Origin of the sequence: Streptococcus sp. LPB0220, from assembly GCF_008727815.1 — a bacterium.
In the GTDB taxonomy this organism is placed as follows: domain Bacteria; phylum Bacillota; class Bacilli; order Lactobacillales; family Streptococcaceae; genus Streptococcus.
Genome location: NZ_CP044230.1, coordinates 1,264,035 through 1,321,705, shown reverse-complemented (window position 1 = coordinate 1,321,705; position 57,671 = coordinate 1,264,035). Strand labels below are relative to the sequence as shown.

Annotated in this window: 53 protein-coding genes, 3 pseudogenes and 1 other annotated feature (2 of these 57 cut by a window edge); of the genes and pseudogenes, 49 read left to right on the top strand and 7 right to left on the bottom strand. The window is 40.9% G+C overall.

Annotated elements, in window-relative coordinates; genetic code table 11:
* Window positions 1-597 carry the start of a bifunctional glutamate--cysteine ligase GshA/glutathione synthetase GshB gene (gene gshAB / locus LPB220_RS06940; protein WP_150906293.1) on the bottom strand. The gene continues 1,668 nt to the left of window position 1, outside the view, so 597 of the gene's 2,265 nt are visible here — the first part of the coding sequence; it begins with the start codon at window positions 595-597; the stop codon falls past the left edge of the window.
* Window positions 598-931: 334 nt separating this feature from the next.
* Here gshAB and LPB220_RS06935 point away from each other — a divergent pair.
* Window positions 932-2,027, top strand: a pseudogene (locus LPB220_RS06935) (IS3 family transposase).
* Between the two features lie 119 nt (window positions 2,028-2,146).
* Window positions 2,147-2,251, top strand: a complete 105-nt coding sequence (locus tag LPB220_RS10970) for a hypothetical protein (protein ID WP_225305902.1) — start codon at window positions 2,147-2,149, stop codon at window positions 2,249-2,251.
* 43 nt (window positions 2,252-2,294) lie between these two features.
* Here LPB220_RS10970 and LPB220_RS06930 read toward each other — a convergent pair whose 3' ends face one another.
* A complete protein-coding gene (locus LPB220_RS06930; protein WP_150906292.1) occupies window positions 2,295-3,665 on the bottom strand; it encodes a sensor histidine kinase in 1,371 nt (456 codons plus the stop codon).
* Window positions 3,662-4,360: a response regulator transcription factor gene (locus LPB220_RS06925; RefSeq protein WP_150906291.1), complete on the bottom strand. Its 699-nt coding sequence runs from the start codon at window positions 4,358-4,360 to the stop codon at window positions 3,662-3,664. Before LPB220_RS06925 ends, LPB220_RS06930 begins: the two co-directional genes overlap by 4 nt.
* A 222-nt stretch (window positions 4,361-4,582) precedes the next feature.
* On the opposite strand from LPB220_RS06925, the gene LPB220_RS06920 reads away from it, so the two are divergent.
* From LPB220_RS06920 to trxA, 13 genes and pseudogenes are all read left to right on the top strand, one after another.
* Complete coding sequence (locus LPB220_RS06920; RefSeq protein ID WP_150906290.1) at window positions 4,583-5,494, top strand: ABC transporter ATP-binding protein; 912 nt, start codon at window positions 4,583-4,585, stop codon at window positions 5,492-5,494.
* Window positions 5,495-5,499: 5 nt separating this feature from the next.
* Window positions 5,500-6,249 (top strand): ABC transporter permease, encoded by a 750-nt coding sequence (locus tag LPB220_RS06915; protein WP_150906289.1) that lies wholly within the window; start codon window positions 5,500-5,502, stop codon window positions 6,247-6,249.
* Window positions 6,246-6,974: an ABC transporter permease gene (locus LPB220_RS06910; protein ID WP_006149384.1), complete on the top strand. Its 729-nt coding sequence runs from the start codon at window positions 6,246-6,248 to the stop codon at window positions 6,972-6,974. The genes LPB220_RS06915 and LPB220_RS06910 overlap by 4 nt, the downstream gene beginning before the upstream one ends.
* A gap of 567 nt (window positions 6,975-7,541) precedes the next feature.
* Window positions 7,542-7,619, top strand: a pseudogene (locus LPB220_RS10940) (salivaricin M family lantibiotic); the annotation flags it as partial.
* A 269-nt stretch (window positions 7,620-7,888) separates the two neighbouring features.
* On the top strand, window positions 7,889-8,623 hold the full coding sequence (locus tag LPB220_RS06895) for an ABC transporter ATP-binding protein (RefSeq protein ID WP_150906821.1): 735 nt from the start codon (window positions 7,889-7,891) through the stop codon (window positions 8,621-8,623).
* Window positions 8,624-8,635: 12 nt separating this feature from the next.
* Window positions 8,636-10,651: an FtsX-like permease family protein gene (locus LPB220_RS06890; protein ID WP_070594965.1), complete on the top strand. Its 2,016-nt coding sequence runs from the start codon at window positions 8,636-8,638 to the stop codon at window positions 10,649-10,651.
* An 80-nt stretch (window positions 10,652-10,731) separates the two neighbouring features.
* The gene (locus LPB220_RS06885; RefSeq protein WP_070587247.1) at window positions 10,732-12,306 is read left to right on the top strand and encodes an ATP-binding protein; all 1,575 of its coding nucleotides are present in this window, start codon (window positions 10,732-10,734) and stop codon (window positions 12,304-12,306) included.
* Window positions 12,287-12,883: a response regulator transcription factor gene (locus tag LPB220_RS06880; RefSeq protein ID WP_070594964.1), complete on the top strand. Its 597-nt coding sequence runs from the start codon at window positions 12,287-12,289 to the stop codon at window positions 12,881-12,883. Before LPB220_RS06885 ends, LPB220_RS06880 begins: the two co-directional genes overlap by 20 nt.
* A 278-nt stretch (window positions 12,884-13,161) precedes the next feature.
* Window positions 13,162-13,548, top strand: a pseudogene (locus LPB220_RS10935) (NADAR family protein); the annotation flags it as partial.
* Window positions 13,549-13,744: 196 nt separating this feature from the next.
* Window positions 13,745-14,782: a M42 family metallopeptidase gene (locus LPB220_RS06870; protein WP_150906287.1), complete on the top strand. Its 1,038-nt coding sequence runs from the start codon at window positions 13,745-13,747 to the stop codon at window positions 14,780-14,782.
* Window positions 14,783-15,176: 394 nt separating this feature from the next.
* On the top strand, window positions 15,177-17,162 hold the full coding sequence (locus LPB220_RS06865) for a peptide ABC transporter substrate-binding protein (RefSeq protein ID WP_150906286.1): 1,986 nt from the start codon (window positions 15,177-15,179) through the stop codon (window positions 17,160-17,162).
* A 119-nt stretch (window positions 17,163-17,281) separates the two neighbouring features.
* Window positions 17,282-20,311, top strand: coding sequence for a CocE/NonD family hydrolase (locus tag LPB220_RS06860; RefSeq protein ID WP_150906285.1), 3,030 nt, complete (start codon window positions 17,282-17,284; stop codon window positions 20,309-20,311).
* A 97-nt stretch (window positions 20,312-20,408) separates the two neighbouring features.
* Entirely contained in the window at window positions 20,409-20,723 is a 315-nt protein-coding gene (gene trxA, locus LPB220_RS06855) for a thioredoxin (RefSeq protein ID WP_003002728.1), read from the top strand.
* A 331-nt stretch (window positions 20,724-21,054) separates the two neighbouring features.
* Here trxA and LPB220_RS06845 read toward each other — a convergent pair whose 3' ends face one another.
* A complete protein-coding gene (locus LPB220_RS06845) occupies window positions 21,055-22,536 on the bottom strand; it encodes an alpha-amylase (RefSeq protein ID WP_150906284.1) in 1,482 nt (493 codons plus the stop codon).
* 172 nt (window positions 22,537-22,708) lie between these two features.
* On the opposite strand from LPB220_RS06845, the gene LPB220_RS06840 reads away from it, so the two are divergent.
* The 4 genes from LPB220_RS06840 to LPB220_RS06825 are packed head-to-tail and all read left to right on the top strand — an operon-like array spanning window position 22,709 to window position 29,892.
* Window positions 22,709-25,819 carry a CocE/NonD family hydrolase gene (locus tag LPB220_RS06840; RefSeq protein ID WP_150906283.1) on the top strand — a complete coding sequence of 1,037 codons (3,111 nt, stop codon included), beginning with the start codon at window positions 22,709-22,711 and terminating at the stop codon, window positions 25,817-25,819.
* Between the two features lie 23 nt (window positions 25,820-25,842).
* Complete coding sequence (locus tag LPB220_RS06835; RefSeq protein ID WP_150906282.1) at window positions 25,843-27,474, top strand: M20/M25/M40 family metallo-hydrolase; 1,632 nt, start codon at window positions 25,843-25,845, stop codon at window positions 27,472-27,474.
* Between the two features lie 38 nt (window positions 27,475-27,512).
* A complete protein-coding gene (locus LPB220_RS06830) occupies window positions 27,513-28,256 on the top strand; it encodes an ABC transporter ATP-binding protein (RefSeq protein WP_003010968.1) in 744 nt (247 codons plus the stop codon).
* Entirely contained in the window at window positions 28,246-29,892 is a 1,647-nt protein-coding gene (locus LPB220_RS06825; RefSeq protein ID WP_150906281.1) for a hypothetical protein, read from the top strand. The genes LPB220_RS06830 and LPB220_RS06825 overlap by 11 nt, the downstream gene beginning before the upstream one ends.
* Window positions 29,893-30,084: 192 nt before the next feature.
* Here LPB220_RS06825 and LPB220_RS06815 read toward each other — a convergent pair whose 3' ends face one another.
* On the bottom strand, window positions 30,085-30,927 hold the full coding sequence (locus tag LPB220_RS06815) for a DegV family protein (protein WP_023918400.1): 843 nt from the start codon (window positions 30,925-30,927) through the stop codon (window positions 30,085-30,087).
* A gap of 129 nt (window positions 30,928-31,056) precedes the next feature.
* On the opposite strand from LPB220_RS06815, the gene LPB220_RS06810 reads away from it, so the two are divergent.
* From LPB220_RS06810 to LPB220_RS06775, 8 genes are all read left to right on the top strand, one after another.
* On the top strand, window positions 31,057-31,626 hold the full coding sequence (locus LPB220_RS06810; protein ID WP_003010925.1) for a TetR/AcrR family transcriptional regulator: 570 nt from the start codon (window positions 31,057-31,059) through the stop codon (window positions 31,624-31,626).
* A 115-nt stretch (window positions 31,627-31,741) separates the two neighbouring features.
* Window positions 31,742-32,704, top strand: a complete 963-nt coding sequence (locus LPB220_RS06805; protein WP_070587256.1) for a hypothetical protein — start codon at window positions 31,742-31,744, stop codon at window positions 32,702-32,704.
* A 173-nt stretch (window positions 32,705-32,877) separates the two neighbouring features.
* A complete protein-coding gene (locus LPB220_RS06800; RefSeq protein WP_150906280.1) occupies window positions 32,878-33,870 on the top strand; it encodes a hypothetical protein in 993 nt (330 codons plus the stop codon).
* 66 nt (window positions 33,871-33,936) lie between these two features.
* Window positions 33,937-34,593, top strand: a complete 657-nt coding sequence (locus tag LPB220_RS06795) for a hypothetical protein (protein WP_150906279.1) — start codon at window positions 33,937-33,939, stop codon at window positions 34,591-34,593.
* 72 nt (window positions 34,594-34,665) lie between these two features.
* A complete protein-coding gene (locus tag LPB220_RS06790; RefSeq protein ID WP_150906278.1) occupies window positions 34,666-35,343 on the top strand; it encodes a DUF443 family protein in 678 nt (225 codons plus the stop codon).
* A gap of 24 nt (window positions 35,344-35,367) precedes the next feature.
* Window positions 35,368-36,060 (top strand): DUF443 family protein, encoded by a 693-nt coding sequence (locus LPB220_RS06785; RefSeq protein WP_150906277.1) that lies wholly within the window; start codon window positions 35,368-35,370, stop codon window positions 36,058-36,060.
* Window positions 36,061-36,062: 2 nt separating this feature from the next.
* Window positions 36,063-37,043 carry a hypothetical protein gene (locus LPB220_RS06780; RefSeq protein ID WP_225305937.1) on the top strand — a complete coding sequence of 327 codons (981 nt, stop codon included), beginning with the start codon at window positions 36,063-36,065 and terminating at the stop codon, window positions 37,041-37,043.
* A 26-nt stretch (window positions 37,044-37,069) separates the two neighbouring features.
* The gene (locus tag LPB220_RS06775; protein ID WP_024055108.1) at window positions 37,070-37,639 is read left to right on the top strand and encodes an HD domain-containing protein; all 570 of its coding nucleotides are present in this window, start codon (window positions 37,070-37,072) and stop codon (window positions 37,637-37,639) included.
* Window positions 37,640-37,824: 185 nt separating this feature from the next.
* Here the strand turns inward: LPB220_RS06775 and LPB220_RS06765 are convergent, their stop codons facing one another.
* Window positions 37,825-38,703: a polysaccharide deacetylase family protein gene (locus tag LPB220_RS06765; protein WP_225305901.1), complete on the bottom strand. Its 879-nt coding sequence runs from the start codon at window positions 38,701-38,703 to the stop codon at window positions 37,825-37,827.
* A 175-nt stretch (window positions 38,704-38,878) separates the two neighbouring features.
* On the opposite strand from LPB220_RS06765, the gene LPB220_RS06760 reads away from it, so the two are divergent.
* The 10 genes from LPB220_RS06760 (at window position 38,879) to LPB220_RS10780 (ending at window position 48,244) form a co-directional block, all read left to right on the top strand.
* The gene (locus tag LPB220_RS06760; RefSeq protein ID WP_023918393.1) at window positions 38,879-40,165 is read left to right on the top strand and encodes a homoserine dehydrogenase; all 1,287 of its coding nucleotides are present in this window, start codon (window positions 38,879-38,881) and stop codon (window positions 40,163-40,165) included.
* Window positions 40,166-40,167: 2 nt separating this feature from the next.
* Window positions 40,168-41,034, top strand: a complete 867-nt coding sequence (thrB, locus tag LPB220_RS06755) for a homoserine kinase (protein ID WP_023918391.1) — start codon at window positions 40,168-40,170, stop codon at window positions 41,032-41,034.
* A gap of 83 nt (window positions 41,035-41,117) precedes the next feature.
* Window positions 41,118-42,098: a hypothetical protein gene (locus LPB220_RS06750; RefSeq protein ID WP_037599343.1), complete on the top strand. Its 981-nt coding sequence runs from the start codon at window positions 41,118-41,120 to the stop codon at window positions 42,096-42,098.
* A gap of 118 nt (window positions 42,099-42,216) precedes the next feature.
* A complete protein-coding gene (gene murB, locus LPB220_RS06745; RefSeq protein WP_070662162.1) occupies window positions 42,217-43,113 on the top strand; it encodes a UDP-N-acetylmuramate dehydrogenase in 897 nt (298 codons plus the stop codon).
* Between the two features lie 207 nt (window positions 43,114-43,320).
* The gene (locus tag LPB220_RS06740; RefSeq protein WP_003002881.1) at window positions 43,321-44,478 is read left to right on the top strand and encodes an ABC transporter ATP-binding protein; all 1,158 of its coding nucleotides are present in this window, start codon (window positions 43,321-43,323) and stop codon (window positions 44,476-44,478) included.
* Window positions 44,459-45,265: an ABC transporter permease gene (locus LPB220_RS06735; RefSeq protein WP_150906275.1), complete on the top strand. Its 807-nt coding sequence runs from the start codon at window positions 44,459-44,461 to the stop codon at window positions 45,263-45,265. The genes LPB220_RS06740 and LPB220_RS06735 overlap by 20 nt, the downstream gene beginning before the upstream one ends.
* Window positions 45,262-46,035, top strand: a complete 774-nt coding sequence (locus LPB220_RS06730) for an ABC transporter permease (RefSeq protein WP_003002847.1) — start codon at window positions 45,262-45,264, stop codon at window positions 46,033-46,035. The genes LPB220_RS06735 and LPB220_RS06730 overlap by 4 nt, the downstream gene beginning before the upstream one ends.
* Entirely contained in the window at window positions 46,032-47,102 is a 1,071-nt protein-coding gene (locus LPB220_RS06725) for an ABC transporter substrate-binding protein (protein ID WP_049485474.1), read from the top strand. The genes LPB220_RS06730 and LPB220_RS06725 overlap by 4 nt, the downstream gene beginning before the upstream one ends.
* A gap of 496 nt (window positions 47,103-47,598) precedes the next feature.
* Entirely contained in the window at window positions 47,599-48,042 is a 444-nt protein-coding gene (locus tag LPB220_RS06720) for a hypothetical protein (RefSeq protein WP_150906817.1), read from the top strand.
* Window positions 48,035-48,244 (top strand): hypothetical protein, encoded by a 210-nt coding sequence (locus LPB220_RS10780; RefSeq protein WP_191904637.1) that lies wholly within the window; start codon window positions 48,035-48,037, stop codon window positions 48,242-48,244. Before LPB220_RS06720 ends, LPB220_RS10780 begins: the two co-directional genes overlap by 8 nt.
* 19 nt (window positions 48,245-48,263) lie before the next feature.
* Here the strand turns inward: LPB220_RS10780 and LPB220_RS06710 are convergent, their stop codons facing one another.
* On the bottom strand, window positions 48,264-48,698 hold the full coding sequence (locus tag LPB220_RS06710) for a DUF6556 family protein (protein ID WP_049498239.1): 435 nt from the start codon (window positions 48,696-48,698) through the stop codon (window positions 48,264-48,266).
* A gap of 192 nt (window positions 48,699-48,890) precedes the next feature.
* Here LPB220_RS06710 and LPB220_RS06705 point away from each other — a divergent pair, with 192 nt between their 5' ends.
* From LPB220_RS06705 to lacB, 12 genes are all read left to right on the top strand, one after another.
* Window positions 48,891-50,033 (top strand): cysteine desulfurase family protein, encoded by a 1,143-nt coding sequence (locus LPB220_RS06705; protein WP_150906274.1) that lies wholly within the window; start codon window positions 48,891-48,893, stop codon window positions 50,031-50,033.
* Between the two features lie 18 nt (window positions 50,034-50,051).
* Window positions 50,052-51,272 carry a tRNA uracil 4-sulfurtransferase ThiI gene (gene thiI / locus LPB220_RS06700; protein ID WP_150906273.1) on the top strand — a complete coding sequence of 407 codons (1,221 nt, stop codon included), beginning with the start codon at window positions 50,052-50,054 and terminating at the stop codon, window positions 51,270-51,272.
* A 52-nt stretch (window positions 51,273-51,324) separates the two neighbouring features.
* Entirely contained in the window at window positions 51,325-51,867 is a 543-nt protein-coding gene (locus LPB220_RS06695) for a hypothetical protein (RefSeq protein WP_049485467.1), read from the top strand.
* Between the two features lie 137 nt (window positions 51,868-52,004).
* Window positions 52,005-52,092, top strand: a sequence feature (ribosomal protein L21 leader region).
* Between the two features lie 34 nt (window positions 52,093-52,126).
* A complete protein-coding gene (gene rplU, locus LPB220_RS06690) occupies window positions 52,127-52,441 on the top strand; it encodes a 50S ribosomal protein L21 (protein ID WP_003007734.1) in 315 nt (104 codons plus the stop codon).
* Window positions 52,442-52,456: 15 nt separating this feature from the next.
* Window positions 52,457-52,801, top strand: coding sequence for a ribosomal-processing cysteine protease Prp (locus tag LPB220_RS06685; RefSeq protein ID WP_003002581.1), 345 nt, complete (start codon window positions 52,457-52,459; stop codon window positions 52,799-52,801).
* A gap of 17 nt (window positions 52,802-52,818) precedes the next feature.
* The gene (gene rpmA, locus LPB220_RS06680) at window positions 52,819-53,112 is read left to right on the top strand and encodes a 50S ribosomal protein L27 (RefSeq protein WP_003002805.1); all 294 of its coding nucleotides are present in this window, start codon (window positions 52,819-52,821) and stop codon (window positions 53,110-53,112) included.
* A gap of 215 nt (window positions 53,113-53,327) precedes the next feature.
* On the top strand, window positions 53,328-54,074 hold the full coding sequence (locus LPB220_RS06675) for a DeoR/GlpR family DNA-binding transcription regulator (protein ID WP_003007732.1): 747 nt from the start codon (window positions 53,328-53,330) through the stop codon (window positions 54,072-54,074).
* A 341-nt stretch (window positions 54,075-54,415) separates the two neighbouring features.
* Window positions 54,416-54,892 (top strand): PTS sugar transporter subunit IIA, encoded by a 477-nt coding sequence (locus tag LPB220_RS06665; protein WP_023918370.1) that lies wholly within the window; start codon window positions 54,416-54,418, stop codon window positions 54,890-54,892.
* A gap of 35 nt (window positions 54,893-54,927) precedes the next feature.
* The gene (locus tag LPB220_RS06660; RefSeq protein WP_003002828.1) at window positions 54,928-55,233 is read left to right on the top strand and encodes a PTS sugar transporter subunit IIB; all 306 of its coding nucleotides are present in this window, start codon (window positions 54,928-54,930) and stop codon (window positions 55,231-55,233) included.
* Between the two features lie 99 nt (window positions 55,234-55,332).
* Window positions 55,333-56,808 (top strand): PTS transporter subunit IIC, encoded by a 1,476-nt coding sequence (locus tag LPB220_RS06655; protein WP_150906272.1) that lies wholly within the window; start codon window positions 55,333-55,335, stop codon window positions 56,806-56,808.
* Window positions 56,809-57,010: 202 nt separating this feature from the next.
* A complete protein-coding gene (lacA, locus tag LPB220_RS06650) occupies window positions 57,011-57,436 on the top strand; it encodes a galactose-6-phosphate isomerase subunit LacA (protein ID WP_003007724.1) in 426 nt (141 codons plus the stop codon).
* A gap of 16 nt (window positions 57,437-57,452) precedes the next feature.
* Window positions 57,453-57,671: the start of a galactose-6-phosphate isomerase subunit LacB gene (lacB, locus tag LPB220_RS06645; RefSeq protein WP_003002763.1), read on the top strand. Its footprint extends 297 nt past the window's final position; 219 of the gene's 516 nt are visible here — the first part of the coding sequence; its start codon is at window positions 57,453-57,455; its stop codon lies beyond the right edge, outside the window.

The following is a 57,671-nucleotide window of genomic DNA, read 5'->3' as shown; positions in this document are numbered from 1 at the left end:
TTGCTCAGCAATAGGTGCAGCCCCAAAAAGATAGGTAATCACCCAACGGTAGCGCAAGTAGTTTTGAGCCAGCTTAAGATAGAGGGCGTTTTTGAAAGCAATTATATCAATCTGGTCACTTTCTTGGAATAGGGCTTCAACCAAATCTTTCCCTAGTTCCATATTATAGTGGATACCTGAGATAGCTTGTAGTTTAGTTCCGTATTTTTCGGCCAGGTAGTTACGATAATGGCGTTCAAATTCATTTTCCAGTTGGGCAACTTGGATTTCTTGGGCGTTGATACGAGGAGGCATGGACAAGGGCCAGAGAAGTTCATCTTTACTGATGGAACGTCCAGCTACATCGGTAATGGCTCCAAGAAATCGACGAGCCTCAGTGGTAGATTTAGCAACTGGTGTGATGAGTTCCATCTGAAACTCACAAAAATCTGTTTGAATATAAGGGTGGAAACTTCGAGCTCCTAGGCAGGAAGGGTGAGGCGTATGTGCTAATTTTCCCTGTCTATCGACACGAAGACTTTCGCGTTCAATTCCAAAGTTAGCTTGAAGGATAGGGCTAGTAGGCTCCAGCTTTTGAAGCAGTTGATTTATAGTCATAGAGTCACCTTTTCATCTAATGTTAGTGATAGTCTATTATAAATAGGAGAAGAAAACAACTTTCCGCTACGGTTAAGGGAAATTTCCGAATGTTTCAGATAAGAATTCTTAAAACCAGTTGTTTTTTAGCTATATTATATGGAAAAATTGTAAAATACCCACTGATTTTTATGTAAAATGTTATTTCTCTTGGAATTTAAATCAAATTAGCCTATACTAATGACGTATATATGAGAACGAAAGAATCCCTAGGGTCGGCACTGCACCCATAAAATGAGACACAAGAAAACACTCCTGTTGAAATCTGGTAAACTAGAAACAGGAGTGTTTTGTTATGGTCAAAAAAGCATATTCGGTAGAAACTAAGTTAGCCTGTATCGAAATGAAGAAGGCAGGCAAATCAAATAAAGTTATCATGGATACCCTCAGTATCAAAAATGCTAGTCAGGCCAAGAACTGGTTGCGATGGTATCAGAATGATGAATTGTACCGTTTCCACCAACCCGTGGGGAAACAATATACTTATGGTAATGGGATGAAACAGTTATCTGAAGTGGAACAGTTACGTTTGCAGGTAGAATTACTAAAAAAGTATCAGAGCTTGATAAGAGAATCGACAAAGTAAGTCTTATCAAGCTAGTAGAAGAGTATAAGAAAACGTGCGCTGTATCTATTATTTTAGAATGTTTCGGCGTCAAACGCTCCACCTTTATCGCTGGAAACAGGAGTGTAAGAATTCTCAGAAAAGAGGCGAAATAGCAGATAAAATTGAACAACTCTATATGAGAAATCACTTTATTTATGGCTATCGAACCATCACTCGCTTGCTCAAGAAAGTGTATAATCTTGTCGTTAATCGAAAGAAGGTCTATCGTATTATGAAGGAAAAGGGTTGCCTTTGCCGTGTCCGTCCTAAGAAGGGACCTAAATTAGGGAAGGCTTACCATGTAACAGACAATAAACTGGATCGTGATTTTCAGGCAGACAAGCCTATGGAGAAGCTTGTCATAGACATCACTTACCTCTACTTTGGAAACTGTAGACTTTATCTATCTTCGATTATGGATCTCTATAATCGCGAAATTGTAGCTTATACCATCTCCGATTGCCAAGATACTAACTTTGTACTCGATACACTTCATCAACTTGAGCTACCTCAAGGGGTACTTTTACACAGCGATCAGGGATCTGTCTACACCTCAAAAGCCTACTATCAGCCTTGTACAGAAAAAGGCATCACCCGCTCCATGTCCCGAAAAGGAACACCAGCAGATAATGCCTGTATCGAATGGTTTCACTCTGTTTTCAAGTCTGAAACCTTCTCTCTCCATAAGTGAAGAAACATAACTGGAGATAGTATAACAGATATTGTCAAAAATTACATCATATTTTATAATGAAACTAGAATTCAACAAAAATTGAATGACTAGTCCCCTGTAGAGTACAGAGAATTGGTCGTAGAAAGGGTCCAGCAACCGAAGGGCGCTACCCTTCAAATTTTCCTCCCAAAATGTGTCCAAAATATTGACAGAATTCCAACACGGAAGATTTGGCACAGAATGGATTAATTGGTTTTACGACTTTCTTTATCATCTTTAACCTTGCTTTGCTTGTCTTGGCGGGCTGGGCAGGGTATAAGTGGAAGATAAGATGAAAAAAATGGAGAAAACTCTAATGATTCTTCTCCATTTTTTTATCTAATTGGTAATGTTGAAAATCGGAAGTGAAATGATACTTTCAAAGAATTCATTTTGGACACTAGCAAATGAAATAGAGCCCTGATGCAAATCAACAATTTGTTTTGAAATTTTTAGCCCAATTCCAGTCGTTCTAATTTTAGAAATATCAATGCTTTTAAAAGATAATTCATTAAGTTCAGCAATTTTTTCTGGTGAAGCTCCCTGTCCATTATCTTTGATTTCGACAATTACATTTGTATCTTTTTTGAATAAGTGGATTCTTATTGTGCAACCCTTTTCGTTATGTAAAACAGAGTTGTAGATGATATTATGGATAACTCTTGTGATTAAAAACTGCTCAATCATGATAGATTGATTAACAAGTGAATTATCGTAATCAAATTCAAATTCAAAATCATTCCAGATTTCTTGATTTAAAATATGGATGAGAATGTCTTTGAAGAAGGGGATAATTTTTGTTTCAGTCTGATTTAATTGAAGATGACCGGATGAAAGGCGAGCTACTATATTTAGATCATTTAAAATATTTTGGATGTAATAGGATTCCGTCAATATTGGGGGAATATGTTTTTTAGACTGTGTATCTAGTTCAGAATCATTTAACAAGGACGCGTTAGAAATGATGACAGAAAGAGGTGTTTTGATATCGTGTGCAATACCTGAAATCCATTGCTCTTTAAAGACTTCATTCTCTTTGAGTAGAGTATCGGTTTGATTAATTGCAGTTGTAAGATATTCTAGTTCTGATATAGAATTTATTGGATTTTTCAGACCATCCGGGAGATTCTGAATAGCAGTTACAAGAGGCGCAATTTTACGATTGATATGCGTCACACAATAGTAGTAAAGAAAAGCGAAATAGAGGCAGTTGAAAAGCAATACTCCAAATGCTACTAGCGGAATCAGGCGAATACTATCTATATCTAAGTAATTATAAGTATAACGAGCAATTTTATCTTTTGGAAAACCAACAACAATGATGTAGTCACCTTTTATCTGACTAAAAACAGGATAATCTGAAAGATAATAGCGAGAAAACTGTAAAATGTCCCCATAGTCAAATTGCGAAGGAACTTCTGTAGGTTTATACTGTTCGAACACTTGTTTTCCAGTCTGCTTATCCAATATCATGAGCCATAACTTTTGTTCTTTTAGACTAGAAACATCATTTTTAGGTATGTGGACGTTATCTTTTGTGATGGTAATGTGTTCAGAAATTATTTTCACAGTCTCAGTAGCAGTTTGCTTTTCCCTAATGTAGAAAACAAAACTGGCAATTAGAATAATATTGGTAATAAAGATAATGATGGAAAAAAAGATAAATCTTTTTAGTGAATACCTTAAAATTTTGGTTTGGTTCATAATCATGATAACAATTTATATCCCAGCCCTTTAGCTGTCTTTAAATATTGAGGCTTTGAAGGATTTTCTTCTATTTTTTCTCGAATTTTCCGAATATGTACAGTCAAAGAGTTTTCATAACCAAAGCTATCCACTCCCCAAATCGTATCACAGAGAGATTCGGTTGAAACGATGTAATTTTTATTATCGTAAAGTTTTTTCAAAATCTGAATTTCAATTGGGGTAATAGAAATTTCTGCTCCATTTTTTTGTACTGTTGCATTCCGAAAACTCACCAAAGTCTGTCCAATCTGTATTGCTTCCTGTTCTAATTTATAGCTTCTCCGGAGCAGAGCCATAATGCGATAGATAAGATTTTTTGGAATGAAGGGTTTCATGACATAATCATCACCACCAGCATTGAAACCAGCTACCTCATCTTCAGGATTATTTTTGGCAGTCAGAAAGAGGATAGGTGTATCGCCTTTTTTTCGGATATGTTTTGCTAATGTGTAGCCATCACCATCGGGGAGCATAATGTCCAAAAGGAAAAGGTCGAACTGATCTTTTTCAATCATGTCCAAACTAGATTCTATATCATAGGCTGATGTTAGATTGGAAAATCCGTGGGCAGTGAGAATATCTCTTATGGAAGAGTTTAAAATTTTATCGTCATCAATGATAAGGATGTGCTTATTCAGGAGCTGTTGTTCGAAATTCATAATCTTACCTCGCTTATCTATATTATACCATTTAAAAGAGTGAAAAAAGTAAGACACTTTAATCTTAATGTAAAATTAAGGTTAGCTTAGTTTAAAATTAATCTAGCATGTCTATAATAAAGACATAACCTAGATAGAGATACTTCTCAAATAAATTTTAATCAGTGAGGTATTTCCAAATGGCTAAACAACAAATGAATCTCGTTGAGGAGGAAGTTCATAATGATTAGTAATGTTTTACAGATAAAAAACTTACAAAAGGTATTTAAGGACACTCAGGTAGTTAACCTTAGTTCCTTATCAGTTCAACAAGGTGAGATTTATGGTTTTCTAGGTCCAAATGGAGCTGGGAAAACAACAACCATGAAGATGATTTTGTCTTTGATTTCTCGTACAGCTGGGGAGATTGAAGTGTTCGGTCAATCTATAGGTACGGACAAGCAGTATCTTAATCAGATTGGCTCTATGATTGAAGAACCGTCTTATTATCCTAATTTGACAGGCTATGAAAATCTCTTGGTCTTTCAAAAAATCCTTGGATTTGATAAGAAAAATATTCAGGAAACCTTGAAAATTGTAGGGTTAGATCAACCTAAAAACAAGAAAAAATTGGTTAAAGATTATTCTCTGGGTATGAAACAGCGTTTGGCTTTAGCCTTTGCCTTAGTCAAGAAACCGCGTTTGTTGATACTGGATGAGCCAACAAACGGGCTAGACCCAGCAGGGATTCATGAAATTCGGGAACTGATTATCAAGTTGGCAAAAGAACAGGGCATTACTGTCTTCATCTCTACCCATATCCTTTCTGAAGTTGAGCATATCGCTGACCGTGTGGGGATTATCAATCATGGTCAACTGGTTTACGAGGGAGAAATTCGTAAAATTCAGTCCAATAAATGGCTGGAAGTGCGTGGGGATTTTAGAGATCGACGTGAAGTCATTAGCCAAGTGTTATTTGGTTATCCGTGCAAGATGTTAGAGATACAAGAGGATAAACTCAAGCTGACTAACCTTGCCGATCAGCAGATTTCTAGTTTGTTACGAGATTTAATAGTCGAGAAAGTTCCAATTTATGAAGTGAAGCAAGAACAAGAAACCTTGGAATCTATCTTCCTTAACTTAACCAAGGAGTGAGTCTTATGTTGAATAATTTGTCTATTGAATTGCTCAAGGCAAAACGAACCAAATCCTTCCTCATTAGCATACTAGTTATGGGAGTCGGATTTGCTTGGGCAATTGTAGCCGCTACACGTTACCTAAGTAATCCAGCCATGCACCAGATTAACCTAATTTTCTATATGATAAAAGAAGTAAATGGCTTGATTCTCCCTATCGTGGTCGCTCTCTTTGTATCCCGGATTGTCAAGAACGAGAAGGAGGGCAACACTTTCAAACTGCTTTTGGCAAATGGTGAAAATCTACGGCATATCTTTCTGAGTAAGCTAGCCCTGACTATGTTCGTTTTGACCTTTCTCGCTATTTTGGAGGGAGTAGTAGTCCAGTTGATTGCAAACTTTTCTGGTCTAGAAATGCCTGTTAGCCTAATCCTCTGGCAAATCGTCATTTTCTTGCTAGCATCTTTTGTCTTAACCTGTCTGTTTTTGACTTTGCAGTTTTTACTGAAAAAGCAGGCATTGATAATGGCATTAGGGATTTTCGGAGGATTTCTTGGAGTTGGATTTGGTCATGCAACAGCTTTTCTACAGCTGATTTTCCCATTTGGTGGTATAGCATATCTGTCTCTGGTGGATTACCAGAAAGTCGCCAGTCAAGTGAGTTATGTTTTTGCGACAAATCTAGGATTTAAACTCTTTACATATTTGCCAATAGCCCTAATCTATCTCTTCTTATCTCTCTATCTAGTTGAAAAGAAAGGAGGCAAGCTATGATGTCTTATCTATCAGTAGAATGGCGGAAAACCCAAAAATTTTCCATGTTGATGATTGGTATTTTCTTCTTAGCTTTTTGTAGCCTGATTGGTCTTGGGATTTACTTAGGTGCAGCTTATTCTATGGTTGCAGAAAGTGAAAAAGTGCCTGTTTTATGGGGACAATTGACCTTCTATTATAGCCAGCTTTTCTTTCCGATTTTAGTCAGCATTTATGTAGCCATGATGTTAGGAAAAGAGTTTGATAGGAAAAATATTGAATTTCTCAGAGCTAATAATGTCAGTCTTGGGAAATTATTGTTGGCAAAAGAAATAGTAATTATCTTGTTTATTGCTGTTTTACAGTTGTTCTTGTTTGGTATTTTTTATGTCAGTGCTCACCTAATTCATTTAGAAATTTCTAATTTGTTCACCTACCTTAAGTGGGATTTATTGGGGATTTTTGGAACAATTAGTATGATGGCAGTACAGTTTTTTGTGACAGCTAAAACTCGTGTTTTTAGTAAATCTGTGGGAATTGGTTCTATTGGTACTTTCGTAGGATTCATGATGATTTTTGTATCTGATAAATTATCTTTAATCTATCCCTACTCCCAAGCTATGGTGGCAATGCGGTCACGGAATTTGATAGACTTTAATTTAGTGGAAATATTGCTGTTTATCATTGTAAATATTCTTCTGTGGGGGATTTTTCATACATTGAGTAATAAAGAATTGCATAAGTAATGCGAAGACTCTTCGGAGTCTTTTTCTTGTGATAAAAGCTCCAAGCTTTATCTGGTATGCTTGACCTACTTTTTAATTGGGCACTATAAAAATTTTTCTCGAAAATAAGAAACTTGCACGATTTACTCATTACTTAGCCAATACTAGAGTTTATACTAGTTACTGTAATGATGATCATCTAAAAGAAGGAAGGAGGCAACCTTATGTCTAAAAATACAAGTCGTCCAGAGATTGATTCTCTAAGTTTCGAGGTTGAAAACCAAGAACTTTCCGGGAAATCAGGAGCTAGTGGTGCATAGCTTTTAAAATGACACTAGCAGGTCGCTGTGGATTGTGTTTCACCTGTTCCTATGAGTATACGAGAAATAATGTTTGTTGTTAGATAAAACAAAAGGAAAATTCTTGAGTTTTATTACAAAGCATTGACAACACTTTGATTTGGTGTTATATTTACGAGGAGAAATACAAATGAAACAAGACCATTTTGAGATTGATTCTTTGGATTATGAAATTAATAGCCAAGAGTTAAATATTAAATATACTGCTGGGTGACGTACGACTGTTAGATTAACAGTACAAGGTCGCTGTGGTTGGTGGTTTACATATTCTTATGAATGTACTTCGCCAAACGTGCGCTGTGGATAAAACTACCTCTATTTTTTGATAGGAGGATAAAATGGAAGGAATTATTGGAACACTAGAATTCTATGCACCTGTACTGGTCTTAGGAGTTATTGTCATAGGGATTGTTTACTTTATGAAAAAAAGAAACGATCGCAAATAATCAACATCGACCGATACCTGAAAAAGGTATCGGTTTTTTATAACTTGAATATACTGCACAAAATACTCATGGAAAACCTTGAAAGAAACCGTATAATGAGAGAGTAATAAAGAAACGGAGGAATGAAATGATGAAACAGCTTATTGTGACAGGATTAACGAAAACATTTGGTCAAGGGGATAATATCGTTCATGCTTTATTAGATGTGAACTTGTCCGTTGAAAAAGGTGAATTTCTGGCAATTATGGGTGCCAGTGGTAGTGGAAAAACAACACTCCTCAACTGTATTTCAACGATTGATAAACCAACATCAGGTGAGATTCGATTTGAAGATTTTGACATCATCCATGCCAAGGAAAATGAACTAGCTGACTATCGTGCTAAAAACATTTCCTATATTTTCCAAGCCTACAACTTGGTGGAAACCTTGACGGTCTATGAAAATATCATTCTACCTCTTCAAATTCAGGGGAAAAATATCAAAAAACATCAGTATAAGATTGAGGAAATTTTGGATAAGTTGGCCATTCAAAACTTAAAAGATAAGTTTCCTAATCAGTTATCAGGTGGCCAGCGACAACGTGTGGCAACTGCTAGAGCCTTGATTGATGATTCTAAACTGATTATCGCAGATGAGCCGACAGGAGCCTTGGACTCTGCCAATTCTGAAAAACTGATGGCACTTTTGCAGGAAATCAATAAAAGTTTTGGTATTACCATTTTACTGGTTACGCATGACCCTGCCGCAGCCAAGTACTCTTCACGGATGGTGCTACTTAGCGATGGAAAGATTATGGATGATTTGGAACGTAACAGCTTATCTAATGAACAGTATTTGCAAGAGATTTACAGCTGTACCAGATAGGAGGAAGAGAGTATGTATCCAAAATTAATTTTACGAAATGTATTTCGAAATTTACAGACTTACACCATCTACTTTTTCAGTCTAACCTTGATTTATAGCTTGCTCTATGCTTTTAATGCTTTACCAAGCCATCCAGTGATGCAAAGTTTATCAGGGGCAAAGGAAATGTTGACGACGGTGATGAGTCAGTACATGGGCTTGCTTTCCTATCTGATTCTATCGGCGATTGCCTTTCTCGTCGTTTATTCCACAAACTTTGTCCTGGGACGTCGTAAGAAAGAGCTGGGACTTTATGCAACGCTGGGAATGAAGAAGAAGCAGATTATCCGTACCCTGTTCTTTGAAACCATGCTGGTCAATATCTTTTCCTTGATTCTAGGTTTCTTGCTTGGCTTGATTTTACTGGTCATTCTATCTAAGGTTGCATCTGAGTTTTTTATGGCCAATTACTTTGGTAGTCTGTTTTTTTTTGATAGCAAGTCTGTCATCTTACTAGTTTATTCCTATTTGGTAACCAGTTTTATTGTTGGTGTCATGGACATTCTTACCTTTAGAAAGCAAAATATCATTGCACTCATTCAAGAAAATGGGGTCAAGAAATCTGTCTTGGCAAAAGGCAAGCCAGTTCTTCAAGCACTTCTCTTTATTCTTTCGACAGCTGTTATCGGTTTTGGTGCTCTCTATTTTTCAGACTATCACCATCTATCATTCTTGAAAAGCTGGGGTATCTTGCTGGTATCTGTCTTCGTGATTTTTGTGATTTTATTTTACAATACCTTGAGCCATTTTATCTTGGTTTCCCTTAGAAAACTGCCTCAAACCTACTATAACAAACTAAACAGTTTTAAAATTCGTCAATTTTCAAAACAAGCTGATAGTAATTCGGTAACGTTGGCTGTCTTATCCTTGACCTTGACACTGGCTCTCAGCTTACTAGTTTTTAGTGGTAGTGCCTATACGACTATGAACCGAGAGCTGAACAAATACTCACCTTATGATGTAACTGTCAATCTTTATCGTGGTCAAGAGTTCCAGTTTTCTCAGGAATCTGTCAAAGACAGATTGAAAGCAGATGGATTTGACTTTAACCTTATCAAAGAGGAGTACAGCTATCCTATCTATTCTAGTGATTTAACCTATAAAGATTTGATTGATACTAGCAATCTCTGGGCGCATGATAAGGAACTTCCTGAATCAAAAGTACCGATTTTAGGAATTTCTGCCTACAATCATCTCCGCAAACTGCAAGGGGAAAAAGCGGTTGACTTGGCAGATAACCAATTTCTGGTCAATGCAAACTATAAAGGAACTGCCAAGCAGATCCAGGACTTTCTATCAACGACCAAAACCCTCATGATTAACGGTCATTCTCTCAACCTTGCCTCTTCGAATCCACTTGAAACAGTTTACTTTTTATCGTCAGTGGGTACAAATGATACAGGAACCTTAATTGTACCAGATAAGGTAGTAGTTGGATTGACGGAAGACCACACGACCTATGTTGCCAATTTCAAAGAAAATATCGACAAACGGAAAGTAGAAACATTCTTAAGTCAGTGGATAGAAAAATACTACTTCATTCGTGATGGAGCAGAGTTGAATCCGTTCACCTATCAAACCAAAGGAAGAATTTTTGAGATTTATCTTGGATTTATGGGCGTCATTGTCTTTGTCATGATTTTTGTCAGTGTTATTTTTATCATTATTTCCCTCAGTATCTTGTCCCTTCAAACTTCTACAAGTGCTTTGGATAGTGTCAATGATTATCAAATCTTATATCTTCTTGGGAATAAGAGGAAGCAAAATCGCTCTATTCTTTTGCAACAGATTCTAAGTTATTTCTTGGTTCCGCTGGTCATCGCAGGTCCGCTAGCATTTGCCTTGAGTACCGCTCTTTTGGGCTATTTTGAGAATTTCGCTAATACCAGTATTTCTATTGATATCACCTATCTGGGAGTAGCGGTTTTACTCTTTGTCCTTTACTTGCTAGTGACTTACAGAGTAAGTTGGCAAATTATTGAAAATTAAGTCAAATACCAGAGTTGCCTATCCTGCAATTCTGGTATTGTGTTATAATAATATTAAAGTAGTTCAGGAAGTAGATACATATGAAACAGTTTGTCAAATTGTTCTCGAAAAACTCACTTTTATTGTGGTGGTTGACGATTTTGAATCATCTAGCTTTAATGATTTATATTTATCATAGGATCCCTCTGGACTTTTCGACAGATTTTTCCTTGCAGATGGTTTTATTGCTGATTATTGCTTTAATTGTATTTAGCTATATTTGTAATATTGTGACCTTTCGGTATAGTGAGTTGAAACTTTGGTTGCTCCTGATGATGTTTCTCATTAGCTGGCAATCCATATTTAATCAAGGAGTTGCGAGCACCCTGTTGCACTTTTTTGATATTCTTCATCCGCTCAACTCTTTTTTATTGCTGTATAGTTCTCTGTCTATTATCTTTCTGGGAGAGAAAATAGGAGAAGAACTGTTGAGTGTGTCCTTTGTGTTGACACTAATCACCATTAGTTCATATCTGTTAAGTCCTTCAATTTTTCTATTTCTGTCCTTGTTTGCGTCTTTCTTTTTAAACCTTGTTCCCTTGATTTTACTGATTTTATATCATAAAGAGTTGAAAAGTAAACTCAAGTATCAGAGACGAAATTTGTGGATATTAGCTTTGATATTGCCTCTTTCTTATTTCTTTTTGTATATCAATACGACGGGCTCAGGAGTGATGAACCTAGTCTGGTATCTGGAAATTGTTGGCATTTTAGCTTTTTTACACTTCAAAACAATTATCAGCTCTTTTCAAAAAAAGGTATCAGAGTTAAAATTGTCCTATATAAAAGCTTTTTCACGCTTGTTTTTACTGGTTATGTTTTTGTTAGTAGGCATTTTCATCATCTTTCGTCTAGATTTAAACACGAGCTTTTTGGTCTTGAATATCATGTTACTATTGTTCGGGATTTGTTCGGAAGAATTAATTCGCCTCTTTCGTTCTGCTGAAATGCTAGATTCTAGGGATTATGTAAAAGTTCTCTTTTTAAAGCGTAACCGTATGGTGAAAAATCTGCTGGCAAATGAAGATACAGAACAACAGTTCTCCGAATTTCTTCACAATGAAATCCTGCAAAATGTTATGGCAATAAAAAATTTCAATAAATATAGTAGTAATCAAGTTTTTGGTGAACAGATCAATCTGGTAACAGAGGAGTTGGTTCAGCGGATTCGTGAGCGGATGGATTATTATCAGCCAATGGTAGAAACAGACGAGCAGTTAGACATCCAGTATCAAGGGCTGATTAATCGGATTGTCAAACGCTATCACGCAGAAAATGAAGTAGTCACACAGTTTCCTGCCCACTTTAGGCTTTTATCTCCTTACGATAAAATTGCCTATCGTCTGGTTGAGGAGTTGGCGACCAATGCCGTTAAGTATGCTAGTGGTGGAAGGATTTCTTTGAAGATTGATGTGCATGATGACGCTATTTTTATCATTTCTGAAAATGACTGCCTTCAAACAGAAAAATCCTTAGGTTATGGCTTGAAAAATATGTCTAATAAAATTAGTGTTTTAGGTGGTCAAATGCAGATTTTTGAAAATAATAAGAGATTTCGTGTAGAAATTACTCTCCCGATTGATAAGGAGTTGTGTTATGAAAATTTTGTTAATTGATGATCATAAATTATTTAGCCAAAGTATCAAGATGATTTTAGAGTTATCGGAAAACATTAAAAAGGTCCAGTTAGTGGATAATTTTTCGACTATTTCGGAGATTGCTTTTAATGACTACGACATTATTTTGATTGACATCAACCTGACGAGTCTGTATCAAGATGATGGGCTGACCTTGGCACAAGAGATTATCGATAATGGTTGTTCTAGTAAGGTTGTGATTTTGACAGGTTACAGTAAAAAAATGTATGAACACCGAGCTAAAGTTATGGGGGCTTATGGCTTTCTGGACAAAAGTGTGGACCCAGATGAGTTGGTGAAAAAACTGGAAAAGATTTATTTAGGTGGTAAGGTCTTTTCAGATGAAGTGATGGTAGAGGTGCTAACACCACGAGAAATCGAGATACTAGAACTGGTTAGAAATGGCTTGACCATTGATGATGTCTGTGACAAGGTCTATGTGAGTAAACGTACAGTTTCCAATCACTTGGCCAATATCTTTTCAAAATTGGGAGTGACTAACAGGCAGGAGGCGATTCACATCGCTGAGCAGTTGGGCTATTTTCCACCAGATTAAAAAGTTGCAGAAGATGCAGCTTTTTTAATTTATTTACAAAAATTGCACATATTACTCATTCTAATAAACAGTAAATTTGATAATCTATTAGTAATTAAGGAGGAAATCATTATGTCTATGATATCTGAAAAATGGTTTGTATAAAAAAATTTATCAGACGGATTACTAATTTTGTAAGTTATATTGGCCACCTTCGGGTGGCATTTTTACTTCTGTGATACTTTTTTCAAGCTTTATCTGGTATTCTTGACTTAGTTTTTATAGAAAGAAGGTCTAAGATGTTAAATAAAGTCAAAACTAAAGCCTTAATTAGTGTTGGAACAGTAGCTGCAACTAGCTTTATTCTCATGATGGGATATACTGCTGGTCAACATTCTACTGCTAAACAAAGTTGCAAAGAGATTGAATTGGCTGAAGCTAAACTTGTAGAGGATAAACAAGCAGAAGAAAAAGCCAGCATTTTGTCATCAGATACTGTATTAGTGCCCCAAATTCAAGAGAAAATTCGTCAGATAGCATCTCCAATGGATGCTGCTTTAGAGGGACGTAATCGTCAAAATCCCTTGAGACCAGATTGGGAAGAGGTCAAAAATAAAGTGATGCTCCAGGCCCTTCGAATGAAATTTAGCCAAAATCCAGAAATCGCGAAAGAATTGCTCGCGACAGGAGATGCCATCCTCATCGAACATACACAAAATGACGACTACTGGGCTGATGGGAGAGATATCACTGGAAAAAAACAAGCTAGGCCTTCTCTTAATGTAAGTAAGGGAAGAGTTGAAAAACGCTAACCTGTAAACTCTCCTCTAGCTATTCCACCTATTTCATGCTAGAATAAAGAAAAACACATTTGGAGGCATTATGAATCAGACAGTGACTTATTTGCAGGAATTGACAGCCATTCCTTCACCGACCGGTTTTACACGGGAGATTGCAGACTACTTGGTCAAAACCATTGAAGGCTTTGGGTACGAAGTAATTCGGACTGCTAAGGGTGGCGTGAATGTGACCGTGCCTGGTGTGATCACAGACAAACAACGCTATGTCACAGCCCATGTGGATACCTTGGGGGCTATTGTCCGCGCTGTGAAAGCAGATGGTCGACTCAAGCTGGACCGTATCGGTGGTTTCCCTTGGAATATGATTGAAGGGGAAAACTGTACAGTCCATGTGGCTAATACAGGAAAGACCCATTCTGGGACGATTTTGGTTCATCAGACTTCTTGCCATGTCTACAAGGATGCGGGGACTGTCGAGCGGACCCAGGACAATATGGAAGTCCGTCTGGATGAAAAAGTGACCAATGAAAAAGAAACCCTTGCCCTTGGCATTGAAGTGGGTGATTTTGTCAGCTTTGATCCCCGGACCATTGTGACAGACACCGGCTTTATCAAATCTCGTCACTTAGATGACAAGGTGAGTGCGGCGATTCTCTTGAATCTTCTGCGCGTGTACAAGGAAGAGAAGATCCAATTGCCAGTAACGACCACCTTTGCCTTTTCAGTCTTTGAAGAAGTGGGGCATGGGGCTAATTCTAGTATTCCAGCTGAAGTGATCGAATACTTGGCAGTGGACATGGGAGCTATGGGAGATGACCAAGCGACGGATGAATACACGGTATCCATCTGTGTCAAAGACGCTTCTGGACCATATCACTATGAGTTCCGTCAGCATTTGGTGGCTCTTGCAAAAGCCCAAGAAATCCCTTATAAGTTGGACATCTATCCTTTCTATGGATCAGATGCCTCTGCAGCCATGAGCGCAGGAGCAGAAGTCAAACATGCCCTTCTTGGAGCAGGGATCGAATCTAGCCACTCATATGAGCGGACTCACTTGGATTCTGTAGTCGCAACAGAGCGCATGGTCGATGCCTACCTCAAGAGCGACTTGGTAGATTAAAAATAACAACTATATTACGTAGTGGTTTAGATTGAAGAGAGAGTTATTTTAGAAACTTTCCTTGGATGAATACGGACGTCAGCGAACTTCTCCGAAGTTCCATGACTTAGTTTTGAACCTAAGGTTTCAAAACTCCCGAGTGCTTGAAACGTACTGTTTCAAGCACTTTTCTCACTGCGGAAAGTTTCAGTATACTTTTGTTTGGATCTAAAATCAATGATTTCAATTATTATGTATCACTATGTCACTTGATTTTAAAAGGATTTGATTCTATTCAAAACTACTCTTCGGAGTAGTTTTTTCATAAACTAAAATTTTCTGAAAATTCCTTTTCTTCTGAAAACCTTTGTGGTATAATCTTAAAATAAACTTAAAATTTCTTAAGGAGTTTTACATGAAAAAAAGAAATGTCATTGCACTTGCGGGAGTTGCCCTCCTTTCAGCAGGTATCCTAGCAGCTTGTTCGGGTGGTTCTAAATCATCTAGCTCAAGCAACGGTCAAAAATTCTCATATGTCTATGAGACTGAGCCAGAAAACCTAAACTATATCACATCTGGTAAAGCAGCAACCCACGATATCACTGGAAACTTGATTGATGGTTTGTTTGAAAATGATAAATACGGGAACTTGATTCCATCTCTTGCAAAAGATTGGACAGTTTCGCAAGATGGCTTGACTTATACTTATAAACTTCGTGACGATGCTAAATGGTATGATTCAGAAGGCGAAGAGTATGCGGATGTAACAGCTAAAGATTTCGTCACAGGGATCAAATATGCGGCTGATAACAAATCAGAAATGCTCTACATCATCCAAGATTCTATCAAAGGCTTGAATGACTACGTCAGTGGTAAAAATAAAGATTTCTCAGCTGTAGGAGTAAAAGCAGTTGATGATCATACCCTTCAAATCACTTTGAACCAACCAGAATCTTACTGGAACTCTAAATTGACTCTTGGGATCACTTTCCCTGTCAACGAAAAATTCGTGAAATCAAAAGGGGATAAATTCGCTCAAGCAAGTGATACTAGCTCCCTTCTTTACAATGGTCCTTACATCTTGAAGAGCTTTACTTCAAAATCTTCTATCGAAATGACCAAGAATGAAAACTACTGGGATAAAGACAAGGTCTACATCTCAGATGTGAAATTGGAATTCTACGATGGACAAGACCAAAGTAAATTGGCTAAATCATTCGGTGAAAATGCTCTTAGCTTAGCTAAACTCTTCCCAACTGGATCTGGATACTCAGAGCAAGCTAAAGAATTCAAAGACGAAATCACCTACACTCCTCAAGATGCTGCTTCTTATGTTATTGGTACCAACATCGACCGTCAATCTTACAAACACACAGCTAAGAAAACCGATGAAGAAAAACAATCTACTAAGAAAGCTCTCTTGAACAAGGACTTCCGTCAAGCGATCAGCTTTGCCTTCAACCGTGAAGCGTATGCTGCTCAATTGAACGGAAAAGACGGAGCAAGCAAGATCATCCGTAACCTCTACATTCCACCAACATTTGTCCAAGCTGATGGTAAGACCTTCGGTGAAATGGTAAAAACACAATTGGATACCTATGGAGATGAGTGGAAATCTACTAAACTAGATGATGGTCAAAACGGTCTCTTCGATGCGAAGAAAGCGAAGGAAGAGTTTGCAAAAGCGAAGACTGCCTTGGAAGCAGAAGGTGTGAAATTCCCAATTCACATCGATATGCCTGTGGACCAAACCACTCCATCAAGAGTTCAACGGGTGCAATCTTTCAAACAATCAGTTGAAGAAGCGCTTGGTAAAGAAAATGTCATCATCGATATCCAAATGCTTTCGAAAGAAGACCTTCAAAATGTGACCCTCTTTGCGCCAAATGCGGCTGGCGAAGACTGGGATCTCTCTGATAATGTTGGATGGAGCCCTGACTACCAAGACCCATCAACTTACATGGATATCTTGAAAGCTTCATCTGGTGAAAATACTAAGACTTTCCTTGGATTTGACCCAAGTGAAAACAATGAAGCAGCTAAAAAAGTTGGTCTGTACGACTTTGAAAAGATGATCAAAGATGCTGGTGCAGAAACACAAGACGTCAACAAACGCTATGAAAAATATGCGGCTGCGCAAGCTTGGTTGACTGATAGCGCCCTCGTTATGCCAACTTCTTCATCAACTGGACGTCCATTCTTGACACGTATCGAACCATTCTCAGCTCCATTTGCATGGACTGGTGGTAAAGGAAAAGACCACGTGATCTACAAAGGAATGAAACTCCAAGACAAAGCTGTGACAAGTGCTGATTACAACAAAGCCCTTGAAAAATGGCAAAAAGAACAAGCAGAGTCAAATAAAAAAGCACAAGAAGATCTTAAGAAACACGTCAAATAAGGATCGATAACCGAGGCTGATGCCTCGGTTTTTTGTGGGATCATTTGAATATCTATTTGATCTAAAAACGCTTACATAGTATAATAGGAGTGTTGATTACAAAAAGTGAGGAGATTGACATGAAAAAGAAAACAATGGTTTCCATTGTCGCATCGAGCTTACTGATCGCGCCGATGGTCTTGCATCAAGTAGCAGCAGCAGATGAGCAGACAGAAGAGCTAGCCCCATCGACAGAAGTGGTCCATGCTCCATCTACTGAAGCAAGACCGACAACAAGTGACGCAAGTACTGTCACTAGTGAAGAAGCTGTAAGTTCAAATGAGGCATCACTGGATCGGACGGCAGTTGCAAATCAAGCAGCACCTGCTACAGAAGAACACACAAGACAAAGTGAGCCTACGGTCCCAGTAGCAATTCCAGCAGCAACAAATAGGGAAGCTACACCTCAATCCGCTCCTCCTTCAGAAGCTCCGGCAACAGCCCAGGATTTGGCCAAGGTCACAGGTAGCACCCTTGCAGCGGATCAGGCCTCTAAAGAGTTGACGGTCCAAGATGCTGTTAATGGCTTGCTTCAATGGGCAGCAACAGATCCTAGCCAATTGGGCCAAAGCCAAGCAGATCGCGAACGCTTTGCCAAGAGTTTAGGCTTGATTGAAAAATCTGATGATCTGACTCGTAAGGTTAGTCAGCCAGAATTGGCCAAGATGTATGAAACAGCTAAGAAACTCTACGATGCCTACCGGGCTGAAAAGAAAAGTCCTCTCTTTTTAAATGGTCGTGCCCAGCCTATTTTCCCTTATACGACGGGAGAAAAAGCAGACCAAGACTACAAATATGAGGACAGTCAAATTGTTCGCTTCCCTGTCTATGTCGAAACGGACTACGATACCGATGCAGATGGCAAGCCTGACTTAGTCAAAGCCATTGTTCAATTACCAAAAGCCGTAGCACAAGGCGATTTTAAGGCAGCCACTATTCTCGAAGCGCGCCCTTACGTAGCGGGGACGCTCGATGAAAACTACGTGACCCTTGAAAGTCTGGGGCTTCCAACGGATGGTAGCTACGACATGAAGAAACTGCACAGCCAACCTGCAAAGAGACAGCCAGTAAGCAGTGAAACAACAGTAGAAGCAGCCAAAAAAGCCAAGGCTTCGGATTGGTATTACTACAGTCCCTACGAGTATATCTATGACTACGAAGATCTCAACTGGTACGACTATTTCTTGGTCAGAGGCTATGCCTTTATCTCTAGTGCTGGGCTTGGTACCAAGGGATCAGAAGGATTTAATACAACAGGATCTGATCTCGAAATCAATGCCTTCAAGAATATTATCGAATGGGTCAATGGCAAGCGCAAGGCCTACACCGATAAGACTAGCAATGTCGAAATCAAGGCAGACTGGGCAACAGGAAATGTCGCAATGACCGGTCTCTCTTGGGCTGGAACCACGACCTTTGGTGTGGCGGCAACAGGCGTAGAAGGCCTAAAGACCATCGTTCCAGCTGCTGGGATTGCCTCTTGGTATGATTATTTCAATAGCCAAGGGACCCAATTTGGCAATGCACCTTATAGTGATCTTTCGTGGCTCTCCCTCTACGTTAGCACTCGGATGCTGGATCAAGACGACTGGGCAGGGATTTGGCAAAACTATGCCAACTACATCAACCAATTGAACAAGGACCAGTATGCACATGATCGCAACTACAGTGATGTCTGGAAGGAGAGGGATTATACCCTTCATCCGGAAAATCTCAAGACCAGCGCGCTGATTGTCCATGGCTTGAATGATGACAATGTCAAAACCAAACACTTTGAACTCATGTACGATGCCCTCAAGAAAGCGGGCCAAGATGTCAAGCTCTATCTCCACCAAGGAGACCACGTCTATCCAGCTGCTATGTCCCGTGGATACGGCATCACTGCCAAGGGCCAAGATTTCTATGACCTACTCAATACTTGGCTGACCCATTACCTCTATGGTGTGGACAATCACGTCGAAAGCTTGCCAGCGGTTCTAGCTCAAAACAACTATGATCCAAGTAAGTGGACCAGCTATGATAACTGGAAGAGCAGTCAACGTCTCTTCTTGAATGCTCAGTCGAAACGCTTGGAAGAAACCATTTCAAGTGACTATGCGGCTGCGGGTGTTGAGATCGCTAATCGTAATGAAACAGTCAGCAAAGCCTCTTCTAAGGCTAATCTGACCTTTGTTTCTGATGTCACTGAGGACACTACGATCAAGGGCCACATTCCCGTTCATTTCAAGGCAGCTGTTGCCAAAGGTCAAGGAAAGAATTTCCAACTCAATGCCCTCTTGGTAGACGTGGCAGATGAGGACTTTGACGTGGTAGGAAATGGTAGCGTCAAGCAAGATAAAACAGCAGACGGTTTCTGGATGGGAAGCAATTTAAGCAACTTATCTGTAGCCGAATACGAAACCATCAAGACCAAGTACAAGGTCATCGCAAAAGGGTGGATCAACCTGGCTAACCCTGAGTCTGGCTACGATTCAGCAAGCTCACGAGCTAGCATCGAGCCAAAAGTTGGGGAATACCACGATTACACGGTTTATCTCCAACCAAATCTCTATACGGTTAAGAAAGGTCACAAGTTAGCTCTAGTCTTTAACACCTATGACCCGTCTGATTTAACGGTGGAGCATCCCTATGAAGTGACCTTCAAGACAGATTCTATCCAGGCTGCGATTCCAATTGTTGAAAAGACCCGCGCCCAAAAGGCAGCCTATGTACCAAGTGCAACAGATACTGACTATGCGAAATTGCCAGAAATAGAAGGAGCTGCTCTAGTCGCTCCAGAAGTGCACTACAAGGAAGAATATAGGCTTCCAAGTCCAGAACACCTTGTCCAACCAAGCCAAACTCTTCCTGAAAAAGATGGACAGATGCAAACAGGATCAGCAAGACAAGAGCAATCTCATCTTACACTAGCTGTATCTTATGGACCTCAATTTGTTTCACAAGGATTTGTAGAAGATCCTCAAGAAGTGACTCCTGCAGTAGGAGGAGAGCAGGTAGACCATACCCTTCCTCAAACAGGGAGCAAAGACCATGCTCTGGGTCTCTTAGGTATGATCAGTCTAACAGCTTCTAGCCTCATCTTTTGGCGCAAAAAGAGAGAAGATGCCTAAGGAGTCCCCGTAGCAAATATTTCTAAAATGACATCTTTTAGTGTAAAATAAAAGTAGAAATGCAGAATCAGTAGTCACTACTGAAAAAGGAGGAAATATGGCACACGTAATCACAGATGCAACTTTTGAACAAGAAACCAGCCAAGGCCTTGTCTTGATTGACTTTTGGGCAACTTGGTGCGGTCCATGCCGCATGCAAGCTCCAATCTTGGATCAGTTGGCAGAAGAAGTACATGAAGATGATTTGAAAATCTGTAAGATGGATGTCGATGAAAATCCAAATACAGCACGTCAATTCGGTATCATGTCGATCCCAACTCTTCTCTTTAAAAAAGATGGACAAGTTGTCAAACAAGTGGCTGGAGTTCATACGAAAGCCCAATTGAAAGAAATCATTGCAGAATTGAGCTAAAAAGAGAGAGTGGGACAGAAATCGGTAATTCGTTAGAATTCGATTTCGTCGTCCCACCTCCGCACAGTTGAGTAGGGCTGTAAAAGCTGATGAAATCAGCGTAGTAGAGCCCACTCAACCACTGCGTCATGCAGTTATTTCTATCAAATATCGAAGGCTGGATAATTTTTCCAGCTTTTTTTGATGCTCTTTATTTCTTTCAAATAGATGTGACACCCATTGACAGCGCTTTCTTATAGTGCTAAAATGAAGCTGTATTTCCTATAAAATTTTTACAGGAAAAAATTCTCCTAGGAAGATGTAGATCCTAGGAGAACATTACATATAAAGGTTATTGCCCCTCTGTATTTTGGGCTACCCAGACACTGACGGAGCGCTCTGCCACTGGGAATTCGGCAGTACCGTCTTCTTGGACTTGGACGGTTTCGTTACAATTTTCTAGGACATCATAGTAGGTGAGACCTGCGTAGGATGAGCCGATCTCCATGATTTTTGTAGCAGCTTGGTTATTGGAAATCAAGCAGGCGATTGGTGCTGATTCTTCTGTACCTGAACGTGTCCAACCGATGCAATTAGGATCATCGAAGTAGTCTGTTTGATCCCCGTAGGCCAGATCTTTACGAACCCATAAGAGGCGATCGAGGACCTCTTGGAAACTTTCTTGCGCAAATTTGCCCTCGATACCGTAGTAGTCTCCATAGAAGACACAAGGCAAACCAGCTTCACGAAGTAAGATCAAAGCATAGGCTGCAGGCTTAAACCATTCTTCAATGGTAGATTCCAAGGCTTGCCCTCGTTGGGTATCATGGTTGTCTACAAAGGTTACGGCCTGTTCAGGATGATGTTGCATTAGTGTTCCATCAAAAATAGTTCGAAGGTCGAAATTTTCACCCTCCTGACTAGCTCTGAAGAGGTTTTGGTGGAGGGCTACGTCGACCAGGTCATACAGGTAATCAATGCTTTCCAAGTACTCATCGTTAGTTTCTGTGTCGCCATTCCAAAATTCACCAAAGACGTAGAAATCTTCACCATACTTTTGGGTAATATTGTGGATGAAATTCTTCATAAAGAAGGAGTCGATGTGTTTGACCGCATCCAGACGGAAGCCCTCAACCCCTGTCGTTTCGATAAACCATTCAGCCCATTGATCGAGATTTTCTACAACCTCGGGATGTTTGAAATCGATATCGGCGTACATGAGGTAATCGTAGTTTCCGTTTTCTTTGTCTACCAGATCTCCATGAGCCCAACCTTTGTTGTCCCCTTGGATTTGGTAGATCCCATTCTTATTACGTGAAGCATCGTAGTCCGTACCGGTGAAGTGGTACCAATGCCAGTGGAAGTCATTATAGGCGCCATTTCGGCCATCAAAAGTAAATTTGGTCCATCCTTGAATGGTGAAGGGCTCAGTGAGAACCTTGTTTCGATCCATCGGATCGACCTCAACGACCTCGAATTCTTCTAGGCCATCTGCAGCAGCTTTGTGGTTAAGAACGACATCGGCCATTGGTTGAATCCCTGCATCTTTGAGGGCTTGAATGGCTTGAAGATAATCTTCTTTGAAACCATATTTGGTGCGAACCGTTCCTTTTTGATCGAACTCGCCCAAATCAAAGAGGTCATAAACCCCATACCCAACGTCATTGTTAGAAGTAGCTTTAAAGGCAGGTGGCATCCAGACTTTATGAATACCCAAGTCTGCTAAGTGTTGCGCATCTTCAGCAAGACGCGTCCAGTGGTTCCCATCAGCGGGCAAATACCACTCAAAATATTGCATTAAGGTTTGATTTTCCATCGTTATTTCTTCTTTCATGTGAATGTCCCTATTTTACCAAAAATAGTTGGATGCGACAAACGTTTGCGCTGGAAGCAAGCCCTTTCTGGAAAAGAAATCGCATACATGAAAGAAATGAAGTAAGAATATAACATAATAGAGTCGAGCCCCGCTAGGACTGACTTTGAAAATGGTGAAAGGAGACCATTTTATGAAAAAAACAACTCTTGTTTCTCTACTCGTTGCAGGTTTACTGATTAGTCCTGCTGTACTCGCCCAGCATGTGCAAGCAGACCAAGTAAGTAGCACAACTACTGAGGAGACGGTGACTCCTTCTACGGCAAGTCCTGAAGTTACTGAAACAGTGACCTCAACACAAGGATACACTAAAGAAATCGTACAGCCTGAAAAAGTGGAAGAGGTTTCAGAAACTAACAGACCAACCACTTCGCCAACCGCTCCGACAACTACTCAGACGACTGAGCTACATGAAGAACCTGCGTCAAGTCCAGCGGTAGTGATCGCCCCAACTGTTGAGCCCACTCTATCCAATCAGCCAAGCCCTGTGCCTGCGACGCCTTCTGTTCGTACTCAAGAGGTGAGCGAAACTCCAAAAGTAACCCAAGGAGACTTGGCTGAAATTACTGGTGCAACTGTAACCGACCAGGATCGTGAAAAAGAAGTCACAGTGACGGAAGCAGTCAATCAACTATTGAACTGGGCTTCAACCAAGGAAAATCAAGTCGGATCTACTGATAAAGACCGATTAGCTTTTGCCAAGAGCCTAGGGATGGTCAAGGAAGGAGTGGAGGGATCCGCTCCAGTTACTAATCTCACTTCAATGGTTGATGTAGCCAAACAGCTTCGTGCCGCTTACCGCGCAGACAAGAAGTCACCTCTCTTTTTGAATGGCAAAGCACAACCTATTTTCCCATTTACGCCAGGAGACGATCCGGAGCATTACTCCTATGACAAGAGTGACATCGTCCGCTATATTGTATATGTGGAAACCGATTATGATACGGATGGAGACGGCAAGCCTGACTTGGTCAAAACCTTTGTGCAGGTGCCAAAAGCTGCTGTCAATGGGGACTATAAAGCTGCGACCATCTTTGAAGCCAGCCCTTATGTAACAGGAACGACAGAAGAGCGTACCTTAGAGGGAATTGGTCTCAAAGAAGGTGGAAACTTCGATATGGCCAAGCTCTATGAAAAACCTGCCAAACGCCAAGCAACCAAGACTGTTACGACAGAAGAAGTAGCCAAAGCGACTGATCCAAAGGATTGGTACTACGTCAATCCGCGTGAAAGCTCTGAAGATTATACGCATTATGATTACGAAAATCTCAACTGGTACAATTATTTCTTAGTTCGTGGTTATGCAGTGGTGACCAGCAGTGGTTTGGGCTCAAAAGGATCAGACGGGATCAATACGACCGGCTCTGACCTTGAAGTCGCAGCTTATAAAAATATTGTTGAATGGCTCAATGGCAAACGCAAAGCTTACTCAGATAAGACTAGCAACCAGGAAGTCAAGGCGGACTGGTCCAACGGAAACGTCGCCATGACTGGTTTGTCTTGGGCAGGTACGACAACATTTGGTGTAGCTTCTACTGGGGTAGAAGGCCTCAAGACCATTGTGCCAGCTGCAGGGATTGCTAGTTGGTATGACCATTTCAACAGCCAAGGATCTCCTCTTGATACCGGAGCTTCCAATGACCTATCTTGGCTATCTGTCTATACCTCAGGTCGAATACTTGATAAAGAAGATTGGGACAAGGTCAAGGATTACTATGCAGCCTATATTACCAAGCTCAATGAGCTCCAACACAAGGATGGTCATAATTATAACGAAGAATATGCCAAACGCGACTACACGCTCAACGCAGCAAACTTGAAAGCAGCCCCTCTCATCATCCAAGGGCTCAATGATGACAATGTTAAACCCAAACATTTTGAACTCATGTTAGAAGCCTATAAGAAGGCGGGAATCAATGCCAAGGTCTTGCTCCACCAGGGCAATCACATCTATCCATCTACTCGTTGGTCAGGGACAGAAGTCGCAGGCCAAGCCTTTAATGACCTGATGAATCTCTGGTATAGCCATTACCTCTACGGTATTGAAAATGGGATTGAAAACCTTCCACAGGTAACGGCTCAGGACAATCTAGATCCAAGTAAATGGCGTCGTTTTGATAAATGGGATACCAACAATGCCATCTCTGCTCGAATCTACTCCAAACGGGAGGATGTGACAGTAACCGGTGATTACTATGGTACGGGAAATAACTGGACTACACGTAACCAAGATGCGGCCTTCCATTCCTCAGAAGTAGCGGCTTCCTATGCAGCACCAGTCGACCAAGATGTCACCATCAAAGGCCATATTCCTGTGCATTTTAGCGCTGCTTTTGTCAAGGGAGACAAAAACCATGCCCATGTCAGTGCGACCTTGATGGATGTCTCAGACGAAGACTTTGATGTGGTCAAAGAAGAAATCACCTATGACAAAGACGGTTACAGCACACGCACATTGGACAAGGAAACGATCGATGAGACAGGCTACTGGAATGGTAGCAACCTTGAAACCTTGCCTCTCAAACGTTACAAGACCCACAAGGTTAAGAGTGTGGTGATTGCGCGTGGTTGGATGAATTTGGCTAATCCAGCATCTCGCTATGACTCAGCAAGTTCTAGTCATTCTATTGATCTGAAAGAAAACGAATATCATGATTACACCATGTATCTGCAACCAAATCTCTATACAGTGAAAAAAGGCCATCGACTGGTTTTGAGTTTGCACACCTATGATCCGGATTACATCTATTTTGCAGATCCTTATGAAGTGACCTTCAAGACAGATTCTATTTCTGCAACGATTCCAATCGTAGAAGACAGTCGGTCTCTCTTGTTCCGTTATCAACCAGGTGAAAAAGATACAGAGTATGCGTCATTGGCAGATCGGATCTTGCCAATTGCAACCATTCAACCAAAAGTAGATCCTGAACAAGACCCAAGTCCAGTAGATCAAGCAGAAAAACCATTTGTTCCAAGTAATCTAATGACGCCAACCAATCCAGCTACTTCTGAAATTCTTCAAAAACCAAGCCACGGTCGAGATCCGATGGACTTCCGTAAGGAACAAAAAGAAGAGGCGGCACAAGAATTGGCTCAAAGAGCTGATAAAGATAAGATAGAAGCGACAAGCCAACCAAGCCTTCCAAAAACAGGTCAAGTAACAAGCCCTTGGACTCTCTTTGGCTTCCTAGGACTCATGCTCACCAGCCTGTTGTCACTTGGCAAAGCTCACAAAGATGAATAATAGAAAAGAAGGATGGAGAGAAAGTGAAAACCACCAATAGAGAGAGCATCGAAACAATTTTTACCGAAGCCTTGGCGATTCCAAGCTTCACCAATACTGAGACCGAGCAAGGAATTGAGGCCTACCTGGATCAACGGCTTGCCCAGACCCCCTATTTCAAGGAACATTCGAACCAGTTTGGGCGCTATCAGGTGCCACAGGATCACTTGCATCGGTCGGTCAATTGGGCCTTGGTCGATAAGGGCAAGAGAAACACAGTTATTCTTTTCCACCACCATGATACAGTCGATCTAGAAGACTATGGAAATTTAGCAGGGATCGCACTCGATTCTGATAAAGTAGCAGAAGCCTTGAAAACACTGGATATGCGACCTGATATGCAGGAAGATTTAGCTTCTGGGGAGTGGAAATTTGGCAGAGGGTCTTGCGATATGAAAGCAGCCCTAGCCCTGCAATTGGGGGTTCTGGAAGCCTATGCAGCAGACCCCACAGAAGGTCAGGTCAATCTGCTCTATCTCTCTGTTGGAGACGAGGAATCCTATTCACGTGGGATGCGGGGAGCTTTGGGCCTCCTCACAGATTTGCAGGAAAAGTTTGATCTGAATTATGTATTGGCAGTGGATTCAGAGCCCTTTGAATCGGAAGTAGGAAAAGAAAAGGTCCTTCACATTGGCACAGTCGGCAAACTCATGCCAGTCGTTGTGGCGCAAGGCGTCTTGTCCCATATGAAGGAGCCCCTTAAAGGGATCAATGCCTTGTCGCTCTTAGTAGCCATCGCAAGTCAGCTAGATCTTCATCCCGATCTGGCAGATCAGGCGTTGGGAGAAACGTCTCCCCTTCCTTCTTGGTCCTATCTCAGAGATTTGAAGGAGCAGTACGATGTATCGACCGTGCTGTATGCGGCTGGTTATTTCAGTGTATTGCATTTGAAGAAAACACCTCAAGAGCTCTTGCAACGAATCTATGAGCTTAGTCAGGAGGCCTTGGATGCCTTTTACAAGAAGTATGAGCACTTGCAGGATAAGGCTGGCCAAGACCATATGATTGCAAGGCCAAAAGTCATCACCTATCAAGAACTAGAGGAACGATGCCAAGCCATAGAAGGTTACCAAGCTTTTAGGGAAGCTTCTAACCAAAAAGCGGAACACGATTTTCGTAATGGGACCAGCTACCAGAGCCTTGCGATTCAGCAAATCCAGCGACTCCTTGAGTTTCTCGGAGATAAGGATCCTATGGTGGTCATCGGTTTTGCGCCCCCCTATTATCCTTCCATGAATTGCCGCTTTTTAGACAATACCGATTTCAATATTGTGTCCCTCATCACTGATTACCGCGAGTATCTGGACACAAGAGGTTACCTCTTAAAAGTCGAAGAATACTTTATGGGGATTAACGACACCAGTTATTGTGCCTTGGAAAAGGATGTGGCCTCTTATCAAGTCGTCTTGGATAGCCTAGCCACACCAGCTCAGGTCTATGATCTGGATCTGAAAAAAATTGCCCAAATTCAGGTTCCAGCAGTTAATCTAGGACCATGGGGTAAAGAATTGCATAAGCGAGGAGAGCGGGTCTACAAAGAAGACTTCTTGGAGACCATTCCAAACTATCTGCTAGAATTGCTCTACCATTTCGATGATCGCTTATCAACAGAATAAGAAAAACGGTCCCAATGAGGATCAATTAGGGAGTTAACATGATTACATTTCACGGAGTTACCAAAGATTACGATGGGCACATTGCCCTCAACCACTTGGATCTGACCATCGAGGATGGGCAAATTGTCGGCTTGATTGGTCACAACGGAGCTGGAAAGTCCACAACCATCAAGAGCCTGGTCAGTGTCATCACCCCAACCACTGGTTCCATTGAAGTGGATGGTCAGGACCTCTATAGCCATCGACTGGCGATCAAAAAGAAGATCGGTTATGTGGCAGATTCGCCAGATCTTTTCTTGCGTCTCACAGCCAATGAATTTTGGGAGTTGGTTGCGACCTCTTATGATATGAGTCAGAAAGACTGTGACCAACGCTTAGAGGAGCTTCTTAGGATCTTTGATTTTCAGAGCCACCGCTATGAAGTGATTGAATCCTTTTCACATGGGATGCGCCAGAAGGTCTTCGTCATTGCAGCCCTCTTGTCCGATCCAGATATCTGGGTCTTGGACGAACCAATGACCGGTTTGGACCCACAGGCTTCTTACGATTTAAAACAAATGATGCGCCAGCATGCGGATCGGGGCAAGACGGTTATTTTCTCTACCCACGTTTTAGAAGTAGCCGAACAACTCTGTGATAAAATCGCCATTCTCAAAAAGGGTAATCTCATTTTCTATGGGACGATCGAGGAATTGAAGGGCCAACATCCCGAACAAAGTCTGGAAAGTATCTATCTCAGCCTAGCGGGTCGTAAGGAAGAAGGTGGCGATCATGCGTCTTAAGATCATCCAGCAGCTGGTCAATGTTAATATCATCTATGCCAGTCAGCCCGCTCAGATCGCAAAATTACGTGCCAAACAGGCCAAAAAACCGGACGTCAAACTCAATGTTGCCCGCAAATCGGTGCTCAACTATCTCTTTTTAGGCCTGGTCTATTTCCTCATATTTGGCTTGCTCTTTAGCATCTATGATTTTGTGAACCAACCAGCCTTCTTTGTCAATATGGTGGCCCTTTTTTCCTTGATGACCATTTCCCAAGGCTTTATGAGCTTTTACAATGTCTTTTATGAAAGCAAGGACCTCCAGTTTTACCGGCCCTATGCTTTCTCAGATGCGGAAGTCATTGCTGGAAAGAGTATCTCGGTCATCCTGACCCTTCTCATGGCTATCCTTCCCTTGATCAGCTATTTTCTGATCCTGCCCGTCCAAGCAGGCGGCTTCAATCCGTTAGGGATCCTGCTAGGCCTCTTTTGTGCCTTAATTCTCTTAGGCGTTCTCTTTTTAGCGACGATCATCCTATCCCATCTGATCACCAAGACTTTGTTTTTCAAAAAACACACGACCCTGGTCTCCAACATCATGGTCGGAATTGGTTCCCTTCTGAGTCTAGGAGCTTATCTCTATCTCAATCTAGTCCAGACTCATCGAGTAGAAGTGTCGGGTGGCGCAGATATTCCCATTCTATTTCCACCTTTTACGGCCTTTCATCAATTCATTCTCCATCCTTTTGATGGAGAAGCGATCCTAGGCCTCTTGGGCTGGCTCCTGGTCCTTCTGGTCTTGATCGGCCTGGTTCTCAAAATCGTGATCCCGCAGTTCTATGATGCGGCCCTTGCAGTTGCGACCAACCAAACCGTCAAAGAGCGCGTGAGAGTGCTCCATGTGGGTCAGAAAGACTCCTTTAGACGATTTGTCATTCAGTATCATCGCAGACTCTTGAGCGATGGAACCCTTATGGTACAAGTCCTTTTGATGATGAGCATTCTGCCATATATTTTCCTCCTCAGTGGAGCAGCAGGAGCATCGAAAAATATAGGAGGCCTCAGTCCTTACTTGACGCCCCAGTATCTGGTACCACTGACCCTTGTTGCCATCTTGATCGGTGTTTTCAATAGTTTTGGAGGCTTGACCAGTATCGGTATTTCGCTAGAGCGCGAAAACTTTGAATACTTGAGATCGCTCCCTATTGATTTCAAACGCTATCTCTTTATGAAATTTTGGTTGCTCTATCTGGTGCAATCCATTCTTCCTGTCATTCTTCTAGTTGGCGTTTGTCTCTATTTTGGCGTCCATCCCTTGGCTATCCTTGCCATGTTACTGATCTGGGTTGTAACGACCATTCCGATCTGCATCCGAGACTATGTCAAAGATTTTCAGAACTTTAGCACCAATTGGACCAATATCACAGAGTTGATGACCCGTCATCGTGGGAATGCAGTTCTTCAGTCTATCCTCTTGATTGTCTTTCTCTTTGTGATGTTTCTCCTGATCATTGTCAGCTTCATTTGGACCTATCATTCCGTCAGCACCCTGCTGGCCGTGATCCTTTATAGTGTCATACTGCTAATTGGAGCTGGGATCAGCTATACCATTTACCGCAAAAAAATCCGTACCCTCTACCAAGAGATCGGAGAATAAAAAAAGAGAGTGGGACAGAAATCGGTCATTCGTTAGAATTCAATTTCGTCGTCCCACCTCCGCACAGTTGAGTAGGGCTGTAAAGCTGATGAAATCAGTGTAGTAGAGCCCACTCAACCGCTGCGTCTTGCTCGACAATCCAAAAACAATTGAGAGGCTAGGACTTTTGTCCTAGCCTCTTTTAGTGGTAACTTAAATTTCATACCCCATGAGGAGGCCGCCTTCTTCGGCGTAGAAACTACAAAGTCCAGAAGTAGGAAGGACTTCGATCATTGCATGGGCAAATTTTTCACGAACCAATGCAGAGAATTGCTCAATAAATTTTTCATTGTTGCGGTGGGCGATGGTGATATGACCGCCAGCATAACCCGCCTTGATCAATTCATCAAAAGCAGCTTTGATCGCTTTCTTTTGGCCCCGAGCTTTTTGGAGCAACTCAAGAGTACCGGTCTTACTAGCTTCCCCGACCATACGGATATTGAGGAGTCCGACAACAGTCCCGATCAATTTGCTGAGACGCCCATTTTTGACCAGATTATCAACCTTGGCCAAAACAAAGAGCAACTTCGTCTTAGACTGGTAGGTCGTGATCACATCGACTACTTGATCAAAATCGAGGCCTTCAGCGACCAACTGATTGAGCTTGCGAACGATCAGGTCCACCTCACCCCCAGCTGACAAGCTATTAATGACGTGGATATTGGTATTCGGATGCTCTTCTAGATAAATCTTCTTGGCCACCTCAGCACTATTGTAGCTACCTGAAAGGGTTCCAGTGATGGTCACAACGACGATATTTTCAGCTCCTTCAAAGGACTTCATATAATCATCGGGACTCGGACAGGCAGACTTAGAAGCAGTCGTAGTCGCATACATCTCTTCCATCATCTGATCGATATTGAGTTGGACATCATCTGTGTAGATAGTTTCTCCCACTTGGATGGTCAATGGGACACTGACAAACTCCGTATCCGGTGCCAGATTGTCCAAAGAGCGGTAGTCACAGCCTGAATCCGCAATAATTTTCCATTTCATCAGTTCATACCTCATAATTGTATAAAAATGTACATTGACAAGTAGTATGTCTTCTTTTACAATTATATCATGAAGTACAATGCTATCCAAGCAGATATCATCAGGTGAGACAGATAGAAAGTAAATGTTATGGCAGAAAGAAAAATATCCGAGAAATCCTTGGAAAATCTCAAACGATTTAACCGAGAAAACAATGCGATTACACGAGAATCCATCGAAATCTCTCTCCTGCAATTGTTGGAGAAAAAAGATCTGAAAAAGATCACCATCTCTGAGCTGGTTCAGCGTGCGGGTGTCTCTCGCGCAGCCTTTTACCGTAATTATGACTCCAAAGAAGAGATTCTAGAGTCCATCTTTCAATCTAGTATCGCAAAGATTACCAAGTCTTTAGATGGCTACAATCTCAAGACAGACCTTTACCAAGTCTGGGTCTACCTCTTTAAGGAAGTCAAGAAAGAAGCCAAGATCATCAGTCTAGCTATTGATTATAATTTCGAACGGCTCTTGACCAAGGCTGTTTATGATTTTTTAGAAAAAAGAAATGGCAGCTCCTCGAATGGCGCTGGCAGCTACCTCAATTCCTTCTGGAGCTCAGCCATTGTCTCTGTCATCTCCAAATGGATTAAGGATGGTATGAAGATCCCCGCCGAGAAGATCGCGACACTTGGTCTGCCCCTCTTTCCACAAAAGAAGAAGTAAACACCACCGAGAGGTGGTGTTTTTTCTTGCAACTATTTCCAACTAGTGAGGAAGTTGCCCCAGTCGCAAAATTTCGGTATGATGGTAGGAGTTAACTACGAGCGTGGAGGTTGAAATGAAACGAGTGAATAAGAAAGTAGTAGGAGTGCTAGTCCTTTTAGTAAGTATAGGCTCTTTCTATATGTGGAAGCAAGTTCAAAAACATGAAAAAACGAGTCAGCAAGAAACCGAGCAGAAATATATTGATGCGAAAACCGAGAAACCTACAATTCATGTTTTTGATGACAATAAATTTGTATTTGTTGCGCAAAAAGATGGGATAGGTGGGATAGCATTCGGTCAAGACTATATTTCAGTTTTGGATGTCCATCAAAAAGAGATCAATCAAAGTATGATTGATAGAGAGAAAAATGGTTCACCTAAAATTGCAAAAGATGAGTATTTTAATATTATTTCTTATGATTTGAATGCTTCTGGCTTTCCAAGTAAAAAGACGGAAGTATATCAATTATTAGGGAAAAAAGAGTATCGAGGTGCGTACGATATCAGTCAGTATTATGCTGATAACAAGGATTACATACCGGTAACTTTGTATAAAGTTGGAAATAATGATAGTAGAAAAATCATAGTTGATATTACGAATCAAAAAATTGAAAATCTTGAAAATTTTGAGGATAATGGAAAATCAACTTTTTCTGCCGCTGAGCAGGAATTGTCAAAAGGGAATGTATATAATAACATTCGACAAGCTATGAAAGAGAAGTACCATTTGAAATTCACGGCTGGTTATATTGATACCTTACTTTCAAAAGAAGATCGTGAAAAGATAGATATCTCCAATACAAACTTTGCCCAAGACTATCCGGAAATGGCTAAGGATATAAAGGATTTAGCTCGTTTATATATGAGACCTAAACAGTACTCAACCAAAGAGTGGTTTGATACAGTTCTTCATTGGTTTGCACCAAAGGGGCAGGACGTGTTAGAGGTCTATGCGACGGATCCAAAGACTGGTGAGAAAACACAAATAAAATCCTACGATGAACTGCAGGTTTGGTCTGCTAATCATACAGACTAGAAAGGGTAAGAAATATTATGAAAAGAAAAAGTGTTATAGTAACACTAGTATTAGTAACTTTGTTACTGATTTGGACGAATGTCTGTCAAAGTTTTCCTCAAAGCAAAATCAAATGAGTTTGATATGAGGTTGATAGGATACACGTCATATCTCAATAACAACAAAGGAGATTTATGGTTAAAGATTATAAAGAACTAAGAAGACGATACAATATTCCAGTGATAGTCCTATTGGTCATTCTAGCCTTACCGTTTTTAAATATCGTGCAAGTGACCCAAAGTAAAAGGATCGCGACTATTTGTTTTTTGATTTACTTACTGATGGAGCTGATTCTAGTTATCATTAAAGATACTCTTTTAGTCAAAAAGTTGAATAGTCTTATCTATCAGGATATAAATCTTGACTTGATGGCAAGCTATATTCTGAACCAAAAAAGAAAGAGTATCAAAACTATTAAAGCGCGTGTACAGTTTGCCACTATTTTCTATTCCTATAGGATTGGTGACTTTGCTGCCATCGAAGCAGTTGTAGACGAACTCAAAAATAATCAAAAGTTTACAGATGTTGAACAAGTAAAATTAAACGAAATTCTATTGAATGCAAACTTATTTTCAAGGCCAGATTTGAAGGAGGATGAGTTTGAGGAGTTACTAGCTAACTATTTGGCAGATGTTGAACCACTCAAGATGGCATACAGAGCTCGCTATGATCTACTGGTCAAAAAAGAGTCCAATGATGCCGTTCTAAAGGAAGTGACAAACAACAAGTTCTCACAATTGGAATCTATGTATCTGAAGGCAGTCAATGAGTACCTCAAAGGGAATAGAAATAAGGCAATGGAGCTATTTCGTACCATTGCGAAAGAAGATGAGGGATTGTATCTGGTCCGAATGGCTCAGGCCTATCTAGATAGTGAAAACTCGGGAGAAAAGAGTGTTTCGCTTGATACGAGACAAGAAGAAGTTACTTTGAAATTATTGCGAATGAAGCTGGTAGAAGTCAAACCAGCTAAATCAACTAAATCCACAAAAGGACTTTCTTTTTTCAAAGGCTGGAAAATTGCTTTACTGTTAATCCCGCCGTTTTTATTGTATGCGATGGTCTTAGTTGTAATAGCAGTCTTCAAAAAAATAGGGGCATTCGTTCTCTCGAAATCTGGAAAATAGGTGAAATATTCTTATATTCAGAAGTACACATAGAAAATAACTGAATAGAAGCAAGGTGAAAAATCAATGGAATTAAAATTTAAAAATTCAAATATGACCTGTTTTCAGATTGTCCAGATAGATCAAGAATCGAAGAAGTATATCATGGATACGAGTACAATGAGACCTAAGAGTTACTACTGGGGAATTAAAACAGATACGATTACAGTGGATATGGTGGAGATCGAAAAGAATAACAATCATTTCGAAATTAAGCCCACAACACCTGTCAGTACGACAATGGCAGCCATCATTGTCCAACCAATTGTCAAAGTTGGTTATGATGTTCTAAAGCGGCTTTTTATTCAAAACAATCTTAGTGAGCAAGTGTTATTAAAGTTATTGCTCTTTGCAATTTCAATGCTGATTTCTTATTTTGCCATTCTGATTTCATTAAAGTTGGCCCATAAAAAAGCAGATAAATGGATTCCTAAAAACAGTCGTAAATACACAGTTACCTTTACAACTATTAAGAAAAGTAACGGAGGAGTATATCCTTTAGTAGGGGTAATTTTCATTTGTTTACTTTTCTTCCTTGGTGAAAATAATGGAACTGAAGGTGCTTTTTTGGTAATCAATGGAATCGTATGCTTATTCTTTTTCATGTTTACTCTAGGAAGTTTCCCAATTGCTCTTCCCTATAAGCAAGGTCAAATTGTTCTTGAAAACATAGAAGAACAGTAGAAGTTTTGTGATATCGTAGAAGTTACATAATTGGCAAATACCATTAATTCAGAAAGTGATCGAATAAAATAAATGGAAGTTAATTTTAAAGCCTTGGATGTCTATTATTTTGGCATCCTTGAAATGAATGGAAAAAGGTATGTTTTAGATTCAAATTCGTTGACATCTAAACGTTACTATTGGGGATTTGCTCCTAAGGAGTTCAAGTTGGATATCATAGAGTTAGAGGCTTCAAATAGAAACTTTGACAAAAAGATTAAAATGGCTCCAGAAGGTAGACGTTCGATAGCGATAAGTATTAGTGTTGCACTTAGTTCAGCTCTATATAGAATAGGGGCTGGAATTTTTAGATATTATAGCATTAGTCAGAATCTCTATTTAAAAATCTTGTTATTTCTAATGTCATTTCTGATAGCTTTTGTCATTTATAGATTCATCCTCTGGAGATCTCGAAAGGAAATTGCTAGACGCCTTACACCCAATCGTCCAAAATATAAGATCGTCTTTCGAAATGTAAAGAAGCAACGACAATTTCATGCTTATGTTTTTCTTATTCCAATTTTTATTGTGTTTGGATTCTATATGAATACTCATGATGGAACTGAAGCTTGTTTTCTTTATATCAATGGCATGTTGGCTTATCTTTGTATTTGGATAGAGTCAGGTAGTATTCTATTTGAATATGCATATGAGAAAGGGCGTGTTGAATTTGAGAGACTGGAAGCAGTGGATGAGGATAAATCTGTTTAGAAAGAAAATTAAAAGGAACTTTGCATGCTAAAAAAAGCAAAAATTGAACAATTATCAAAAATCAATCTTCGTTACCGGATATTACAAATGGATGGTGAGTCTTATTTAGTCGATGCCGATCGTCCCTTTCTCATTAGCTATTTCTTTCCATGGATTTTAAGCTTCATCCCTCATCGAGCCTATCCTTTAACTAAGGAAGAAGTGCAGACTCTAGCTCCCTCGGATCTTTCTAAAGTTCTCAATAAAAAGGGTACTAGGAAGAAAGGTTTTGCTTCAGCTTTTGGTATGGGTACAACTGCCGTGCTGTTATCGAAGGCCTTTCCTGTTGAAAAATATCTTTATTTTACTTCACATGTGCTAAATTTTGGAATGTTGGCTCTAGTTTTTAGCCTTGTAATAGGGATTCGGATATGGACAAGCATTCGGAAACCAATGCCCAACATTGTAAATAGCAACCACCCTATAAAGATATACCTCGTCGCAAATGATAGAAAGCATAGATTATTATCAATGATAGCTCCAACTTTTTTTGCTGGGTTGGTTGTATTTTCATCTTGTGCAATATTTAGTAATATTGCACAAAACTTTATCCTTCATATAGCTTTGTTGGTATTTTTATCGCTGTTTGTGTTTTCTGGTAATGTGCTATTTTTTTCACCAGTGGTGGATTACAAAGTGAACATAAAATCTCTTAGAAAGGATCTGTTTAAATCGTGAAAATGACAAAGAAAAAAATGGTGCTTGCTTTACTAGTTTTGTTCTCGCTCATTGCTGGTATTTGGCTCTATATACGCTTTTCAACTGAGAGTTATTATAAACAATTTACTGATTATAGTGGAAAAGCGAAAATTGATGACTATGAGATGATTGCGGATGGTGCAGGCATTATCACTCACTGGAAATCAACCGATCCCAAGGAAGATCGGTTGATGAGGGAATATGGGTCTTATTATTATTTTGATCCTATCAGAGTCGGTTCAAAGCACATTTTGCATATGAATGTGAAATTTAGAGAAAATTTTTACTATCGTACAACTCCTCCAGAAAAGGATGAATATTGGACTGTTAGTGTCTACAAGGTTAATGGTGAACGATTGAAAGAAGAGAAAGAGCTTGATTTGTTTAAAGTTGTAGAACAATTTGATCCGGATTATATTCCTACAGAATTAGGCTCAGTATATTCATGGAATGGACGTGAGTTAGTTTCCTTACAAATTCGCAGTACCAAAGATAACTCAGTTCGAAAAATGATGTACTTGAATCTAGACACTCGTAAACTTGAAAGAAATGAGACCTTAGAGAATGATCACCAAAGAAAACCGATTCCAGATTTCAATGTACCAATTGATCGTGAGAAGAGCAGTATTGAAGAATTGAAATTTTTTAAAAATTGGTTTTCGATTGATCCCAAGGATCTCTCAAAAACGCAATTTAAGAAGTCTTCGAAGGCCTATAAACTCTTAAATCAAAAAGATACGAAAGTCATAGTAATAAAACCCCAGAATAGTGCGGATCAATATGCAAGAAGTATTGCTGTATTTGAACTCTTTATGAAGAAGGGTGTGAATCTCTATCAAGATGTCACGATTCCAGCTGAGCTATCAAGAGATGGGCAGACCCATACTACGCAGACAAAAGAAGAATTTGATCACTATTACGATCTAGAAAAGGCTCATAAGGTGTATAATGAGATTGATTGAAGTAAGAAAGACAAAGGACAAGAACGATGATCGAAGAACGAATCCAAGCTGCTAAGCAGTATGTTAAAACCTTATTTGCTGATCGAGCGGATGGCCATGATGTGGAGCATACTCTCCGCGTCTATACCAATGCTATGAGAATCGCACAAGCAGAAGGTCCATGTGATCTGGAGATAGTGGGCTTGTCGGCTCTTCTTCACGATGCTGATGATGATAAATTGTTTCAAACAGAGAATAATGCGAATGCTCGTAAGTTTCTAGAAGAGATTGCTACTCCTAAAAACCAAATCGACCAGATTTGTCGGGTAATCAATGCTGTTTCTTTCAGCAAAAATCGCGGTAAACATCCAGAAACCTTAGAAGGCAAGATTGTCCAGGATGCAGACCGCCTCGATGCGATAGGAGCTGTAGGAATTGCGCGAACTTTTTCCTATGGTGGCCACAAAGGGAGGTCCCTCACTGATACTGTCCAACATTTCTATGACAAGTTGCTCCTCTTAAAAGATGAAATGAACACGGAGACTGCAAAGCAAATAGCAGAAAGTCGCCATCAATTTTTAATCACCTTTCTAAAAGAACTAGAGAAGGAACTCTAACAAAAGAGAGTGGGACAGAAATCGGTAATTCGTTAGAATTCGATTTCGTCGTCCCACCTCCGCACAGTTGAGTAGGGCTGTAAAAGCTGATGAAATCAGCGTAGTAGAGCCCACTCAACCACTGCGTCTTACTCGACAATCCAAAAATAATTGAGAGGCTAGGACTTTTGTCCCAGCCTCTTTCTTTAATCTTGAATCATAGCTAAAAGATCCTCTCCTGTAGTGGTTGGAAGGATCCGGACTCGTTTGAGGGCGTAGAGGCCATCAGCGGAGCTGGCGAGTCCATTTTTAGTGGTGAGGCCTAGTTTGTAGTCGGCTTTCTTGGCCTGGTCGATTGTGACCTGGCTGTAGCGACCGGATGGGTAGACGATAACGCTAGTATTTTGATCCAGCACCTTATCCAGCAGGCGTTTAGAAGCAACCAGCTCATTCTTTTGGGTCTCAAGACTGGAATTGGCTAGGTCTGGATGATTGACCGTATGGCTTTCAAAGGTCAAGCCAGCACTTTTCATCTCTTTGATTTGGTCAAAGGTCAGGACATTTTCTTTTTCCTTTTGGGTAAAGTCCGTGATGATATTGTTGGTGGCCGTCATCTTGTATTTCTTAAGAAGCGGATAGACGATGGTATAGAAATCCTCGACACCATCATCAAAGGTCAGCCAGACATATTTCTTTCCTTTGGGGACTTCATTTTTAGCGAGGATGCGATAGGCTTCCTCTGGCGTCAATGTGTAGTAACCCGCATTTTTCAGGGCCTTTAGTTGGCTTTCAAAGGTTTCTGGATCGACAATCAGATTGGCATTGGCAGCTTCAGACTCGGCCATATTGTGCACGGAGTGGTACATGAGGATGGGCAGTTTGACCGGTTTTTTCACTCGGGTCCACTCGATAGAGGAACTGTGTTCATCTAGCGAGCGCGTCATGGCAGTGCCGCTGGTATTTCCATCACTCGGCTGAGTGATCCGCTTGATTAGAAGAAAGCTACAAATAAAGATACAGACCAAGAGGAGTGCATTGATTCCAAGTAGGACTTTGATTTTTTTAGGTACTCTTCGTTTACTCATAGTGTCACCGCTTTCATTATTTTCTTTATTGTACCACAAATTCTATGTTCTTTTCCAGAACTTGCTACAGGCAGATCCTGTCATGAAAATTCAGAATTTTTAAGGCAATTGGCTGTCAAACGCTCAAGTTTTTGTTATAATGGAGCTACTATAGAAAATTCAAGGAGTCAATAGGATGTCTGTTAAGATTGCCTTACTAGGATTTGGTACTGTTGCTAGTGGCGTACCATTTTTATTAAAAGAAAACCATGAAAAAATCACCCAGGCAGCTCAAGATGAAATCGAGATCGCCAAGGTCTTGGTTCGAGATGATGCGGAAAAGGAAAAATTGCAAGCTGCAGGTCATGACTACAACTTTGTGACCAATGTCGATGAGATCATTGAAGACAAGGACATTGCCATCGTGGTCGAATTGATGGGCCGTATCGAGCCAGCTAAGACTTTTATCACCCGTGCGCTAGAAGCAGGCAAACATGTGGTTTCTGCTAACAAAGACCTTCTTGCCGTTCATGGAAGCGAGTTGCTAGAGATTGCTAAAAAACACCAAGTGGCTCTTTATTATGAAGCTGCCGTAGCTGGTGGGATCCCAATCCTTCGAACTTTGGTGAATTCTTTGGCCTCAGACAAGGTGACCAAGGTTCTTGGTGTGGTCAATGGAACCTCTAACTTCATGATGACCAAAATGGTCGAAGAAGGCTGGACTTATGAGGATGCTTTAGCAGAAGCGCAACGTCTTGGTTACGCTGAAAGTGATCCAACCAACGACGTTGAAGGAATCGATGCTGCTTACAAGATGGTGATCTTGAGCCAGTTCGCTTTTGGGATGAATATCCAATTTGACCAAGTAGGTCACAAAGGAATTAGCCAGATCACTCCTCAAGATGTCTCAGTTGCTCAAAGCCTTGGCTATGTCATCAAGCTTGTCGGCTCTATCGTTGAAACAGAGTCAGGGATCGCAGCAGAAGTGACACCAACCTTCCTTCCAAAACAACATCCACTCGCAGGAGTGAATGATGTCATGAATGCGGTCTATGTGGAATCCATCGGTATTGGTGAGTCTATGTACTACGGACCAGGTGCTGGTCAAAAACCAACTGCGACAAGTGTCGTAGCCGACCTCGTCCGCATTGTCCGTCGTCTAAAAGAAGGAACGATCGGTAAAGCCTTCAATGAATACAGTCGCCCTCTTCAATTGGCTAAGCCAGAAGACGTGAAGAACAATTATTACTTCTCAATCAAAGCACCAGATGCGACTGGTCAAATCTTGCGTCTTGCGGAAATCTTTAATGCAGAAGGAGCATCCTTCAAGCAAATCCTTCAAGAAGACTCAGATGGTCACTATGCAAGTGTTGTCATCATTACTCACCAAGTTAACCAAACTCAATTCAAGAACTTGGTTGAAAAATTGGATTCAGAGGCGAATTTCGAACTCTTGAATACCTTTAAAGTCTTGGGAGAATAAGCATGAAAATTATTGTTCCAGCAACCAGTGCCAATGTAGGGCCAGGATTTGATTCTGTTGGGATTGCCGTGACTCGCTATTTGACCATTGAAGTCCTTGAACCAGCAGATGCTTGGTTTATTGAGCATGATCTTGGAGCAGGGATTCCGACAGATGAGAAAAACCTTTTGCTCTCAACAGCTCTTTCTATCTCAACTGATATGCAACCCCATCGGATCAAGATGACTAGTGAAGTGCCTTTGGCGCGTGGTCTTGGATCTTCTAGCTCGGTCATTGTCGCAGGGATTGAATTGGCCAACCAATTAGCCAACCTCCAGCTATCAGACGCTGAGAAATTACGCATCGCGACCGAGATCGAAGGTCATCCGGATAATGTAGCTCCAGCTATCTTTGGGAATATGGTCATTGCGAGCTACATCGGTGAAGATGTCCAATATGTCACGGCTGACTTCCCAAGCTGTGACCTTGTGGCCTTTGTACCGAGCTACCAATTGAAGACCAGTGATAGTCGGAATGTCCTACCGAAAGAATGGTCTTATAAGGAAGCTGTTGCAGCCAGTAGCGTAGCCAATGTCGCTATCGCAGCTCTCCTCAAGGGAGATTTGCTGACGGCTGGTCGCTCCATCGAGTCAGATCATTTCCACGAGCGCTACCGTCAATCTCTTGTCAAAGAGTTCCCTCAGGTCAAAGAAGTCGCACATGCGCATGGGGCTTATGCTACCTATCTGTCAGGAGCAGGCCCAACGATCATGAACCTCTTAGCGCCAGAGCATACAGCAGCCTTTGTCGCAGCTCTCGAAGAACTCAGGCTAGATGGTCAGATTTTCCAACTTAAAATCGACACATTTGGCGTTCGTGTTGAGAAATAAACCTCAATGTAACACAAATGAAAGAAGGATGTATACAAATGTATATGTCCTTTTTGCTTCTCCTATGGTAGAATGGGAATTGTATGGGGAAAAGCTCAAGCTTTCCCGAAAGTTTAGGGGGAAACATGAAACCAGAATATTTATATAGTATTGCTACCGATCTTGGTCTACAATTTGATGGCGAAGCCCGTGTGATGTATGGAGAGCGTGAGGGCTTCTTGTTAGTCATTGAAGGCGCTCAAACCAAGAATGTATTTACCATTTCACTCAGTGTGAAACAAGGTTCCGAAGGAGACTTGATCGAAGATAGTGAAATTCTTTGGAATGAATTAAAAGAACAATCAAAAGCCATTAATTCTATCTCTTCTGATGGTTACTTGACCTCGATCGTTGTCAAAGGTGGAATGACCAAAGGGAAGGCTGTCGAAACCTTATGGACAGCTATCCAAGATATTGTTGATTTCTTGCTCAACCACCAATTTGTGCAAGTGAATGCGGAAACGGGTGAGGAAGGACCAATCGGTCTGTATCAAATTGGAGATGCGATCTTTTTAATCGACGATGCAACCTTTAGAGCCTACCAAGCCGAAGTGCAAGATACAGTTGAGGCTTATGAAGCGCGGGAAGAGAATTTCCTTTTAGGGATTGTAGGCGCTGTGATCGGTGTGATCATCGGTGGAGCAGTTGCCCTCTTGGTAGCGCGTCTTGGCTATGTATCTGTTTTAGCAGGGGCCGCCCTCGGTTATTGTACTATCAAAGGTTATGAGATCCTTGGTAAGAAATTGACTAAAAAAGGTGTGGTAGTTTCAGCTATTTTGATGGTCTTGACGGTCTTTTTGGTCAACCAATTAGATTATACTTTGGCGCTCATGAGTGAACTGGATTTGCCATTTGATATGTCCTGGACGCTTCTCAATGAAGCGACATTCTCAGGGGACGTCCCAGATAAATTTTACTTGAATCTAGGATTGCTAGCTGTCTTCACTCTTGGTGGTGCTTGGATTTCGGTCAAATCAGCTCTGGATGGACAGAAGAATCGTGCCATCGCTCGTAAAATTGCATAGTGAATGATAAAAGGAAGGCCTGAATATTATAGGTCTTCTTTTGTTTTTTAGGGTCGAAAAATAGTCAAAAATTTGGTATAATAGTTTGTATTTTTATAGAGAGAGAACAGACAGAAAGATGAATGAAAAAATGAATCAAATTCTTGAAGGGATTGATATCCGTTTTCAAGAACCTTTAAAACATTATACCTTCACAAAGGTAGGTGGGAATGCTGAATTTTTAGCTTTTCCTCGCAACCAATACGAATTAAAACGCATCGTCCAATTTGCCAACCAAGAGCAAATCCCATGGATGGTCCTGGGCAATGCGTCCAATATCATTGTCCGAGATGGGGGCATTCCGGGATTTGTCATTATGTTTGATCGCTTGCGTGACATCAGTGTGGATGGTTATGTGATCGAAGCAGAGGCAGGAGCTAAACTCATCGACACCACCCATGTGGCCTTGCACCATAGTTTGAAAGGCTTCGAGTTTGCTAGTGGCATTCCAGGCAGTGTCGGTGGCGCAGTCTTTATGAATGCGGGAGCCTATGGAGGAGAGATCGCGCATGTCCTAGTATCCTGTAAGGTCTTGACCAAAGATGGGGAGATCGAAACTCTGTCAGCGAGTGAACTAGCTTTTGGCTACCGCCATTCTAAGATTCAAGAGACAGGTTCTATCGTCATCTCTGCCAAATTTGCTTTGTCACCTGGCAATCACGAGCAAATCAAACAGGAGATGGATCGGTTGACCCATCTTCGTCAGTTGAAACAACCCCTTGAATACCCTTCTTGTGGATCCGTCTTTAAGCGTCCTGTTGGCCATTTTGCAGGTCAATTGATCAGCGAAGCAGGTCTAAAAGGCTATCGAATCGGTGGTGTGGAAGTTTCTGAAAAGCATGCCGGCTTTATGGTCAATGTCGACAATGGAACAGCTAAGGACTACGAAGATTTGATTGCCCATGTCATTGAGGCAGTAGAAGCTCACTCAGGCGTCCGTTTAGAACCAGAAGTTCGTATTATCGGCCAAGCCTAAGAGCTTAAGTATTGAAGAACAATTAATATTGAACCATCGATAGCATCAGTCGGAGAGGGGGTGAGTGCCTATCGATACCGTAAATAGGTGGGGCAGTCTAGTAAGTCCCCGAGAGGTATTGGTGGTCTGACAGGTTTTCCTGTCAGCCGCTGCATTTTCGTTTGAAAAGCAGTTTGCTAATCGCAGTAAAGAAGGAATTTATGTGAATTGAAAAAACCAATTATTGAGTTTAAAAATGTTTCAAAGGTCTTTGAAGATAGCGGAACCGTTGTCCTAAAGGATATCAATTTTGAATTGGAAGAAGGGAAGTTCTATACCCTGCTCGGTGCATCTGGATCAGGGAAATCGACTATCCTTAATATCATTGCCGGTCTTTTGGACGCGACGACTGGAGATGTCTACCTTGATGGGGAACGGATCAATGATGTCCCTACCAACAAACGGGACGTCCACACCGTCTTTCAGTCCTATGCCCTGTTTCCACATATGACGGTCTTTGAAAATGTGGCTTTTCCCCTTCGTTTGAAAAAGGTGGATAAGGCTGAGATCGAACGTCGGGTTTCAGAAGTCTTGAAAATGGTCCAGTTAGCTGGATTTGAAAAACGTTCGATCCAAAAATTATCCGGTGGTCAACGCCAGCGGGTAGCTATTGCCCGGGCTATTATCAATGAACCACGAGTGGTCCTTTTAGATGAGCCCTTGTCTGCACTTGACTTGAAACTGCGGACAGACATGCAGTATGAGTTGCGGGAATTGCAACAACGCTTGGGGATTACCTTTGTCTTTGTTACCCATGACCAAGAAGAAGCTCTTGCCATGAGTGACTGGATCTTTGTCATGAATGAAGGAGAAATCGTCCAATCTGGTACACCGGTTGATATCTATGATGAACCGATTAACCACTTTGTAGCCACCTTTATCGGGGAGTCTAACATTCTAGATGGTCGCATGATCGAGGACTACTTGGTTGAGTTCAATGGCAAACGCTTTGAAGCGGTCGATGGGGGGATGCGTCCAAATGAACCAGTTGAAGTCGTCATTCGTCCTGAAGACTTGCAAATCACTCTTCCTGAAGAAGGCAAGCTCCAAGTGAAAGTGGACACCCAGCTCTTCCGTGGTGTTCATTACGAGATCATCGCCTATGATGATTTGGGAAATGAGTGGATGATTCACTCCACTCGTAAGGCTATCGTGGGAGAAGTTATCGGGCTAGACTTTGAACCAGAAGATATCCACGTTATGCGTCTCAACGAAACCGAAGAAGAATTCGATGCACGGATCGAAGAGTACGTTGAAGTGGAAGAGCAAGAAGCTGGTTTGATTAATGCCATTGAGGAGGAAAGAGATGAAGAAAACAACCTCTAATCTATTTATCCTCCCCTATTTCTTGTGGATTTTTCTCTTTGTCTTGGCTCCTGTAGTCATGATCATCTTTCAATCCTTTTTTAACGTTGAAGGGCAGTTTTCACTTGAAAACTACAAAGAGTTCTTCACTTCGCAAAATTTGACCTATTTAAAGATGAGCTTTAATTCGGTCCTTTATGCCGGAATCGTCACCCTGGTGACGCTCTTGATCTCCTACCCGACTGCTTACTTTTTGACGCTGCTTAAACACCGGCAGTTGTGGTTGATGTTGATCGTCTTGCCAACCTGGGTCAATCTCTTGCTCAAGGCCTATGCCTTTATTGGGATCTTTGGGCAAAACGGTTCCATCAATAGCTTTTTAAGCTTTCTCGGAGTCGCTCCCCAGCAGATCCTCTTTACCGATTTCTCCTTTATCTTTGTAGCCAGCTACATCGAGATGCCATTTATGATTTTACCGATCTTTAATGTCTTAGATGACTTAGATCCAAACTTGATCAATGCCAGCTATGATTTGGGAGCCAATCGTTGGGATACCTTCCGTCATGTGGTCTTCCCCTTGTCCATGAATGGAGTCCGCTCAGGTGTGCAGTCTGTCTTTATTCCTAGTCTGAGTCTCTTCATGTTGACACGGATGATCGGTGGAAACCGCGTCATTACCCTAGGGACTGCGATTGAACAGCACTTCCTGACAACACAAAACTGGGGAATGGGTTCTACCATCGGAGTTGTTCTGATCCTTGCCATGCTCTTTACCATGTGGGCAACTAGAGAAAGGAGAGAACGATGAAAAAAGTATCTCATTTCTATCTAGGCTTCGTCTTTCTGATCCTCTATCTTCCTATTTTCTATTTGATCTTTTATGCCTTCAATAAAGGGGGAGATATGAATGCCTTTACGGGCTTCACGCTTGAGCATTTCAATGAATTGTTCGCAGATAGTCGCCTGATGCTGATCTTATCAGAGACCTTCCTCTTGGCCTTTTTGTCAGCCTTGATTGCGACAGTGATTGGAACCTTTGGAGCCATTTATATCTACCAATCGAAGAAGAAGTTAGAAGGACCTTTGCTCTCTATCAACAACATTCTTATGGTAGCGCCAGACGTTATGATCGGGGCCAGCTTCTTGATTCTCTTTACGACGGTGAAGTACCAGCTAGGTTTCCTATCTGTTTTGGCTAGCCACGTGGCTTTCTCGATTCCCATTGTGGTCTTGATGGTCTTGCCACGACTCAAGGAAATGAACCGGGATATGGTCAATGCTGCCTATGACTTGGGAGCTACCCAAGTGCAAATGCTCAAAGAGATCATGTTGCCGTATCTGACACCAGCCATTATTGCTGGCTACTTTATGGCCTTTACCTATTCGCTTGACGACTTTGCCGTGACCTTCTTTGTAACTGGAAATGGCTTTACAACCTTGTCTGTAGAGATTTACTCACGTGCGCGTCAAGGGATCTCCCTCAGTATCAATGCCTTGTCCGCCCTTGTCTTTCTCTTTAGTGTGCTCTTGGTCATCGGTTATTACTTTATTACCCGTGAAAAGGAGGAAGCAGCATGAAAAAACTTTATTCATTCCTAACTGGGATTGTCCTTGTCATTCTGGTCCTCTGGGGAATTAGCCACCAGATCGAAGCGAGCATGAATACCAAGAATAGTGACAAGTTGGTCATCTACAACTGGGGAGATTATATCGATCCAGAATTGCTAACGGAATTCACAAAAGAGACAGGAATTCAGGTGCAATATGATACCTTTGATTCCAACGAAGCCATGTACACCAAGATCAAGCAAGGGGGAACCACCTACGATATTGCGATTCCTAGTGAATACATGATTGCCAAGATGATGGATGAGCATCTGGTTGAAAAGTTGGACCAATCTAAGATCAAAGGGATGGAAAATATTGATCCAAAACTTTTGAACCAATCGTTTGATCCGGGTAACCAATATTCAGTACCTTATTTCTGGGGTACCTTGGGGATTGTCTACAATACCAAGATGGTTAAAAATGCTCCTGAACATTGGTCAGATCTCTGGCGTGAAGAGTACAGAAATGACATCATGATGTACGATGGTGCGCGTGAGGTCATGGGAATTGGTCTCAATACCTTGGGCTATAGCCTCAATGAAAAGGATCCAAAGAAATTGCAAGAGGCAGTAGATAAACTCTACACCTTGACGCCAAATATCAAAGCTTTGGTGGCCGATGAGATGAAAGGCTATATGATCCAAAACAATGCGGCTATTGGGGTTACTTTCTCAGGAGAGGCTAGCCAAATGCTCGAAGCCAATAAGGATCTTCGCTATGTCGTTCCAACTGAAGCCAGCAACCTTTGGTTTGATAACATTGTCATTCCAAAAACCGTGAAAAATAAAGAAGCAGCATATGCCTTCATTAACTTCATGCTTCGTCCTAAAAATGCTTTGAAAAATGCTCTTTATGTCGGCTACTCAACGCCAAATAAAAAAGCCAAAGCCATGTTGCCAAAAGAAATCCAAGATGACCAATCCTTCTATCCAAGTGATGAAACACTAGACCATTTGGAAGTCTATCAACAATTAGGCAAGAAATTGCTTGGAGTTTATAACGATCTTTACCTTCAGGTCAAGATGTATCGAAAATAACACAAAAGGAACCTTCGGGTTCCTTTTTGATTGAAGATAAACTTCTCTTAGAAACTTTCCTTAAGTGAATACGGACGTTAGGTGAAATTATCCAGTGGATGATTTCAGCAATCCAGGAAGTTCCATGACTTAGTTTTGGACCCCTTCGCTTTTTAATTTTTAGGCTCAGGCTAAAACAGTTTCCCATACTGTTTTACTCCCAAAACTCCCGAGTGCTAGAACCAATGGTGTTTCTAGCACTTTTCTCACAGCGGAAAGTTTCATTATATATTTAGATACTCTACAAAAATGCAACATTTGAATTTTTAGCATCACTTAGGTGTTATTTGTAAAAAAGGATTATCTATATTCTAGCAGAACACCACAAGTTCTTTTATGATTGCCTTATAAAAGTCTCTAACTAGTGAGTTAGATTGAGATTCAAATGAAAGATGCTATAATAGTTAGGAAAGAGACTGGCTCATTCAGTACGAAAGAAATGATTGGAGAAGAAGAGATGAAGAGACGTGTAGAACTATTTTTGATCATTTTGTTACCGATACTAGGACTGGTTTTTCTTGGAGGAAAAATCATGACCCTGATCAAAAGACCCGAACAGAAGATAACGACCTCATCTCCAAAGAAAGTCGTACAAAAACCAGAAGGAGACATAAAAAAAGAACAACTGGACTACCTAAAAGAACACGAACAGAAGGTTATTGATTTAGTCAAAGCACAAAATTCAAAAGTCGAATCCGTTCAGATTGATTGGGATCAGACACAATGGAGTGATGGTGGGCTTACAACTCCCGAATATTATATGAATGTTTATGGACGTATAAATCATATTGAAGAATCGGGTTGGGGAGTAGATATCCCAATTAATGAGGACAATACATTGAATCTAGATGAGATGTATATAGGATCCGACATTAGAATAGGAGGGAGATTATTTGAGTAATTGGCATTTGAGCAGTTTTGACAATCTATATGCTTCATTAGCTGAATCAACTTATCGTGATAGGCCCAAGAACTTTTCATATGAACAATTGGATCAAATCCAGGAAGAGCGTTCAAAGCTCAAATGGGAGTATGACAATGAGATAGATGCTTTCTATAAAAATCAGAAAAAGCTGGCATCGAAAGATAAAAAAAATCAGTAAGGTTGTCCTTACTGATTTTTTAGTTGGTTCCGGATGATGCTGTATCTGCGCCACTGTCTGTTGCTGTGGAGCCTTGGTCTTGTGCGGCAGACGAACTAGATTCGGTAGCAGATGAGCTATCGGTTTCTTTTTGTGAACTTGTTTCTGTATTGCTTGAATTGGTTTGTGTATTGGTGTTAGCATCTGTATTGGTAGCGCTGGAGTCAGATCCCTTATCATGAACTACGACGACACTGGTGCTACTAGATGGTTTGTCTTCTGTTTTTTGATTGTCTTTATTGAGCAGACTCATGATGGTAAAGGAAGTGACGATAATCCCTAAGAGACTGGCAATCGTAGCTACAACCGTTTGAAATACGGACAAACCTTGTTTTACTTTCTCACCGCGAGATGGTCTTGTATCAACTTTTTCCTCAGGTTTTTGGTTTTTGTTACTTCTTGAATATTGTGACATGTTCATTCTCTTTCTATCAAAAATTGTTTTTTAACACTTTCCTATTATAAGTCATTTTCTGAAAAATGTCTAAAAAGAACTGAATTTTATAGAGTGATTTTGCCGCATCTCTCTTTATCAAATCCTTGTCCCAAGCGGTCAGAAATGATAAAATAGAAGTTACGTAAAAAGAAAGTGATGGATGCGTAGGACATGATCTATTTTGACAATTCAGCAACGACTAAACCCTATCCAGAAGCCCTTGCGACTTATACAGAAGTAGCGACTCGAATCTGGGGAAACCCTTCTAGTTTGCACAATCTAGGTAGTCAAGCTACTCGTATTTTGGAAGCTTCTCGGAAACAAATTGCGGAGCTAATTGGCAAGAAAGCTGAGGAAATTTACTTCACGTCTGGTGGGACAGAAGGAGACAACTGGATCCTCAAGGGTGTCGCCTTTGAGAAAGCTCCTTATGGCAAGCATATCATTGTCTCTGACATCGAGCATCCTGCCATCAAGGAATCGGCTGCTTGGTTAAAGACACAGGGGTTCGAAGTGGATTACGCTCCAGTGGATGCGCGTGGCTTTGTCAAGGTGGATGCCTTGGCTAACCTTCTCCGTCCGGATACGACCTTGGTCTCTGTCATGGCCGTCAACAATGAGATTGGTTCTATCCAGCCCATCCATGACATCGCGGCTCTTCTGGAAGATCGGCCAACGGTTAGTTTCCATGTCGATGCGGTTCAAGCTTTGGCAAAGGTAGCAACAGAAGTTTATCTACCAGAGCGTGTGGACTTTGCGACCTTCTCTAGTCACAAATTCCATGGGCTTCGCGGAGTCGGCTTTGTCTACATCAAAGAAGGCAAAAAGATCACCCCTCTCTTAACAGGTGGGGGCCAAGAAAAAGAAATGCGCTCGACAACTGAGAATGTGGCAGGCATCGCAGCAACAGCAAAAGCCCTACGCTTAGCCATGGAAAACCAAGAAGCTTTTGCCAGCAAGACCCAGCAGATGAAAGAAGTCATCCGCAAAGAATTGGCCAACTATCCAGATGTCACCATCTTTTCTGGTGAGGATCACTTTGCGCCTCACATCTTGACTTTCGGGATCAAAGGAGTTCGTGGAGAAGTAGTGGTCCATGCCTTTGAAGAGTTTGATATTTACATCTCGACCACCAGTGCCTGCTCGTCCAAAGCTGGTAAGCCAGCTGGAACCTTGATTGCCATGGGAGTGGACAAGAGCATTGCACAGACAGCTGTTCGCTTGAGCCTCGATCTTGAAAATGACATGAGCCAAGTCGAGCAATTCTTGACTAAGTTCAAACTGATTTACGAGCAAACACGAAAAGTACGTTAATTTTAGAAGGAAATCAACATGACCTTAACCTATTCAGAAATTATGATTCGCTATGGAGAGCTTTCTACTAAAGGAAAGAACCGTATGCGTTTCATCAATAAACTTCGCAATAATATCCAAGATGTTTTATCTATCTATCCAGCTGTCAAAGTGACAGCCGACCGCGATCGGGCGCATGCTTATCTGCATGGGACGGATTATGAGCCAGTAGCAGAATCCCTCAAGCAGGTTTTTGGAATTCAAAATTTTTCACCCGTTTACAAGATTGAAAAATCTGTTCCGGCCTTAAAAGCGGCAGTACAAGAGATCATGAAGGAGATTTACAAGGACGGCTTGACCTTTAAAATCTCAAGTAAGCGCAGTGACCATACCTTTGAACTCGATAGTCGCGAGCTCAACCAAACCTTGGGAGGTGCTGTCTTTGAAGCGATCCCAACCATCCAAGCTCAGATGAAAAAACCAGATATCAACTTGCAAGTTGAAATTCGAGAAGAAGCAGCCTATATCTTTTATGAAACCATTAAAGGAGCAGGAGGCCTTCCTGTTGGTACGTCTGGCAAGGGAATGCTCATGCTTTCTGGTGGGATCGACTCTCCAGTAGCTGGTTACCTAGCCTTGAAGCGTGGAGTGGATATCGAGGCAGTCCACTTTGCTAGCCCACCTTATACCAGCCCAGGTGCCTTGAAAAAGGCCCATGATTTAACACGGAAGTTGACTAAGTTTGGCGGCAATATCCAATTTATCGAGGTTCCCTTCACAGAGATCCAAGAGGAAATCAAGGCTAAAGCGCCAGAAGCTTACCTCATGACTTTGACCCGTCGCTTTATGATGCGCATTACAGACCGTATTCGCGAGGTTCGCGGTGGTTTGGTGATTATCAATGGTGAAAGCTTGGGACAAGTGGCTAGCCAAACCTTAGAGAGTATGCAGGCCATCAATGCGGTAACCAATACGCCGGTTATCCGTCCGGTGGTGACCATGGACAAATTGGAAATCATCGATATTGCTCAAGCCATTGATACCTTTGAAATTTCTATCCAGCCATTCGAAGATTGTTGTACCATCTTTGCACCAGATCGTCCAAAGACCAATCCGAAACTCAAAAATGCAGAGCAGTATGAGCAACGGATGGATGTAGAAGCTTTGGTTGAGCGTGCGGTAGCAGGCATCATCGTAACCGAGATCACACCAAAAGCAGAAAAAGATGAGGTCGATGACCTGATCGAGGATTTGCTATAGGAGAGACTGGGAGTATCCAGCCTCTTTTTCTAACCAACTTAAAGGAGACAAGATGAAAAAAATTATCGTATTAATGACGAGCTTGATTCTATTAACAGGCTGTGTCAAAGTATCGTTTACTGGCCCGAAAAAAGAAGAGAAGACTAGCCAGTCAACCAGCAGTAAAAAAGAACCGCTCACATTTGTCAGAGCCGATCAGTATAAAGACCAGGACAACGAAGTCTTGGAAGCATCTGAGAAATTTATTAAGGAACATCCAACGCTTGGAGAAGCTGGAAAATTATTTGTCTTTTTCCCAGGCTATACCTTTGGAAATGAGGAAAATCGCTTCGCCTTGTTCTTTATCGTGAATCGTACCACCACAACCATCGATCGTGATGGATCCTTTGTTCTGAATTTGGAATATGATGGGGAGCCACTATTCAAAGATGTCACAGTTGACTATGAAGTGAGCGAATCTGGTGTATTGAAACCCAATACGGCTGCAGCGATTCCTATCAAAATCACTAAGGAACAAGAAGAAAAAATGAAGGGTATGAACGATTCGTCTAAAGCTAAAATGAGCTTCAATGACTTTAAATTTAAAGATAAGTAGAAGAAGTCGGTCTTACAAGCGATCTTAACATAAAAGATATAAAATCATCCATTTTATAAAAGAAATTCGTTTTCAAAGCGCAAAAATACTTGTCTTTGTCTGATAGAAGTGATATACTAAGAGAGTTGACTATGCACATGCCTGTGCAACCGCTCGAACATCGTCGCTCATTTCCATGAGAGTAAGTGGTTCGTCCCACGATGCTAGGCGAGTCTTCACAAAAATACGGGGAAACCCAAAAATACATAGGAGGTGCATAATGAGCACATACGCAATCATTAAAACTGGCGGAAAACAAGTTAAAGTTGAAGTTGGTCAAGCAGTCTACGTTGAAAAATTGAACGTTGAAGCTGGTCAAGAAGTTACATTTAACGAAGTTGTTCTTGTTGGTGGTGAAAACACTGTTGTCGGAACTCCACTTGTTTCAGGAGCTACTGTTGTTGGAACTGTTGAAAAACAAGGAAAACAAAAGAAAGTTGTTACTTACAAGTACAAACCTAAAAAAGGTAGCCACCGTAAACAAGGTCACCGTCAACCTTACACTAAAGTTGTCATCAACGCTATCAACGCTTAATTTTTAGGAGAACACATGATACAAGCAGTCTTTGAACGAGCCGAAGATGGCGAGCTGAGGAGTGCAGAAATCACTGGGCACGCTGGAAGCGGTGAATACGGCTTTGATGTCGTGTGTGCATCGGTTTCGACTCTAGCCATTAACTTTGTCAACTCTGTTGAGAAATTTGCAGGCTACGAACCGGATCTAGAATTAAACGAAGAAGAAGGTGGCTTCCTGCGGGTGACGATCCCGACAGATATTCCACCTCATCAAAGAGAAATGACCCAACTATTCTTTGAATCATTTTTCTTAGGGATGGCAAACTTATCGGAGAACTCATCGGAGTTCGTCCAAACAAGAGTTATCACAGAAAACTAACATGGAGGAAAACAATTATGTTGAAATTGAATCTTGCTAACTTGCAACTTTTCGCCCACAAAAAAGGTGGAGGTTCTACATCAAACGGACGTGATTCACAAGCAAAACGTCTTGGAGCTAAAGCAGCTGATGGACAAACTGTAACAGGTGGATCTATCCTTTACCGTCAACGCGGTACTCACATCTACCCAGGTGTGAACGTTGGACGTGGTGGAGACGATACTTTGTTCGCAAAAGTTGAAGGCGTAGTACGCTTCGAACGTAAAGGGCGCGATAAAAAACAAGTTTCTGTTTACCCAATCGCAAAATAAAAAGGTTTCCTTAACCTTTTTATCCCGATCCTTGATCCAAAGGTGAGGAAGCTAGAAATAGCATAAATCAAAGCTTTCCGGATTGACGGAAGGCTTTTTTTCTTTTATTTATTTAAAAATATCTTGTTTACTCTTGTTAATATAATGTTTGAATTTGTGTTTTTTGAAAAATGTAGTATAATAGAGACAAATATAGTAGGAATGGAAGTAGTACCATGAAAGATAGCAGACATGTTGAAATTCTTCAGGAACTGGATCGAAAAAGTGTGGTATCGGTCAAAGAGCTTAAGGAACTCTTTGGGGTGACAGACATGACCATTCGTCGCGATCTGATCGATCTTGAAAAACAAGGTCTTTTAGTTCGTGTACATGGTGGGGCCCACAAAAAAGTCAAAGATAGTTTATTAGAAGCTTCTCACAGTGAGAAAAATCTGATCAATATTGATGAGAAGCGATCCATTGCCAAAAAATGTGCAGACTTGATCGAAAATGGGGATACCGTCTTTATTGGCTCAGGTACAACAACAGACTTTATCGGGGATTATTTGGAAGGGAAAGAAATTAGCATCGTCACCAACTCCCTGCCTATTTTTGAGAAGCTCAAGGATTTCCCGAATTATGACTTGATCTTAGTTGGTGGTCGCTACCGGGTAAAGACACAAACCTTTGTCGGTCAATTTGCCAATAAACTCTTGAAAGAAATCAAGGTTTCTAAGGCCTTTATCGGGGTCAATGGAATCGATGGCCATAGTGTCTCCACAGCTAATGAAGAAGAAGGAAATGGCAATGCCATTATTCTGAACAATGCGATAGAAAAATATGTGGTAGCTGATAACAGCAAGTTTGATAGTTATTCTTTCTATAGTTTCTATCGAGTGGAAGACCTGAATGCCATTATTACTGATGATAGTATTCCAAAGAAGATCAAAGACAAATATGCCTTGTATACGAAAATCATATAAAATGAGAGGCTGGGACAAAAGTCCTAGCCTCTCAATTGTCTTTGGATTGTCGAGCAAGACGCAGTGGTTGAGTGGGCTCTACTACGCTGATTTTATCAGCTTTTACAGCCCTACTCAACTGTGCGGAGGTGGGACGACGAAATCGAATTCTAACGAATTACCGATTTCTGTCCCACTCTCTTTTTACTGATTTAATGATGTTGGAAAATGACGGATAGAAAGCGCTTTAGAGTAATATATAAACAAAAATAAACAAATCTAGACAAAAAAAGATTGACAATCAATCAATATAGTGATATACTGAAGCTATAAATAAATAGTTAGATAAGGAGGTGGCAACAATGGGATTAAATCAACTCTTTAACAAAGATCTTGTGTTTTGCCTACATGCCAAGGATCAAACAGATCTCTTTGAGCAGGTAGCAAGCTTATTGGAAGAGCGACAGATTGTGACACCAACCTATCGTTCCGCTTTGATTGAGCGTGAAAAGTCTTTCCCGACTGGATTAGACATGGAATTTCTTGGTAAGGACTTACCAAATGTGGCGATCCCGCACACAGACATTGTCCATAATCTCACTGAGAATGTGGTTGTGGTTCGTTTGGATCAACCCGTAACTTTCCATAATATGATTGCTCCAGATAAGGAAGTTCAAGTTTCACTCTTATTTTTTATTATCAATAATACGAGCTCAAGCCAAACCAATATTTTGGCCCAACTGATGGATTTCTTTACATCCAATGGAAATCTCGAAGCTCTATCAAAATTAGATAGTGAAGATAAGCTTTATCAATACATTACGGAAACTATTTCCTAAAACATTCGTAAATATTTATAATGGAGGACATCCAAATGATTAAAATTTTAGCTGCCTGTGGTGCAGGTGTTAACTCTAGCCACCAAATTAAGAATGCGTTGGAAGAAGAGTTGTCAAACCGTGGTTATGATGTGCGTTGTGACGCTGTCATGGTCAAAGACGTCAATGAAGATTTGATTTCTGGTTATGACATCTTTACTCCAATTGCTGCAACTGATTTGGGATTCGATCCTGGTATTCCAGTGGTAGAAGCAGGACCAATCTTGTTCCGTATTCCAGCGATGAGTGCGCCAGTCTTTGATAACATCGAAGCTGCCATTAAAGAACATGGATTAAGTTAATATTTTTTTAAACGTGATTGTAAGCGTTATCCAATTATAAAATTGGGAACACTTTCTGCTGTAAATTACAAAAAAATTCATAAATCGGGAGGATTTATTATGAATGGCATTATTGATTTTGCCAATAAATTTTTCAAACCCATCCTAGACATGGGTGCTCCGATCATCATGTTGATCGTCTTGACTTTATTGGCTCTCTTATTTGGAGTGAAATTCTCTAAAGCCCTTGAAGGTGGTATTAAACTTGCCATCGCCCTTACTGGTATCGGTGCTATCATCGGTATGTTGAATGGAGCTTTCTCAGCATCTCTTGCAAAATTCGTTGAGAATACTGGTATTCAATTGAATATCACAGACGTTGGTTGGGCGCCTCTTGCGACCATTACTCGGGGGTCTGCCTGGACACTTTACTTCTTGTTGATTATGTTGATCGTCAACGTTATCATGCTTGCGATCAAGAAAACTGATACACTTGACGTCGATATCTTCGATATCTGGCACTTGTCTATCACTGGTCTTTTGATCAAATGGTATGCTGACAACAACGGTGTCAGCCAAGGAGTTTCACTTTTCGTTGCAACTCTTGCCGTTGTCCTTGTAGGGGTTATGAAAATCATCAACTCAGACTTGATGAAACCAACATTTGATGATTTGTTGAATGCACCAAGTTCATCACCTATGACATCTACTCACATGAACTACATGATGAACCCAATCATCATGGTCTTGGATAAAATCTTTGACAAATTCTTCCCAGGTCTTGATAAATACGACTTCGACGCTGCTAAATTGAACAAGAAGATCGGTTTCTGGGGATCTAAATTCTTTATCGGTTTCCTTCTTGGTATCGTCATCGGTATCATGGGTACTCCACATCCAGTTGCTGGTGTGCAAGATGCTGACAAATGGGAATTGGTTATTAAAGGTTGGTTGAGCCTTGGTTTGACTGCCGGTGTCTGCTTGGAATTGTTCTCATTGATCGGTTCTTGGTTCATCGCAGCAGTAGAACCATTGTCACAAGGTATTACAAACGTTGCTACTAAACGTCTTCAAGGACGTAAATTCAACATCGGTTTGGACTGGCCATTTATCGCTGGTCGTGCTGAAATCTGGGCTTGTGCCAACGTACTTGCACCAATCATGTTGATCGAAGCAGTGCTTCTTTCTAAAGTCGGAAATGGTATCTTGCCACTTGCAGGGATCATCGCTATGGGTGTAACTCCAGCCTTGTTGGTTGTAACACGCGGTAAATTGATCCGTATGATCATCTTCGGAAGCCTTCTTTTGCCACTCTTCCTTCTTTCAGGTACATTGATTGCACCATTTGCAACTCAATTGGCTAAGAGTGTTGATGCCTTCCCTAAAGGGGTAGCTTCTACTCAATTGATCACTCACTCAACTCTTGAAGGACCAGTTGAAAAATTGCTCGGTTGGACAATCGGTAACGCAACAACTGGTGATATCAAAGCTATCCTTGGTGTAGTTGTCTTCTTGGCATTCTATATCGGAATCTTCGCTTGGTACAGAAAACAAATGATCAAACGTAACGAAGAATATGCTGCAAATGCAAAATAATCGTTCCATGTAGTTTGAAAACTGACACCATATCTTTTCTAGATATGGTGTTTTTATTTTTAAAAAATGTTCGAAAATAAACAATTTAATGTTGACTTTCGTTCGAAATAGGTGTAATATAATATCAAAAGTAAGAAAATGTTTCTTTGTGAAAAATTAACAACAGAAATATTTGCTGAAACAAACAAAAGGAGGACAGGACATGTCTATTGTAATTGGTGCAGATGCTGCAGGATTAAGATTAAAAGATCTCGTGAAAGAGTTTCTTGTAAAAGAAAACTTCGATGTTGTAGATGTAACCGCTGAAGGTCAAGATTTTGTAGATGTGACACTTGCAGTCGCGAGCGAAGTGAACAAAAACGATCAAAATCTTGGAATCGTGATTGATGCTTATGGAGCTGGTCCATTTATGGTTGCGACTAAAATCAAAGGAATGGTGGCAGCAGAAGTTTCAGATGAACGTTCTGCTTATATGACACGTGGACACAACAATTCTCGAATGATTACCATGGGAGCTGAAATTGTTGGGGATGAATTAGCCAAGAACATTGCCAAAGGCTTCGTCAATGGTAAATACGACGGTGGCCGTCACCAAATCCGTGTTGATATGTTGAATAAGATGTGCTAATGAGAGGAGAATTCAAATGAGAATTGCAATTGGTTGTGATCACATTGTGACAAATGAAAAAATGGCTGTTTCTGATTTTTTGAAATCAAAAGGATACGAAGTGCTCGACTTTGGGACTTATGACCATACACGTACCCACTATCCAATCTTTGGTAAGAAAGTTGGTGAAGCCGTAGCAAGTGGCCAAGCAGATCTTGGTGTTTGTATCTGTGGTACTGGTGTTGGGATTAACAAT

Coding starts and splice junctions, on each gene's coding strand:
- LPB220_RS06930 (WP_150906292.1), bottom strand. CDS start 3,665: ATGATTATGAACCAAACCAAAATTTTAAGGTATTCACTAAAAAGATTT.
- LPB220_RS06925 (WP_150906291.1), bottom strand. CDS start 4,360: ATGAATTTCGAACAACAGCTCCTGAATAAGCACATCCTTATCATTGAT.
- LPB220_RS06920 (WP_150906290.1), top strand. CDS start 4,583: ATGATTAGTAATGTTTTACAGATAAAAAACTTACAAAAGGTATTTAAG.
- LPB220_RS06915 (WP_150906289.1), top strand. CDS start 5,500: ATGTTGAATAATTTGTCTATTGAATTGCTCAAGGCAAAACGAACCAAA.
- LPB220_RS06910 (WP_006149384.1), top strand. CDS start 6,246: ATGATGTCTTATCTATCAGTAGAATGGCGGAAAACCCAAAAATTTTCC.
- LPB220_RS06895 (WP_150906821.1), top strand. CDS start 7,889: ATGAAACAGCTTATTGTGACAGGATTAACGAAAACATTTGGTCAAGGG.
- LPB220_RS06890 (WP_070594965.1), top strand. CDS start 8,636: ATGTATCCAAAATTAATTTTACGAAATGTATTTCGAAATTTACAGACT.
- LPB220_RS06885 (WP_070587247.1), top strand. CDS start 10,732: ATGAAACAGTTTGTCAAATTGTTCTCGAAAAACTCACTTTTATTGTGG.
- LPB220_RS06880 (WP_070594964.1), top strand. CDS start 12,287: ATGAAAATTTTGTTAATTGATGATCATAAATTATTTAGCCAAAGTATC.
- LPB220_RS06870 (WP_150906287.1), top strand. CDS start 13,745: ATGAATCAGACAGTGACTTATTTGCAGGAATTGACAGCCATTCCTTCA.
- LPB220_RS06865 (WP_150906286.1), top strand. CDS start 15,177: ATGAAAAAAAGAAATGTCATTGCACTTGCGGGAGTTGCCCTCCTTTCA.
- LPB220_RS06860 (WP_150906285.1), top strand. CDS start 17,282: ATGAAAAAGAAAACAATGGTTTCCATTGTCGCATCGAGCTTACTGATC.
- trxA (WP_003002728.1), top strand. CDS start 20,409: ATGGCACACGTAATCACAGATGCAACTTTTGAACAAGAAACCAGCCAA.
- LPB220_RS06845 (WP_150906284.1), bottom strand. CDS start 22,536: ATGAAAGAAGAAATAACGATGGAAAATCAAACCTTAATGCAATATTTT.
- LPB220_RS06840 (WP_150906283.1), top strand. CDS start 22,709: ATGAAAAAAACAACTCTTGTTTCTCTACTCGTTGCAGGTTTACTGATT.
- LPB220_RS06830 (WP_003010968.1), top strand. CDS start 27,513: ATGATTACATTTCACGGAGTTACCAAAGATTACGATGGGCACATTGCC.
- LPB220_RS06825 (WP_150906281.1), top strand. CDS start 28,246: ATGCGTCTTAAGATCATCCAGCAGCTGGTCAATGTTAATATCATCTAT.
- LPB220_RS06815 (WP_023918400.1), bottom strand. CDS start 30,927: ATGAAATGGAAAATTATTGCGGATTCAGGCTGTGACTACCGCTCTTTG.
- LPB220_RS06810 (WP_003010925.1), top strand. CDS start 31,057: ATGGCAGAAAGAAAAATATCCGAGAAATCCTTGGAAAATCTCAAACGA.
- LPB220_RS06805 (WP_070587256.1), top strand. CDS start 31,742: ATGAAACGAGTGAATAAGAAAGTAGTAGGAGTGCTAGTCCTTTTAGTA.
- LPB220_RS06800 (WP_150906280.1), top strand. CDS start 32,878: ATGGTTAAAGATTATAAAGAACTAAGAAGACGATACAATATTCCAGTG.
- LPB220_RS06795 (WP_150906279.1), top strand. CDS start 33,937: ATGGAATTAAAATTTAAAAATTCAAATATGACCTGTTTTCAGATTGTC.
- LPB220_RS06790 (WP_150906278.1), top strand. CDS start 34,666: ATGGAAGTTAATTTTAAAGCCTTGGATGTCTATTATTTTGGCATCCTT.
- LPB220_RS06785 (WP_150906277.1), top strand. CDS start 35,368: ATGCTAAAAAAAGCAAAAATTGAACAATTATCAAAAATCAATCTTCGT.
- LPB220_RS06780 (WP_225305937.1), top strand. CDS start 36,063: ATGACAAAGAAAAAAATGGTGCTTGCTTTACTAGTTTTGTTCTCGCTC.
- LPB220_RS06775 (WP_024055108.1), top strand. CDS start 37,070: ATGATCGAAGAACGAATCCAAGCTGCTAAGCAGTATGTTAAAACCTTA.
- LPB220_RS06765 (WP_225305901.1), bottom strand. CDS start 38,703: ATGAGTAAACGAAGAGTACCTAAAAAAATCAAAGTCCTACTTGGAATC.
- LPB220_RS06760 (WP_023918393.1), top strand. CDS start 38,879: ATGTCTGTTAAGATTGCCTTACTAGGATTTGGTACTGTTGCTAGTGGC.
- thrB (WP_023918391.1), top strand. CDS start 40,168: ATGAAAATTATTGTTCCAGCAACCAGTGCCAATGTAGGGCCAGGATTT.
- LPB220_RS06750 (WP_037599343.1), top strand. CDS start 41,118: ATGGGGAAAAGCTCAAGCTTTCCCGAAAGTTTAGGGGGAAACATGAAA.
- murB (WP_070662162.1), top strand. CDS start 42,217: ATGAATGAAAAAATGAATCAAATTCTTGAAGGGATTGATATCCGTTTT.
- LPB220_RS06735 (WP_150906275.1), top strand. CDS start 44,459: ATGAAGAAAACAACCTCTAATCTATTTATCCTCCCCTATTTCTTGTGG.
- LPB220_RS06730 (WP_003002847.1), top strand. CDS start 45,262: ATGAAAAAAGTATCTCATTTCTATCTAGGCTTCGTCTTTCTGATCCTC.
- LPB220_RS06725 (WP_049485474.1), top strand. CDS start 46,032: ATGAAAAAACTTTATTCATTCCTAACTGGGATTGTCCTTGTCATTCTG.
- LPB220_RS06720 (WP_150906817.1), top strand. CDS start 47,599: ATGAAGAGACGTGTAGAACTATTTTTGATCATTTTGTTACCGATACTA.
- LPB220_RS06710 (WP_049498239.1), bottom strand. CDS start 48,698: ATGTCACAATATTCAAGAAGTAACAAAAACCAAAAACCTGAGGAAAAA.
- LPB220_RS06705 (WP_150906274.1), top strand. CDS start 48,891: ATGATCTATTTTGACAATTCAGCAACGACTAAACCCTATCCAGAAGCC.
- thiI (WP_150906273.1), top strand. CDS start 50,052: ATGACCTTAACCTATTCAGAAATTATGATTCGCTATGGAGAGCTTTCT.
- LPB220_RS06695 (WP_049485467.1), top strand. CDS start 51,325: ATGAAAAAAATTATCGTATTAATGACGAGCTTGATTCTATTAACAGGC.
- rplU (WP_003007734.1), top strand. CDS start 52,127: ATGAGCACATACGCAATCATTAAAACTGGCGGAAAACAAGTTAAAGTT.
- LPB220_RS06685 (WP_003002581.1), top strand. CDS start 52,457: ATGATACAAGCAGTCTTTGAACGAGCCGAAGATGGCGAGCTGAGGAGT.
- rpmA (WP_003002805.1), top strand. CDS start 52,819: ATGTTGAAATTGAATCTTGCTAACTTGCAACTTTTCGCCCACAAAAAA.
- LPB220_RS06675 (WP_003007732.1), top strand. CDS start 53,328: ATGAAAGATAGCAGACATGTTGAAATTCTTCAGGAACTGGATCGAAAA.
- LPB220_RS06665 (WP_023918370.1), top strand. CDS start 54,416: ATGGGATTAAATCAACTCTTTAACAAAGATCTTGTGTTTTGCCTACAT.
- LPB220_RS06660 (WP_003002828.1), top strand. CDS start 54,928: ATGATTAAAATTTTAGCTGCCTGTGGTGCAGGTGTTAACTCTAGCCAC.
- LPB220_RS06655 (WP_150906272.1), top strand. CDS start 55,333: ATGAATGGCATTATTGATTTTGCCAATAAATTTTTCAAACCCATCCTA.
- lacA (WP_003007724.1), top strand. CDS start 57,011: ATGTCTATTGTAATTGGTGCAGATGCTGCAGGATTAAGATTAAAAGAT.